The 48,594-nt window shown below is 73.8% G+C and carries 38 protein-coding genes, 3 tRNA genes and 2 pseudogenes; 31 read left to right on the forward strand and 12 right to left on the reverse strand.

From position 1 onward, the window contains the following. From VKV23_04100 to VKV23_04140, 9 genes are all read left to right on the forward strand, one after another. On the forward strand, positions 1–182 hold a 182-nt coding region (locus VKV23_04100), incomplete at its 5' end, for a hypothetical protein (protein ID HLI15223.1). Continuing rightward, entirely contained in the window at positions 179–1,060 is an 882-nt protein-coding gene (gene hpnC, locus VKV23_04105) for a squalene synthase HpnC (protein HLI15224.1), read from the forward strand. The genes VKV23_04100 and hpnC, both read left to right, overlap by 4 nt. After that, a complete protein-coding gene (gene hpnD, locus VKV23_04110; GenBank protein HLI15225.1) occupies positions 1,057–1,908 on the forward strand; it encodes a presqualene diphosphate synthase HpnD in 852 nt (283 codons plus the stop codon). The genes hpnC and hpnD overlap by 4 nt, the downstream gene beginning before the upstream one ends. Further along, the gene (hpnE, locus tag VKV23_04115; GenBank protein HLI15226.1) at positions 1,905–3,296 is read left to right on the forward strand and encodes a hydroxysqualene dehydroxylase HpnE; all 1,392 of its coding nucleotides are present in this window, start codon (positions 1,905–1,907) and stop codon (positions 3,294–3,296) included. The genes hpnD and hpnE overlap by 4 nt, the downstream gene beginning before the upstream one ends. After that, the gene (locus VKV23_04120; protein ID HLI15227.1) at positions 3,293–4,315 is read left to right on the forward strand and encodes a polyprenyl synthetase family protein; all 1,023 of its coding nucleotides are present in this window, start codon (positions 3,293–3,295) and stop codon (positions 4,313–4,315) included. Before hpnE ends, VKV23_04120 begins: the two co-directional genes overlap by 4 nt. Beyond that, positions 4,315–6,300 carry a squalene--hopene cyclase gene (gene shc, locus VKV23_04125; GenBank protein HLI15228.1) on the forward strand — a complete coding sequence of 662 codons (1,986 nt, stop codon included), beginning with the start codon at positions 4,315–4,317 and terminating at the stop codon, positions 6,298–6,300. The genes VKV23_04120 and shc overlap by 1 nt, the downstream gene beginning before the upstream one ends. After that, positions 6,297–6,917: a hypothetical protein gene (locus VKV23_04130; protein ID HLI15229.1), complete on the forward strand. Its 621-nt coding sequence runs from the start codon at positions 6,297–6,299 to the stop codon at positions 6,915–6,917. Before shc ends, VKV23_04130 begins: the two co-directional genes overlap by 4 nt. Then, a complete protein-coding gene (gene hpnH, locus VKV23_04135; GenBank protein ID HLI15230.1) occupies positions 6,917–7,924 on the forward strand; it encodes an adenosyl-hopene transferase HpnH in 1,008 nt (335 codons plus the stop codon). Before VKV23_04130 ends, hpnH begins: the two co-directional genes overlap by 1 nt. 68 nt (positions 7,925–7,992) lie before the next feature. Next, positions 7,993–8,065, forward strand: a tRNA-Ala gene (locus VKV23_04140). A 15-nt stretch (positions 8,066–8,080) separates the two neighbouring features. Here the strand turns inward: VKV23_04140 and VKV23_04145 are convergent. Next, positions 8,081–8,572, reverse strand: coding sequence for a tyrosine-type recombinase/integrase (locus VKV23_04145; GenBank protein ID HLI15231.1), 492 nt, complete (start codon positions 8,570–8,572; stop codon positions 8,081–8,083). 455 nt (positions 8,573–9,027) lie between these two features. Next, positions 9,028–10,068, reverse strand: a pseudogene (locus VKV23_04150) (integrase core domain-containing protein). 200 nt (positions 10,069–10,268) lie between these two features. Between VKV23_04150 and VKV23_04155 the strand changes: the two are divergent. Both VKV23_04155 and VKV23_04160 read left to right on the forward strand, forming a co-directional pair. Continuing rightward, complete coding sequence (locus VKV23_04155) at positions 10,269–11,624, forward strand: protein kinase (GenBank protein HLI15232.1); 1,356 nt, start codon at positions 10,269–10,271, stop codon at positions 11,622–11,624. Between the two features lie 117 nt (positions 11,625–11,741). Beyond that, positions 11,742–12,396: pseudogene (locus VKV23_04160) on the forward strand (transposase). 577 nt (positions 12,397–12,973) lie between these two features. Here the strand turns inward: VKV23_04160 and VKV23_04165 are convergent. Further along, complete coding sequence (locus VKV23_04165) at positions 12,974–14,191, reverse strand: hypothetical protein (protein HLI15233.1); 1,218 nt, start codon at positions 14,189–14,191, stop codon at positions 12,974–12,976. Positions 14,192–14,491: 300 nt separating this feature from the next. Between VKV23_04165 and cpaB the strand changes: the two genes are divergently transcribed. The 7 genes from cpaB to VKV23_04200 are packed head-to-tail and all read left to right on the forward strand — an operon-like array spanning position 14,492 to position 22,161. Further along, on the forward strand, positions 14,492–15,262 hold the full coding sequence (gene cpaB / locus VKV23_04170) for a Flp pilus assembly protein CpaB (GenBank protein HLI15234.1): 771 nt from the start codon (positions 14,492–14,494) through the stop codon (positions 15,260–15,262). 13 nt (positions 15,263–15,275) lie between these two features. Further along, positions 15,276–16,508 (forward strand): P-loop NTPase, encoded by a 1,233-nt coding sequence (locus VKV23_04175; GenBank protein HLI15235.1) that lies wholly within the window; start codon positions 15,276–15,278, stop codon positions 16,506–16,508. Position 16,509: 1 nt separating this feature from the next. Next, positions 16,510–17,859 carry a CpaF family protein gene (locus tag VKV23_04180; GenBank protein HLI15236.1) on the forward strand — a complete coding sequence of 450 codons (1,350 nt, stop codon included), beginning with the start codon at positions 16,510–16,512 and terminating at the stop codon, positions 17,857–17,859. Further along, positions 17,856–18,908, forward strand: coding sequence for a type II secretion system F family protein (locus tag VKV23_04185; GenBank protein ID HLI15237.1), 1,053 nt, complete (start codon positions 17,856–17,858; stop codon positions 18,906–18,908). The genes VKV23_04180 and VKV23_04185 overlap by 4 nt, the downstream gene beginning before the upstream one ends. Before the next feature lies 1 nt (position 18,909). Further along, complete coding sequence (locus tag VKV23_04190) at positions 18,910–19,833, forward strand: type II secretion system F family protein (protein ID HLI15238.1); 924 nt, start codon at positions 18,910–18,912, stop codon at positions 19,831–19,833. Between the two features lie 7 nt (positions 19,834–19,840). Next, entirely contained in the window at positions 19,841–20,419 is a 579-nt protein-coding gene (locus VKV23_04195; protein HLI15239.1) for a TadE/TadG family type IV pilus assembly protein, read from the forward strand. Continuing rightward, the gene (locus VKV23_04200) at positions 20,416–22,161 is read left to right on the forward strand and encodes a hypothetical protein (GenBank protein ID HLI15240.1); all 1,746 of its coding nucleotides are present in this window, start codon (positions 20,416–20,418) and stop codon (positions 22,159–22,161) included. Before VKV23_04195 ends, VKV23_04200 begins: the two co-directional genes overlap by 4 nt. Here the strand turns inward: VKV23_04200 and VKV23_04205 are convergent. Then, positions 22,151–23,827, reverse strand: coding sequence for a hypothetical protein (locus VKV23_04205; protein HLI15241.1), 1,677 nt, complete (start codon positions 23,825–23,827; stop codon positions 22,151–22,153). The genes VKV23_04200 and VKV23_04205 overlap by 11 nt on opposite strands. A 6-nt stretch (positions 23,828–23,833) precedes the next feature. Further along, entirely contained in the window at positions 23,834–25,678 is a 1,845-nt protein-coding gene (locus tag VKV23_04210; protein ID HLI15242.1) for a hypothetical protein, read from the reverse strand. A gap of 515 nt (positions 25,679–26,193) precedes the next feature. On the opposite strand from VKV23_04210, the gene VKV23_04215 reads away from it, so the two are divergent. The 3 genes from VKV23_04215 to VKV23_04225 all read left to right on the forward strand — a co-directional run bounded on the left by VKV23_04215 (position 26,194) and on the right by VKV23_04225 (position 28,859). Further along, the gene (locus VKV23_04215) at positions 26,194–27,327 is read left to right on the forward strand and encodes a histidine kinase (protein ID HLI15243.1); all 1,134 of its coding nucleotides are present in this window, start codon (positions 26,194–26,196) and stop codon (positions 27,325–27,327) included. Then, positions 27,305–27,961 (forward strand): response regulator transcription factor, encoded by a 657-nt coding sequence (locus tag VKV23_04220; GenBank protein ID HLI15244.1) that lies wholly within the window; start codon positions 27,305–27,307, stop codon positions 27,959–27,961. Before VKV23_04215 ends, VKV23_04220 begins: the two co-directional genes overlap by 23 nt. A 694-nt stretch (positions 27,962–28,655) precedes the next feature. Then, the gene (locus VKV23_04225; protein ID HLI15245.1) at positions 28,656–28,859 is read left to right on the forward strand and encodes a Flp family type IVb pilin; all 204 of its coding nucleotides are present in this window, start codon (positions 28,656–28,658) and stop codon (positions 28,857–28,859) included. A 456-nt stretch (positions 28,860–29,315) separates the two neighbouring features. Here the strand turns inward: VKV23_04225 and VKV23_04230 are convergent, their stop codons facing one another. Both VKV23_04230 and VKV23_04235 read right to left on the reverse strand, forming a co-directional pair. Next, positions 29,316–29,933 carry a prepilin peptidase gene (locus VKV23_04230; GenBank protein HLI15246.1) on the reverse strand — a complete coding sequence of 206 codons (618 nt, stop codon included), beginning with the start codon at positions 29,931–29,933 and terminating at the stop codon, positions 29,316–29,318. Positions 29,934–29,945: 12 nt separating this feature from the next. Then, positions 29,946–30,812, reverse strand: coding sequence for a sigma-70 family RNA polymerase sigma factor (locus VKV23_04235; protein ID HLI15247.1), 867 nt, complete (start codon positions 30,810–30,812; stop codon positions 29,946–29,948). A gap of 322 nt (positions 30,813–31,134) precedes the next feature. Here VKV23_04235 and VKV23_04240 point away from each other — a divergent pair, with 322 nt between their 5' ends. Next, positions 31,135–32,874: a sigma-70 family RNA polymerase sigma factor gene (locus VKV23_04240; protein ID HLI15248.1), complete on the forward strand. Its 1,740-nt coding sequence runs from the start codon at positions 31,135–31,137 to the stop codon at positions 32,872–32,874. 21 nt (positions 32,875–32,895) lie between these two features. Here VKV23_04240 and VKV23_04245 read toward each other — a convergent pair whose 3' ends face one another. The 4 genes from VKV23_04245 to VKV23_04260 form a co-directional block, all read right to left on the reverse strand. Next, positions 32,896–33,825, reverse strand: coding sequence for an ABC transporter ATP-binding protein (locus VKV23_04245; protein HLI15249.1), 930 nt, complete (start codon positions 33,823–33,825; stop codon positions 32,896–32,898). A 138-nt stretch (positions 33,826–33,963) separates the two neighbouring features. Next, entirely contained in the window at positions 33,964–34,650 is a 687-nt protein-coding gene (locus tag VKV23_04250; GenBank protein ID HLI15250.1) for an ABC transporter ATP-binding protein, read from the reverse strand. Between the two features lie 679 nt (positions 34,651–35,329). Then, entirely contained in the window at positions 35,330–36,487 is a 1,158-nt protein-coding gene (locus tag VKV23_04255) for an ABC transporter permease (GenBank protein ID HLI15251.1), read from the reverse strand. Between the two features lie 21 nt (positions 36,488–36,508). Continuing rightward, the gene (locus VKV23_04260) at positions 36,509–37,675 is read right to left on the reverse strand and encodes an AI-2E family transporter (GenBank protein HLI15252.1); all 1,167 of its coding nucleotides are present in this window, start codon (positions 37,673–37,675) and stop codon (positions 36,509–36,511) included. 277 nt (positions 37,676–37,952) lie between these two features. On the opposite strand from VKV23_04260, the gene VKV23_04265 reads away from it, so the two are divergent. From VKV23_04265 to VKV23_04300, 8 genes are all read left to right on the forward strand, one after another. After that, positions 37,953–39,329 (forward strand): Ig domain-containing protein, encoded by a 1,377-nt coding sequence (locus VKV23_04265; protein HLI15253.1) that lies wholly within the window; start codon positions 37,953–37,955, stop codon positions 39,327–39,329. A 164-nt stretch (positions 39,330–39,493) separates the two neighbouring features. Then, positions 39,494–40,039, forward strand: coding sequence for an SEC-C domain-containing protein (locus VKV23_04270; GenBank protein ID HLI15254.1), 546 nt, complete (start codon positions 39,494–39,496; stop codon positions 40,037–40,039). A gap of 104 nt (positions 40,040–40,143) precedes the next feature. After that, a complete protein-coding gene (gene purF / locus VKV23_04275; protein ID HLI15255.1) occupies positions 40,144–41,577 on the forward strand; it encodes an amidophosphoribosyltransferase in 1,434 nt (477 codons plus the stop codon). Positions 41,578–42,759: 1,182 nt separating this feature from the next. Beyond that, positions 42,760–43,947, forward strand: a complete 1,188-nt coding sequence (locus tag VKV23_04280; protein HLI15256.1) for a CoA transferase — start codon at positions 42,760–42,762, stop codon at positions 43,945–43,947. After that, positions 43,944–44,771: a hypothetical protein gene (locus tag VKV23_04285; protein ID HLI15257.1), complete on the forward strand. Its 828-nt coding sequence runs from the start codon at positions 43,944–43,946 to the stop codon at positions 44,769–44,771. Before VKV23_04280 ends, VKV23_04285 begins: the two co-directional genes overlap by 4 nt. Beyond that, a complete protein-coding gene (locus VKV23_04290; protein ID HLI15258.1) occupies positions 44,758–45,471 on the forward strand; it encodes a DNA-3-methyladenine glycosylase 2 family protein in 714 nt (237 codons plus the stop codon). Before VKV23_04285 ends, VKV23_04290 begins: the two co-directional genes overlap by 14 nt. A 142-nt stretch (positions 45,472–45,613) precedes the next feature. Continuing rightward, positions 45,614–45,688: transfer RNA gene (locus VKV23_04295), tRNA-Asp, on the forward strand. Positions 45,689–45,764: 76 nt separating this feature from the next. Further along, positions 45,765–45,840 (forward strand) — tRNA-Phe (locus tag VKV23_04300). A gap of 281 nt (positions 45,841–46,121) precedes the next feature. Here VKV23_04300 and VKV23_04305 read toward each other — a convergent pair. Beyond that, complete coding sequence (locus VKV23_04305; GenBank protein ID HLI15259.1) at positions 46,122–46,388, reverse strand: hypothetical protein; 267 nt, start codon at positions 46,386–46,388, stop codon at positions 46,122–46,124. Positions 46,389–46,696: 308 nt separating this feature from the next. Between VKV23_04305 and VKV23_04310 the strand changes: the two genes are divergently transcribed. After that, positions 46,697–47,944 (forward strand): IS110 family transposase, encoded by a 1,248-nt coding sequence (locus tag VKV23_04310; GenBank protein HLI15260.1) that lies wholly within the window; start codon positions 46,697–46,699, stop codon positions 47,942–47,944. Positions 47,945–48,594: the final 650 nt, after the last annotated feature.

Genomic DNA, 48,594 nt, shown 5'->3' on the forward strand with positions numbered 1-48,594 from the left:
TGCTCGGGGTGCCCACCGCCTACCTCGCCCACGACAAGCCCGACGCCATCCTCGCCCGCCTCGGCCTCGACGGCCCCGGCATCGCTCGTGCCGCCCTCGAGGCCCTCGAGCGCCTCGGCACCGGGCGCGGCGCGGGCGCGCTCGGCGCGGCGCTCGCGGCGCGCCCGATGGTGGCGAGATGACGAGCAGCCTCCGGACGCGGCCCGCCCTGACGCGAGACGCGAGCTTCGAGCTGGGCTCGGTGCTCGCCAAGGCCCGAGGCGAGAACTTCCCCGTCGCGTCCCGCCTCCTGCCGGTGAGGGTGCGCCGCCAGCTGCTCGCGATCTACGGCTTCGCACGCTTCGTCGACGACGTCGGCGACCTCGCGCCCGGCGATCGCCTCGCCGCGCTCGAGTGGGCGGAGGCCGAGCTCGACCGGGCGCTCGACGGGCGAGCGACCCACCCCGTCTTCGTCGCGGCCGGCCGCCTCGCTGCCGAGCTCGGCCTCGACCGGCGTCCCTTCGCCGACCTCATCGCCGCGAACCGGCTCGACCAGGAGGTGAAGCGCTACCCGACCTGGGAGGCGCTCGAGCACTACTGCAGCCTGTCCGCCAACCCGGTCGGCCGCCTCGTGCTCGCCGTGTTCGGCCAGCCAAGTGCCGAGGCAGCCGTGCTCTCTGACCGGATCTGCACCGCCTTGCAGGTCGTCGAGCACCTGCAGGACGTCCGCGAGGACTTCGCGGCCGGCCGCGTCTACCTGCCCGCGGAGGACCTCGCCCGATTCGGGGTGGAGGAGGCCGACCTCGCCGCAGCCGCGGCGAGCCCGCGCCTGCGGCGCGCCGTTGCGTTCGAGGCCGGGCGCGCGCGCCGCCTCCTCGTGGCTGGCGCGCCGCTCATCGGCCTCGTGCCAGGCGCCGGGCGCGTCGCGATCGCCGGCTTCGTCGGCGGCGGGCTCGCCCAGCTCGACGCGCTCGAGGCCGCCGCCTACGACGTCCTCGCGCGGCCGGTGAAGGCGCGGCGGGCAGCCGTCGCGCGCTGGACCGTGCGGGTCGCCCTCGGCAGGGGAGCCGGCTCGAGATGACCGACCTCGCCCTCGCCTACGAGCGCTGCGAGCTCATCACGCGCACCGAGGCGCGCAACTTCGCCTACGGGATCCGGCTGCTTCCCGCGCCCAAGCGCAGGGCCATGTCGGCGCTGTACGCCTTCGCGCGGCGCGTCGACGACATCGGTGACGGGGCGGCCCCGGTCGCCGACAAGCTCGCCGCGCTCGCCCGGGTGCGCGGCGACCTGGCGGCGCTGGCCGCGGGGGTGCCGCCGGCTGGCGACGACGTCCTCGTCGCGCTGGCAGACGCCGCCCAGCGCTACCCCATCCCGCTCTCGGCCCTCGGCGAGCTCGTCACCGGCTGCGAGATGGACTGCCGGCTGCAGCGCTACGAGACCTTCGACGACCTCCTCGTCTACTGCCGGTGCGTGGCGGGTTCCATCGGGCGCCTCTCCCTCGCCGTGTTCGGCTCCTCGGATCCCGAGGCGCCGCGTCTCGCCGACACGCTCGGTGCGGCGCTGCAGCTCACGAACATCCTGCGCGACGTCGTGGAGGACCGCGAGCTGATGGGGCGGGTCTACCTCCCGGCCGAGGACCTCGACCGCTTCGGCTGCGCCCCGGACGCGAGCGGCCCGCCGGCGGCGCTCGTCGACCTGATCCGGTTCGAGGCGAGCCGGGCCCGGTCCCGCTACGAGGAGGGGCTCGGGCTCCTCGACCTGCTCGACCGGCGCTCTCGGGCCTGCGTCGCGGCGATGGCCGGCATCTACCGCCGGCTCCTCGAGCGCATCGAGTCCGACCCGCTCGCCGTCGTCGACCGCCGCGTCTCGCTGCCGACCTGGGAGAAGGCGTGGGTGGCGGCACGCAGCCTCGCTGGGGTCGGCGCGTGAGCCGTCCGGAGGTCGCGGTGGTGGGCGGCGGGCTCGCCGGACTGAGCGCGGCGATCGCGCTCGTCGACGCGGGCGCGAGCGTCGCGCTCTTCGAGGCGCGCCCCCGCCTCGGCGGCGCGACCTGGTCCTTCGAGCGCAACGGGCTCATGTTCGACAACGGCCAGCACGTCCACCTCCGGTGCTGCAGCGCCTACCGCCGGTTTCTCGAGCGACTCGGGACCGCGCACCTGGCGCCGCTCGACCGCCTCGAGCTGCCGGTCGTCGCCCCGGGGCGGGGCGGCGGCGGACCGGCGACGGCGTGGATTCGGCGCTCGCGCCTGCCCGCTCCGCTCCACCTCCTGCCCTCGCTCCTCGCCTACCGCCACCTCCCCTTCCCGGCGCGGCTCGCGGCGCTGCGCGCGCTCGGCGCGCTCCGCCGGGTGCACCTTCGCGACCCGCTCCTCGACGCCGAGACCTTCGCCTCCTTCCTCGCCCGCCACGGCCAGCGCCCCCGTGCCGTCGAGGCGCTGTTCGACCTCGTGACGCTGCCGACGACGAACCTCCACGCCGGGGAGGTCTCCCTCGCCCTCGCGGCGAAGGTCTTCAAGACCGGGCTGCTCGAGGAGGCGGACGCGGCCGACCTCGGGTGGGCGCGCGTCCCGCTTTCGGCGCTGCACGCGCAGCCCGCCGCGGCGCTCCTCGAGCGAGCCGGCGCCCGCGTGCGCCGGCGGGCGAAGGTCGCCGCCTTGGACTGGCGACCCGGCGAGCGAGCCGTCGACGGGGTCGTCGTCGACGGCGAGCGATGCCGCGCCGACGCGGTCATCCTCGCCGTCCCCCACGACGCCGCCGCGAGGCTGCTCGGCCCCCTCGTCGGCGCGCGGGGTGCCGACCCCGCACAGCTCGGCGCCTCGCCGATCCTCGACGTCCACCTCGTCTACGGGCGGCGGGTGACGCACCACCGCGTCGCGGCCGGCGTGGACAGCCCGGTGCAGTTCGTCTTCGATCGCAGCGAGGCCGCGGGCCTCCCGCCCGGCGAGGGCCAGTGCCTCGCCGTGTCGGTCTCGGGGGCCGCCCGGGAGGTCGGCGAGCGGCCGGAGCGCCTGATCGAGCGCTACCGTGGCGCCCTCGAGGAGCTCTTCCCGCTCGCGCGGGGCGCCCCGCTGCTCGACGCCGTGGTGAGCCGCGAGCGAGCCGCGACCTTCGCCGGCGTGCCGGGGAGCGCGCGCCTGCGCTGGCCGACGACGACGCCGGCCTCGAACCTGTTCCTCGCCGGGGCGTGGACCGACACCGGCTGGCCGGCGACGATGGAGGGCGCGGTGCGCAGCGGGACCGCTGCTGCGGCCGCGGCGCTCGCCGTCCTCGGCCGTACCCGGGCGCTCCCGGCTCGAGCCGAGGGGGTGGTGGCGTGATACCGACGGCGAGCGTGCCGGAGGTGCTGGCTCGGGCGCGCGGCCTCGTCGGCCCCGCGCTGCGGCGGGCCGTCGCGACGCTCTCGCCCGAGCTGCGCCCCCTCGCCGAGTACCACCTCGGCTGGCGCGACGCGTCGGGCGACGCCGTCGAGAGCGACGGCGGGAAGGGGATCCGGCCGGCGCTCGCCGTCCTGTCCGCCGAGGCGGTGGGCGCGCCGGGGGAGGTCGGCGTGCCCGGCGCCGTCGCGGTCGAGCTCGTCCACAACTTCTCGCTCATCCACGACGACGTGATCGACGAGGACGCGGAGCGTCGGCATCGCCCCACGGTGTGGGCGCTCTTCGGCGTCGGGCAGGCGGTGATCGTCGGCGACGCCCTCATCGCGCTCGCCCAGCAGGTCGTGCTCGGTCCCGACGCGGCGGCCGGCGCCGGGCGCGCCGCGCGCTGCCTCGCCGACGCCACGGCGGCGATGATCGCGGGCCAGGCGCTCGACATGGCCTTCGAGACGGTGCCGGCGATCGACGTGGCAGGGTGCCTCGCGATGGAGGCCGGCAAGACCGGCGCCCTCCTCGGCTGCGCCGCCTCCCTCGGCGCGATCCTCGCCGGCGCGCCCGCCGAGACCGTCTCGGCCCTCGACCGCTACGGCGTCGAGCTCGGCCTCGCCTTCCAGGCGGTCGACGACCTGCTCGGCATCTGGGGCGACCCCGCCGTGACGGGCAAGCCTGCCTGGAGCGACCTGCGTCAGCGGAAGAAGACCCTCCCGGTCGTGGCGGCCCTCGCGGCCGGCGGGGCGCGCGCCGAGGAGCTCGCCGCCCTGCTGGCGAGCGAGCACCTCGAGGAGGCGCAGGTCGCCCGCGCGGCCCAGCTGGTCGAGGCCTGCGGCGGGCGGTCCGCCGCGACCGCCGAGGCGCGCCGCCGGCTCGACGCCGCCCTCGGCGCGCTCGGGGAGGTCGCCCTCGTCGAGCGGACGCGCGCCGAGCTCACCGAGCTGGCGCGCTTCGTCGTGGAGCGGGAGTTCTGATGCGCGCGGCCCGGTCGTCCGCCGAGACCCCCCTCGACGCCGCCGCGCTCGCCGACGCGACGCGACGCGCGCGCGAGCACCTCCTCTCGCTCCAGTCGGCGCAGGGCTGGTGGAAGGGCGAGCTCGAGACGAACGTCACGATGGACGCTGAGGACCTCCTGCTGCGCGAGTTCCTCGGCGTGCGCAGCGACGACGACACGGCGGCCGCCGCGCGCTGGATCCGCTCGCACCAGCGCGAGGACGGGACCTGGGCGACCTTCTACGGGGGGCCGGGCGACCTGTCGACGACGGTCGAGGCGTACGTGGCGCTGCGGCTGGCAGGCGACGATCCCGGCGCTGCCCACATGGCGAGGGCCGCAGCCTTCGTGCGCGAGCGCGGGGGGCTCGAGGCGAGCCGCGTGTTCACCCGCCTGTGGCTCGCCCTGTTCGGGTGGTACCCGTGGGAGGAGCTCCCCGCGATCCCTCCCGAGGTGGTGCTCCTGCCGAGCTGGTTCCCCTTCTCGATCTACGAGTTCGGCTGCTGGGCCCGCCAGACGGTCGTCGCCCTCACGATCGTCGCCGCCTACCGGCCGGTGCGGGCAGCGCCCTTCGCCCTCGACGAGCTGCGCACGAACCGGCGCCCGCCCGCGGCGCGGCCCGGACTGCGCACCTGGAAGGAGCGGTTCGTGCTCCTGGACCGCCTGCTGCACGGCTACGAGCACCTCGCTCGGCGCACCCCGCTGCGCCAGACCCTGCGGGCCGCGTCGCTCGCCGCCGCCGAGCGGTGGGTGGTGCGCCGCCAGGAGGCCGACGGCAGCTGGGGCGGGATCCAGCCGCCGTGGGTGTACTCGATCCTCGCCCTCCACCTGCGGGGCTACCCGCTCGACCACCCGGTGCTCGCGAGGGCCTTCGAGGGCCTCGAGCGCTTCTTGGTCCGCAAGGACGGGATGCGCTGGCTCGAGGCGTGCCAGTCCCCCGTGTGGGACACCGCGCTCGCCCTCATCGCCCTCACCGACGCGGGCGTGCCGCCCGAGGACGAGCGACTGGGTCGCGCCGCGTCGTGGCTCCTCGCCGAGGAGGTGCGCCACCGGGGCGACTGGGCCCTCCGGCGGCCCCACGTGCCGACCGGGGGGTGGGCCTTCGAGTTCGCCAACGACAACTACCCCGACGTCGACGACACCGCCGAGGTCGTCATGGCGCTGCGCCGGGTGCCCGCGCCCGACCGGGAGGCGACGGAGGCGGCGATCCGCCGAGGCGTCGCGTGGGTCGAGGGGATGGTCTCCGCCGACGGGGCGTGGGGAGCCTTCGACGCCGACAACGACCTCGAGATCCTCTACGAGCTCCCCTTCTGTGACTTCGGGGCGGTCATCGACCCGCCGAGCGCGGACGTCACCGCGCACGTCGTCGAGATGCTGGCGGCCGAGCCAGCTGCCGATCCCGAGCTGCTCCGGCGGGGGGTCGACTGGCTGGTCGCCCACCAGGAGGACGACGGCGCCTGGTTCGGCCGCTGGGGCGTGAACTACGTCTACGGCACCGGCGCGGCGGTGCCGGCCCTCGTGCGCGCCGGGATTCGCCCCGACCACCCGGCCATCCGGCGCGCCGTCGCGTTCCTCGAGGCCCACCAGAACGAAGACGGCGGCTTCGGCGAGGACATCCGCTCCTACGACGACCCGTCGCTGCGCGCGACGGGCACCTCGACCGCCTCGCAGACCGCCTGGGCGCTGCTCGCCCTCGTCGCGGCGGGCGAGGCCGGCTCGCCGACCGCCCGTCGTGCAGCCGAGTTCCTCGTCTCGACCCAGCGCGAGGACGGAACCTGGGACGAGCCCTTCTACACCGGGACCGGGTTCCCCGGCGACTTCTACCTCAACTACCACCTGTACCGGCTCGTCTTCCCGCTCAGCGCGCTCGGGCGACTGTGCCGCGCGCTCGGCGTGCCACTGGAGGCCGAGAGGCCAGGGCGGACCTCGGCCGGCGGGTTCGGCCGGCGCGAGGAGGCGGCGTCGTGAGCCGTCCCCTCTTCCTCACCCCCCTGCGCCTCGAGGCGCGCGCCGTGCGGCGGGGCGCTCCGGAGGCCGAGATCGTCCAGATCGGCATGGGCCCGGTGCGCGCCACTGCGGCCCGGGCTCGCGTCACCGCTGCGCACGAGGCCGGCCGGCCCATCCTGCTCCTCGGCTTCGGCGGCGCACTCGCGAGCTCGCTCGCGCCGGGCGACCTCGTGGTCGCGACCTCGCTCGGCTCGATCGACACGGACGAGCGCGTCGAGCTGCCCGCCGGCGAGGAGGCGGCCGCGACGCTCGAGGCGGCCGGCATCTCCGCGCGCCTCGCCCCGATCGTGTCCTCCGCCGTGCTCGTGCGCGGCCTCGAGGCTCGGCAGCGGGCGGCGGCGAGCGGTGCGGCGGTGGTCGACATGGAGTCGCTGTGGTGCGCGCCGCTGGTGAGGCGGCATCGCTTCGCTGTCGTGCGCGCGGTCGTGGACGTGCCCGGTGCCGAGGTGCGCTCGCTCGCCACGCCCGCTGCCGCGTGGAGGGCGTACCGCTCGCTCGCGAGAGCGGCGCGCGCGCTCGCCGAGTGGTCCCCGAGTACCGTCGACGAGCGTCGGCTCCAGGAGGTCGGTGATACCTGATGGGCATCCCACTACGCCAGAACCTGCGCATGGCCGCCTACCTCATGAAGCAGCGGCTGCGTGGCATCGAGAAGTACCCGCTCATCGTCGAGCTCGAGCCGCTGTTCGTGTGCAACCTCGCCTGTCCCGGGTGCGGGAAGATTCAGTACCCGACGGAGGTCCTCCGCCGCCGGCTCACGCCCGAGGAGGCCTTCGCCGCGATCGAGGAGAGCGGCGCGCCGATGGTCTCCGTCGCGGGAGGCGAGCCCCTCCTGCACCCGCAGATCGAGGAGATCGTCTCCGGCCTGATCGCCCGCAAGCGCTTCGTGTACCTGTGCACGAATGCCGTCCTGCTGCGCCGCAAGCTGGACAGGTTCCGGCCGTCGCCGTACTTCTCGTGGGTCGTGCACCTCGACGGCCTGAAGGAGCGCCACGACCAGGCGGTGGACCGACCGGGGGTGTTCGAGGAAGCCGTGGCGGCGATCCGCGAGGCGAAGGCCCGCGGCTTCCGGGTCACGACGAACTCGACGTTCTTCTCCACAGACTCGCCGAAGACCGTGCGGGAGGTGCTCGACTTCTTGAACGACGAGCTCGAGGTCGACGCGATGATGATCTCGCCGGCCTACGCCTACGAGAAGGCCCCCGACCAGGAGCACTTCCTCGGAGTGGCCCAGACGCGCCAGCTGTTCAAGGAGGCGTTCGCCGAGGGCCGGCGCAGGAGGTGGCGGCTCAACCACACGCCGCTGTTCCTCGACTTCCTCGAGGGGAAGGTCGACTACGAGTGCACGCCGTGGGGCATTCCGAGCTACTCGATCTTCGGCTGGCAGCGCCCTTGCTACCTCATGGCCGACGGCTACGCGAAGACGTACAAGGAGCTCATCGAGACGACCGACTGGGAGAAGTACGGACGGGGACGAGACCCGCGCTGCGACAACTGCATGGCGCACTGCGGCTACGAGCCCTCGGCCGTGGCGGCGACCACGAGGTCGCTTCGCGAGTCCCTGCGCGCCGCCTTCGGGACGCACTAGCGCCGATCGGCCACCGCAACGAGCGCTTCGGCCGACGATCGCGGCGTGACGCGTAGGCTGGGGCCGCCGGGGCTGTAGCTCAGGTGGCAGAGCGGCTGGTTTGCAACCAGCAGGTCAGGGGTTCGAATCCCCTCAGCTCCACCGTAAAAACGCAGGTCAGCGGCTCGCGAACGGCTGGTGACGAGCGCTGCGGAGGGTAGATGTCAGCCGTTTGTCAGCGTCTCGGCTGAACAGGCTCGCCGACAGCTGCTCGCCGGCCCGATGCCCCGTGGACAGGGTCACGTGCTGGTAGATCGCCATGGCGATGCTCGGGCTCGCGTCGCCAGTCAGCTCGCTCACCACCTTCGCCGGGACGGCTGCGGCGAGAATCAGCGAGCACGCGGTGTGGCGCGTGTCGTGCAGGCGGTTCGGTCGCAGGCCCGCCTCTCGCACGAGCGCCCGGAAGCGGTCGGTGAAGGTATCCGGATGGAGCGGGCGGCCCAGCCCGTCGGCGAAGACGTAATCCGTACCCTCTCGGCGCCGCCAGCAAGCGATCCTCCGCTTGCTGGCGGCGCCGGGCGCGAAGGAGCGAGACGAGGTGGGCGTCCAGGGGCCCAGGCGCTGGCTGGTCGCGGTCTTGGGCGTCGTCTCGAGTGTCGCCCCCTTCACCGTGACGCGGGCCCGCGTGACGCCGGGCTCGCCGGGGTCGAGGTCGATCTAGTCCCAGCACAAGCCCGCCGCCCCGTCCCGGCGCATCGGGCGCGAGAGGAAGAGGGCCCAGGCCGCCCCGAGGGGTCGCCCCGGACGTAGTCGAGGAAGCGGTGCGCTTCGTCGGGGTTCCATGACGCCGTCGGCGTTTGCGAGCGCCGAGGGGCGGCGACGGCCGCAAGGGGATCGCGGGCGAGCAGGCCGTTCGCGTCGCCCAGCGCGTGGCCGTCTCGAGCACGACGACGGCGGCCTGCGCGGTGCGAGACGAGACTCCGGCGCAGCCCTTCGCGCTCGTGACCCGTCCCCCCCTTGTTGGCCACCCGCTCTTGGAGCTGTAGCTGCTGTCGGTGGAGCCGCTGCTCGACGAACTGGATCGGGCTGATCAAGCCGTGAGCACGGTGGGGCGCTACACGTCATCGGCGATCGGTCAGTCTTCGGTGGCGACGTTGGCCTCGACCAAGCTGTCGAGCTGCTGGGCGTTCAGGAGCTCGTCGCGCATCGTGGCGTTGAACGACTCGATCCAGGCGTTCTGCCAGGGTGAGCCCAGATCGATCGAGACGGTGCCGGCGCCGGTGCACGAGCAGCAGTCGGCGACAGCCTAGGCGATGCACTCGCCGCTGTGGTCCAAGCGCAGGTACCTCGGGGTGGCGCGTTCCACGGCGGTTCTCTCGAGCACGGCGACGACCTGGTCGGCGTCGATGAAGCGTGGAACCTCCGTGGCGAGCGCCTCACGCCTGAACTCGTCGACGACGTTCAGGAACGTGAGCATGCTCCCGCCTGCGGTCTGGTCGAACGGGAGGTCACACGCCCCCGCCACGTCAGGGGCGATCGGACAGAACGCGCCGATGGCCACGCCGATGCCCTGAAGCGGTCGCCTCGTCTTCCGGTAGGGCACGCTCAGGCCTCCTTTCCCGCCACAGGCGCTGGACGCGCTCGCGATTCGCCCGCCAGCCGGCCTCCTTGGCCGGCAGATCGGCCCGGCGCCAGCCTCTGCGGGGTCGCCGGCGGGCGACGGCGCGCAGGAACGCCCGCAGCGAGCTCCTCGTCGCTCGGGATCGCTGCGGGGAGGCGCTGGGTGGACCCGGGCTGGCCAACGGCGAGACAGGCCTGGCGTCCGGCGGCCCCGAACTGCTCGCGGAGGTCCACGACGGCCCCCACCTGCGGTTCGGGGTCACGGACTTCCCCGGTTCAGCTCCTTCAACGTCGATGTCGAGGGCCTGGTCGGCCACGACGCGCTTCAGGCGGGCGTTCTCGCGCTCGACCTCCTCGAGCTCGATGCGTTTGGCGTCGTCGGCCTGCATCCCGCCGTCCTGGTTCCGCCAGCAGTGGAAGGTCGACTCGGTGACCTCGAGGTGCGGGGACACCTCCTCGACGGTTCTGCCCTGGGCGAGGAGCTTGTCGGCCTCGGCGGGCTTGCGGACGATCTGCTCGGGCGTGTGCCAGCGGCGTTTCGTCGTGTGCTGTCATCCTTCTCCCATCGTGGGGGCTCGGACTCGCACAACGGGTGGATCGATTCACGGGGATTCGGTCACTCGCGCTGCGCATGAAGGTCACCAAGGCGTCCACGTCCGCCGGCGTGAGCGCACTAGCAGCGAGCGCTCGCCTCCACCGAGATTCTCGCCATCAGCATGCATGAGCGTGTGGATTTGACCGGAAGGTGCTGCTAGACCTCTATGCGAGTACGTCTCTCGGCGGGACAGGAGAGGCTATGACTCGTCAGACGGACGGCCTAGGAATGCTCAGCGCGGGCCAACTGGTCTCGGGAAGGTACGAGGTCCAAAGGCGTATCTCCGAAGGCGAACGTAGGAGAACGTACCTGGCCTACGACAACAAGATGCGAAGGCCCGTTGCCCTTTCAGTGCTGAGACCGGAATGTGCTCATCTCGACCCCGAAGGTGTCGAGCGAGAAGGCACGGTGCTAGGACGAGTCGGGACTCACGACAACATCGTCTCCGTATTCGACTTCGATCGAGACGGCTCAGTGCAGTTTGTCGTGTTCGAGTACCTAGGAGGCGGAACCCTCGCTGAACTTATCATCAGGGAGGGTTCATTACCACCGGAACAACTCCTCCGGCTGAGTCGTCAGGTATGTCGTGGGCTGGCTCACCTCCACAACAAGGGTCTCCTCCATCGAGATGTCTGCGCAAAGAACGTCCTTCTAGACGAACGAGGAAATGCCCATCTCGGTGACTTCGATTCAGCTATCTGGTTAGACGACCCGGACCCGGATCTCCCGAGCACGCCGAATCCTTACTCAGCACCGGAGTCGAAGGGGATGCGCGCTTCGCGAGATCGTCGTTCTGACCTCTATTCGCTCGGTTGCCTTCTCTACGTGATGGCGCTCGGGACAGTCGAGGTCGGAGGTCTTCGTCAGCTTCGCGAGGCGCGGCGGGATCTTCCTTCTTCCTTCGCAGACTTGGTTGAGTGCCTGCTCGCTGACGATCCGGATGGGCGTCCGGATGATGCCGATCAAGTTCTGCGCTGGCTCGACGACATCCGAAAGGCCTCCAATCTGGATGCACTTATCCGCGCTGGGGAGAGTCAGCAGGTCGAGTTCAAAGCCTCGCTGCACCACCCCTATGGCAGCGTACCATCGGCGGGTGCAGAAGAAGGAATGAGACGCAAACTGTGGCTTGAGGTCACCAAGACCATCGCCGCGTTTCTGAACAGCGATGGAGGAATCCTCCTCATCGGAGTTGATGACCAGGGACGCATCCTCGGAGTCGAATCAGACCTTCCATACGTTAAGAAACACACGCTGGACTCTTGGCTGCTTTCACTGCAGCAGGTTATTGTTAACGATCTTGGCACAGATGTGTTCAGCTCGATCCGCATTTCGCTCGTCCCTCACGGGGACGTCCACGTAGCCGTTATATCTTGTCCGAAACGGTCTGTTGAGACGTGGTTAGGTACGACAGGGCATGAGGCGTTCTACGTGCGCGCTGGGAACGGGACGCGTGAGCTTACAGGATCCAGGCTTATTACGTATATCCGCGAACATTTTCATTCATAGCTTTGCTTGGGAGTCGGCTCCCAGACTTGACCCGAGCAGGAGCGCGACCGGACTGCGACGTAGGCGTCGCCGGAGCGCGTGGCGGGAGTGGCGGCCGCACACCCCGCCCGTTCGGGAGTGGCGGGAGAAGGGAGCCCCAGACGGAAGAGGAGACGGACGGGGAAAGGTCCCGAGGAGTGGATCCTCCAGCAGCTGATCGAGGCCGAGGCCACGGAACGGATCGGCGCCGGCCGCTACGAGCGCTCCGAGGACCGCGTCACCCAGCGCAACGGCTACCGCCGGCGCCTGCTGTCCACCCCCGCCGGGGACGTGCAGCTCGGGATCCCGAAGCTTCGCGAGGAAGCTTCTTCCCGAGCCTCATCGCCCGGCGTGGGCGCATCGACCGGGTCCTGTTCGCCGTGCTCAGCGAGGCCGACGTCCCGGGAGTCTCGGCGAGGACGGTCGACCACCTGGTGGCCGCGCACGGGGTGGCCTCGGGGATCTCCACGTCCGAGGTGAGCCGGATCTGTGCAGGCCTCGACAAAGAGCTCGAGGAGTCCCGAGACCGCCCGTTGGACTACGTGCGGTTCCCGCCGTCTTCGCCGACGCGGCCGACGTGGAGGGCCGAGTCCGAGGCCGGGTGGTCTCGAGGCCCGTCGTGGTGGCAACCAGTGTCACCGTCCGCGGCGAGCAGGAGGTGCTCGGCATCGAGGTGGGAGACACCGAGGACCCGGCCTTCTCGGGGGCCCCCTCGAGGGCCTGCGGGCTCGGGAACTGGGGGGTCCAGCTCTGATCTCCTGCCACCACCTGGGACTCAAGGAGGCCATCGCCTCGGTCCTCCTCGGGGTGTCCTGGCAAGGATGTCGGGGGCACTCCATGAGAGACATGCTCTCGAGGGTTCCGAAGGCCTCGGCCGAGATGGTCGCTGCCGCCAGCTTGACGAGGTCACCCAGACGCTCTGGCGAGGATGCCCGCCGATGCCGCTTCGGACCTGCTCGCATTCACCAGCTTCCCAGAGGTCCACGAGCGCAGGATCGGGTTGACCAACCCGTCGGCACGTCTGAACGGCGAGATCGAGCGGCGGACCAACGTGGTGGGCATCTTCCCCAACGACGCGGCAGGCGCTCGCCTCGTCACCGCCGTCGTGGTCGAGTTCCACGACGAGTGGGCCGTCGTCGAACGCCGCGTCCTGTGGGAGGAGTCTCCGGAGATGATCGGCGTGATGCAAGGGCCACCGCTCACCGCCAGAGCTTGCAAGGCACTCGCGTTCACGGCGCTACACACTGATGCAGGCGGCGAGGTCCAGACCGGAACCGAAACGACACCACTGCGCGGGTGCACCCCGGCGGCAGCGAGCGACGCCCGCTCCGCTACGCGGCGCCGTTGTCCCGACGGAACAGTCCCCGTCGAGCGGCGTGCGTCGAGCCGGACGTGTCTCGCTCCGACGAGGAGTCGAACGGGAGGCCGTCGAAGACGCGCGCGAGCGGCTCGCTGGCCAACGCAGGAAGGTCGGCCCGATCCTCGTCGGTCGCCGTCTCGGCGTGTGCCGGGGGTCCGGGCACGGAGTCGGCACCCGCGGCGTCGCGCGCCTCCTCGAGCTCGGAGAGGCCCACCGCGATGGACCGCACCTCGTCCACGAGGCGACCCAACGCATCGAGGCAGGGCGCCGGCGGATCGGGGCGCTGCTCGAGCCGGAGCAGCGTCTCGCGCACCGCCGCAGTCGCCTGCGCAATCTGGTCGGTCCCCTCCTCGAGGTGCTCAAGCTGCATGCGGACGCTGCCGAGCTCCTCGGCGAGCCGGCCGAACGCGTCGAGCGACGGCGCAGGCTGGCGCGCGACGCCCTCGAGCGTCTGGAGGCGCAGCCCGAGGGCCCGCACCTCGTCGACGAGCCGAGACAGCGCTGCATCCGGCAGCCCGCGAGGTGTCGAGAACACGTCGGAGCTGCGAACGAGGTCGATGACCGCGCGCGTCGCCTCAGCGAGCTGACTCGTTCCCTGCTCCAGGCCATCCAGGCGCGCGCCGAGGGTGCGCAGCTCCTCGGAGAGGGAGGTGAGCGTGGCGCTGAGCACCGACACGCCCTCGACCTGCTCGCTCGCCTGCGTCGCGCCCGGTGAGGCGGCGTCGCGCTGGTGCGAGCCGCTTCGCAGCGCGAGCGCGTGGGCCAGGGATGCGAGCGCATCGGACGCCGGGCCGACTCCCTCCGGCGATCTGTACGGGGTGGCCGCGCCGTCGAGCTCGAGGGCCCGCAGTCGCTGCTCGATCTCCGCGACCCACTCGGCGAGGCCGAGAAGCCCCTGCGCGAGCAGCTCGTCGCGTGGCGGGTCGCTGCCGGCAGCGCGCGGGACCGGTGGCGAGGCCTGCAGGTCCTCGAGTTCGGCTGGGGGAGCGACTCCCCACGCCGGCGCCGTCGCCAGCCGAGGTGCCGAGCCGTAGGCTCCCTCGCGGCGCGCCAGCCTCGCCTCGAGCGCGGCGATCCGGTGGAGCACCCGACTGAGGGGGTCGTCGAGACGGGCGTCCCGCTGGCCGGTGTCGAGCCTCGCCTCGAGCGCGGCGATCCGGTGGAGGACGTCAGCGAGCCTCTTGTCCACCTGCGTCACTCCCCGCCGGCCCGAGCGCTGGCGCTCGCCGACACCGGCGAGCTGTCTGTGTAGTCGGCACCTGGCGAGGCGACCTTTAGGGTCTGGATACGGGCGGCCTGGGGAGGCTCGCCGAGGAGGCGGGACCTGGTCCGGCGCGAGCAACCATCCCGAGCCTTAACGGGCTCATTCCTGCTGTCGATACCACAGCGATGGCCACGACGGTTGCCGTGTCTCTGGGGCGCCGCGGCGGCTGGCCGAGCGGGCAGCTACCCGCTCGTCTCGGCTGCCGCCGCCACTGAAGGAGCAGCGGTGCGGCGGAGGCGAGCGCTCGTCGTCGTACTCGCGCTCGCGATCGGTGGCCTCGCCGGGGGCGCGGCCTACCTCTACCTGCAAGGCGTGCAGGTGCGTGCCTACGACGGCGCGCATCTCGTCGACGTCTACGTCGCGAACGGCACGATCCCGCGCGGTACGACGGGAGCGGACGCCATCGGGTCGGGGTTGATCCAGTCGACCAAGATGCCGCTGCGTCTCCGCCCTCCCGGTGCGGTGACGACGCTCGCCAGCATTCGCGACGCCGTCGCGGTCACCGACATCCCTCCGCAGCAGGTGATCGTCGCCGGCCTGTTCGCCCAGCCAGCCACCCAGGCCGGCGCGGCGGCCCAGCTGATCCCGAAGGGCGACGTCGCCATCACGATCTCCACCGACGCGGTGCACGGCGTCGCGGGCCTCGTCGAGCCAGGCGACCACGTCGACCTCCTCGTGCAGCTCGACGACGGCGCCAAGGAGGCGTTCCTCTACCAGGAGGTGCCCGTGCTCGCCGTCGGGAGCGCGCTCGCCGAGCCGGCCGTGCACACCACCTCGGCGCAGGCTGCGAGCCCCGGTTCGCAGGCCCCAGCGACCGAGCTCGTCACCTTCGCCGTCCCACCCGCGGCAGCAGCGCGCATCGCCATGGCCGAGAGCGACGCAGGTGGGATCTCCGGCAGCATCTACCTGGCGCTCGACCCCCCGGGTGGCGTGCCCGCCGCCGTGCCGCCCGTCTCCAGCGCGAGTGTGCTCCCGCCGGGCCTGACGCCTCGCTAGGCAAGGCGATGACGTGACCGCGAGCGCCGATCGCCTCCCGCCGCTCCTCGGCCCCCCGCTCGAGGCGCCAGGCCCGCTCGTCGCCGTCGTCGAGCGCGAGCCGGAGGTGCGTCGTCGCATCCGCGACGCGCTGCCCGGCGCCGACGTCATGGCGCTGTCGTCGCTCGACGAGCTCGTGGACGTCGGGCTGCAGCGCGTGTCGGTGATCGTCGTGGTGCTCGGACCGTCCCAGGTCGAACCGGGCCCTCTCCAGCGCTTCGGATCGCTCGCGCGGCTGCGATCCGGCCTCGGCGGGATCCTCGTCGTCGAGACCGTCGGTCCGGAGGTGATGGGGATGGCGCTTCGCGCCGGGCTCGACGACGCCATCGCCGTGCAGAACCTCGACTCCCAGCTGCTCTCGGCGGTGCAGGCCCTCGGCCAGCGGCTCGACGAGGACGTCGCCGGGATCGTGCAGCTGCGCCAGCTCAACAGGGCGACCGAGTCTCGCGGCCGGGTGACGACCGTCTTCTCGCCGAAGGGCGGCGTGGGCAAGTCCGTCGTCGCGGTCAACCTCGCCGCGGCGCTCGCCCGTCGGTCGCCGGAGCCGGTGGTGGTCCTCGACCTCGATCTCCAGTTCGGCGATGTTGCCGTGATGGTGCGGCTGCAGCCGGCCCACAACGTCACCGAGGTCGTCGCCGCCGAGCGCGCCGAGCGCATCGACGGCGAGCTGGTGCACAGCCTCCTCGTTCGCCACCCTTCGAGCGGCGTGTTCGTCCTCGCGGCGCCCCCCGAGCCGTCGCTCGTCGACAGCGTGGACGCGAAGGTCGTCTCACGGCTCGTGGCCGTCCTGCGCTCGATGGCGTCGCGGGTGGTCGTGGACACACCGTCCGTCCTCAGTGACGCCATCTTGCAGGTCCTCGATGACTCCGACGACATCGCGTTCGTCGTCGGGATGGACGTTCCGTCGGTGAAGAACGCGCGCATCGGCCTGCACGCGCTCCGGCTGGTCGGCATCGACGAGCGCCGGATCCTCCTCGTCCTCAACCGTGCCGACTCCAAGGTGAACCTCTCCGTCCGAGACGTCGAGCGAGCGCTCAGGATGAAGGTCGCGGTGAGCCTCCCGTCCGACGTGCTCGTCACGCAGTCGGTCAACAAGGGGATTCCCGCGGTCCTCGAGTACGAGCGCTCTGGCTTCGCCCGCGCCATCGACCAGCTCGTCGAAGTCGTGCGCGGCCGCTCGGGTGCTGCCGTCGAGAGGGAGGCGTGAGGTGAGCCTGTTCGAGCGCCTCCGCGACGGCCAGGTGCCGAGCGCGCTGCGGACGGAGCAGCTGGAGGCGTTGCGTCGGCGGATCCACCAGCGGGTGATCGCCGAGCTCGGGCCGCAGCTCTCGGACGCGGGCTCGGACGACGGCGAGCTCGGACCCGCCGTGCAGCAGCTGCTCAACCAGGCGCTGCGAGAGGAGGCGACACCCCTCTCTGGCGCTGACAAGCAGCAGCTCGTCCGGGACCTCACCGACGACATCCTCGGGCACGGGCCCATCGAGCCCTACCTGCGCGACCAGAGCGTGAGCGAGATCATGGTGAACGGTCCTCGCCTCGTGTACGTCGAGCGTGCCGGGCGCCTGGAGCTGACGGGCGTCACCTTCATCGACGAGGAGCACCTCCGTCGCACGATCGAGCGGATCGTCTCGCTCGTCGGTCGGCGCATCGACGAGTCCTCGCCGATGGTCGATGCTCGTCTCCCGGACGGGTCGCGCGTGAACGCCGTCTACCCGCCGCTCGCGATCGGGGGACCCTTCCTCACGGTCCGCAAGTTCATGGCCGAGCCGCTGTCGGTCGACGACCTCTTCGAGCTGAGGACGGCGACCCCTGCGTCGATGGCATTCCTCGAGGCCTGCGTGAAGGGCCGGATGAACATCGCGATCTCCGGCGGGACGAGCACCGGGAAGACGACCCTCCTCAACGTGCTCTCGTCGTTCATCCCCGACACCGAACGGATCGTGACCATCGAGGACTCCAAGGAGCTCCAGCTCCGCCAGCGCCACGTGCTGCCGCTCGAGGCGCGCCCGCCGAACTCCGAGGGACGCGGCGAGGTCAGCATCCGGCAGCTCGTGCGCAACGCGCTGCGCATGCGGCCGGACCGGATCGTTGTCGGGGAGTGCCGGTCGGGTGAGGCCCTCGACATGCTCCAGGCGATGAACACGGGCCACGAGGGCTCGCTCACGACGGTGCACGCGAACAGTCCTCGCGATGCGCTGTCGCGCATCGAGACGATGACCTTGATGGCCGGCTTCGACCTCCCCGTGCGAGCGATACGCGAGCAGATGGCCTCGGCCCTGGACGTCATCGTCCAGCTGAGTCGCCTGCGAGACGGGAGCCGCAGGATCACGCACATCACCGAGGTGGAGCGGATGGAGGGCGACGTCATCGTCCTCCAGGACGTCTTCCTCTTCGACTACGGCATGGGTCTCGACGGCGACGGGCGTCCCCGCGGGCAGCTCAAGGCGACGGGCCTGCGACCGCATCTCGTGGAGCGGCTGGCCGATCGCGGGATCGCGCTCGCGCCGGGTCTGTTCGACTCCGAGGGTTTCGTACGCGCGCCGGTGGGTCGGCGGTGAGCGGCCCGGTCCGCCTCGTCGAGTCGTTCGCGGCGCGCGCCTACCTCGACGCGCGCAGCTGGCTCGGCCTCGCCGGCGGCCGCCTCGGACCGGCCGTCGTCGCCGCGTTGAGCGTGCTCGCTGCCGTGCTCGTCTCCTACGGCCTCGTGCACCTCCTCGCGCGCCCGACCGACGAGCTCGAGGAGGTCCTCCGCCCCTACCGGCTGCTTCCCGAGCAGGCGCCGAGGGGCCAGGGCGCGGGGCAGCTGACGCGCCCCGCCCTGGCGCACGTCGCCGCGCTGCTCGTGCGCATCGTCGAGTCGCGAGGGCTGCGCCCCGTCCTCGAGTCGAAGCTCGCGCGTGCCGCCGTCCCGCTGGACGTGGGCGAGTTCCTCCTCGTGTGCTCGGGAGCGGTCGTCGTGCTCGGAGGCCTCGGAGGGCTCCTCGCCGGCGTCGTGGGCCTCCTCGCCGGGATCGCGCTGGCCTGCGCCGCCCCCTTCGGCTTCCTCGAGGTCCGGGCCGGGCGTCGGCACCGTCTCTTCGAGGCGCAGCTCCCCGACGTCCTCAAGCTCGTTGCGAGCTCGCTGCGTGCCGGGTTCTCCCTGCTGCAGAGCCTCAACGGGGTTGCCGACCAGGTCGAGGACCCGATGCGCCAGGAGCTGCGCCTCGCGCTGTCGCGCTCGCGCCTCGGCGAGCCGCTCGAGGACGCGCTCGGCGGCGTCGCGGACGCGACCGGCAGCCGGGACTTCGCCTGGACCGTGATGGCGATCCGGATCCAGCGCGAGGTGGGCGGGAACCTCGCCGAGGTCCTTGACACCGTCGCCGCGACGATGACCGAGCGCGCGCGGCTCCGGCGCGAGGTGCGCACCCTCACCGCGGAGGGACGGATCAGCGCGCTGATCCTCGCCGCACTCCCGGTGCTCCTCGGGGGGTTCATCTTCCTGGCGAACCGTCCGTACCTGGCGCTGCTCTTCACGACCGTTCCCGGCGAGCTCGCCCTCGTCGGCGGCCTCCTCCTCGAGGGCGTGGGGGCCTGGTGGATGCGCCGGACGATCCAGATCGAGGTGTGACGTGCTCGTCGGCACGTGCGCTGCAGCGACGCTCGCGGTCGCCCTGCTCGTGTGGGCGGCGAGCCTGCGCACGACCGAGCAGGCGGCGGTGCGTGCGACCCTGCGAGTCGCTCTCGACCCGGCCGTGGTCAAGCTGGCCTCGTCCGAGCGGAGCCACCCGGTTCCCTCGTTCGCCGAGCGCGTCGTCCTACCGCTGTGCTCCTGGCTCGCGAAGCTGGCGCTGCGCTTCACGCCCAAGGGCTACGTTGCCGCCGTCCGGCGACGCCTCGTCCTCGCGGGCAGCCCGCAGCCCGAGGCCCTCCAGCGCTTCCTCGGCGCGCGCGTCGCCACGCTGCTCGTCGCCCCGTTGCTCTTCCCGCTCGCCGCACTGGCGCCGCTGCGCGGTGGCTCGGCGACGCTGCTCGCACTCGGGGGCGCGGCGCTCCTCGTGCTCGCGCCGGAGGCGGTGCTGAACCGACGAGTCGCCCGCCGCCAGGAGCAGATCCGGCGCCAGCTCGCCGACATGATCGACCTTCTGACCATCGGCGTCGAGGCGGGCCTCGGCTTCGAGCAGGCCCTCAGCCGCACCGTCGTCGCCGTCCCCGGCCCGCTCGCCGAGGAGTTCGCTCGGCTCCTCGGCGAGACCCGCATCGGGGCGAACCGGCGGGAGTCGTTCGAGCGGCTCGTCGACCGCACCGACGTCCCCGAGCTGCGCTCGTTCGTCGTCGCGCTCGGCCAGGCGGAGTCGTTCGGCATCTCGATCGTCCAGATCCTGCGCTCGCAGTCGGTCGAGATCCGGACGGCTCGCCGCCAGCACGCGCAGGAGAAGGCGCAGAAGGCGCCGGTGAAGATGCTCTTCCCCCTCGTCTTCTGCATCATGCCCGCCCTGTTCGTCGTCGTCGTCGGGCCTGCCGCGATCGAGATCTTCCGGACCATCGTGAGGTGAGGGGAGCGTGCGCTCGCTGGTCCCGATGCCTGCGCGCGGCGAGCCACGGCGTGGCGGGCCGCTGCGCGGCGACCGGTCCAGCGCGGGGCCGGTGCGCGACGAGCGCGGGGCGGCGCTCGTCGAGTTCGCGCTCGCGCTCCCCGTGTTCGTGGCGCTGCTCCTCGGGATGTTCACCGGTGGGATCGCCTACCTCCACCAAGAGGAGCTGACGAACGCCGCCCGCGAGGCAGCCCGCTACGGCTCGGTCCTTCCGCCCGACCAGTGCGACTCGGCTGGAGCGTGCGGCGGGCTCGACTGGGCGCAGCTCGTCCAGCAGGTCGCCGTCGAGCGCTCCGACGGGACGCTCGTGGCGTCGCAGGTGTGCGTCGCTCTCGTCTCCGGCCCCGGCAGCTCGCCCGTCGCCTACGACTCGTCGCACACGACGGCCGGCGGGACGAGCCCGTGCTTCGACGACGGCAGCTCCGACACCGGCTTCCGGGTCCAGGTGTCGCTCACGCGAAGCGACACGCTCGACGCCTTCTTCTTCTCGCACGCGCTCGAGCTGACCTCCCACGCCATCGCACGCTACGAGGTGCCGGTCAATTGAGCTCGACGCGTTCGCGCTGGCGGCGCGACGACTCCGGCGCCTTCCTCGTCGTCTGGCTCGTCGCCCTCGGCGCGATCGTCGGCATGTGCGCGCTCGTCGTCAACGTCGGGCAGCTCACGTCGGCCGGCGCGTTCGACCAGTCGGTGGTGGACCTCGCCGTTCTCGCTGCGGGCCCCGACCTCTCCGCGTCCCCGCCCGACTACCTCGCGGCCTGCGAGAGCGTCGTCTCCTACCTCACGACGGACGCCAACGCCCCGCCGATCGGCCCGATCGATGCGCAGGCCTTCTGCACCGAGAGCGGGAACAACGTCACGCAGACGACGTGCAGCGGCGGCACGATCGCCGAGGCCGAGCCCTCCGTCACCGTGAACGGCTACACCGTCAGCCTGCACTTCCCCGTGCCCGAGAGCGAGATCGAGGATCCGAACTACGGCGTGGGACGCGACGACGGGGCGCCGTGCCAGCGCATGCGGCTGGTCCTGTCGAGGGCGAGCCCGAGCCTGTTCGGGGCGTTCGGCGGGCCCGCGAACGTCGTGACGACGCGCTCGGCGACGGTTCGGGCGAGCGATGGCGCCAGCCAGCTCGTCCCCGCGCTCTGGCTGCTCGACCCCTTCGGCTGCACCTCGCTCGCGATATCGGGCGGGAGCCAGGTCGCCGTCGGGACGAGCGCCGACGCGGGTTCCGTGAGCATCGACTCGGACGGGACGGCGTGCAACTCCAACCAGTACACGCTCTCGGTGTCCGGCTCGGGGAGCCAGCTCGAGGCGCTGAGCAGCGCGACCGGGTCCGGCGTGATCGCCCTCGAGGCGCTGCCGCCGGGCGCCTCGACGTGCGTCGCGCCGGCGTGCAACCCGGCGGACGTGAGCGCAGGGCGCGTCAGTCCCCAGCCGGTGAACCAGGCGGAACGCTCGACGCGCGCGCTCGTCGACGCCCGCTACGACTGCGGGATCCGCACGATCGACTACTACGGTCTCGTCCTCGACGAGCACTGCACGTCCGCGCCGGCGTACATGGACAACCTGGCGGCCGCGATCGGCACCACCGGGTTGCCGCCGGGTGGCTTCGAGCGGTGGTCGTCGCAGTACTCGTGCTCGCCGACCGGCACCGTCGTCGTCGCGGGGAACTGGTGGGTGGACTGCCCGGGCGGCTTCAGCCTCGGCAACGGCACGACGGTCGAGTTCACCGGCGGCAACGTCGTGTTCGACGGCGGGATCACGATGACCGGCGGGACGCTCGAGTTCAACACGGCGAACCCCTCCGCGTCGCTCCCCCCGGGCTGCGAACCGCCGCTCGTCGCCACCTTCGGTGCCTGCGCTGGCGCCTCGAGCGCGGCTGCCGCCTTCGTCTACCTACGCAGTGGCGACCTGAGCGTGCGCGGCGGCCAGCTCGTCCTCGAGCACGTGCTCGTCGACCAGGTCGCCGGCTCGATCGACCTCACGGGGAGCGCCCTGCCGCCGACGTGGATCGCCCCCGCCGAGGGTCCCTTCGCGGGCCTCGCGCTCTGGTCGCAGGAGACTGCCACCTACACGCTGAACGGAGGCAGCTCGCTCGAGCTGGACGGGATCTTCTTCACGCCTGGCGCGACGCCCCTGAAGCTCACCGGAGGCGGGAACTGGGGCCAGGTCCACGCGCAGCTGATCTCTCGACAGCTGCTCGTCACCGGCGGCGGGGTGCTCGACATGAGCCCGGACGCGACGGAGGCGATCCGGGCGCCGCTCGTCGCCGGCGAGCTCATCCGCTGATCCGCGCCCGCCGGGGTCGGCGTCCCGGCGTGGTGCGGGCACGCCGGCCGGCGCGTCGCCTCGACTCGGCCTTCCCCGGGCGAGGCCTTGCAGGCGCTCGGCCCCCCGCCAGCTCGACGCTGCCCACTCCCGGGGGCACGTGCCACGCGAGCGCCAGCACGCCTGCACCACGGGCCACCACCACTGCCCGGAGCGACCGCTCGAGGCGGCGGCCGATGTCGCGCTCGCCGGCGCTCGCGCCGGGGAACAGGAGGAAGACGACGAGCCTCCCGGTGACGGGGAAGCGCTGGCCGGCGCGGATGAAGGAGTAGACGTGCGCGCGTCGCCAGAAGCGGCCGACGAGGCCCTGGTCGGCGATGACCTCCGCCCGCTCGGACAGCCGGCGGTCGACCGCGGCGAGCGTCGCGGCCGTCCGGCGGCTGAAGAGCCAGGCGCCGGGCACGGCCGCCGATGCGACGGCGCCGAGCGCCACGACCGAGCACAGGGCCAGCGCGCACGCCGTCCTCGCGACCTCGTGGCGTTCGCGCGCCAGGAAGGCGGCGGCGAGCGAGGCGGAACCGACGGCCAGGAAGGGCTGCGCAGGCCAGCTCTGGAAGGCGCCCGCGAGGTCGACGAAGCCGGGCTGCGAGCTCAGGGCGTTCGGCACGAGGACGAGGACGAGGGCGGCGGCGCCCCAGGGGGACGCGGCGCCAGCAATGCCCGCGGCGACGACGCAGGCGAGGAGGAAGGGCAGGTGGCGCCCGAGGAGCGCCGCAGCGGCCGGCAGGTGCGTGGCGACGCCGAGGAGCAGCGCACCGAGGCCGACGTGGCCCTGGCCGCTGGGTAGGAGGTAGCCGTAGATCGAGCGCAGGGTCTGCCCGCCCCGACCGACCAGGCCGAGGCGGAGCACGCACGCGAGCCCGGCGGCGCCGACGGCGGCGACCACCGCGCCGCCGTGGCGGGTCCGTCGCCCCGCGAGGAGCGCGCCAGCGCCGGCGACGAGGACGTAGAGGCTCCCGAGTGCCTCCGCGGCCATGGCGAGCGGCACCCAGACGGCGACCCATCCGTGCCGGGCGCGCCACAGGTCGCGCCCCGCCGCCAGCGCGAAGAGCGCAGCGAAGGCCTCGAAGTGGACGGGGAAGGCCGCCGTCTCCCACGCGAACGGGTTGACGGCGAAGACGAGCGCGAGCCCGGCAACGATGGCGTCGGCTCGCCGGGGCCGGTGCGCGAGCCGCTCGAGGACGATGTCGCGTGCCCAGCGCAGCGCGACGAGCTCGGTGGCGACGACGGCCGCGTCCTGCGCCCAGGAGAGGAGGTTCGGGTCCGCCACGACGCGCCCGACGAGCGCGAGCGGATACAGGGCGAGGTCCAGGTTGTTGTGGAGGAAGCGCACGCGAAAGACGGTGAGGTAGGGGTCGAGCGACCCGTGCCCGATCGCCGACCACGCCTGGGCGTAGCCGGCGAAGTCGTTCGTGAGGCTGTAGCGGCGGTACTCGAGGAGGTTCACGAGGACCATCCCGGCCAGCTGCAGCGCGAGCAGGCCGTCCGCTCCCCGGAGGACCACGCGCAGACGGGGCAGCCTGGCCTCGCTCTCGTCTCGGGCGCCGCGTGCCCCGACGCGCAGCGCCGTCGCGCCGGCGAGGCGACGCGCGGGCGGCGCCGCCAGCTCGTGGGAGGGCCGGCCCACGCCCACCTACTGCTGCCAGGGCGCGCCGCAGGCGTGCGGGCTCGTCGCTCCGCCGGACGGAGCCCTGCTCGTGCGCACGGTCGTGGAGGTGGGAGGCTCCGGCGAGCCACGCCGGGCACTGCCCCGAAGCCTCGGGATCGGCGGGCGCCAGGGCACGCTCGCTTCGCCGGCACGCGTGCGGCCGCTGGCGCTCGTGGCGACCGCCGAGCTCGGCGTCCCGACCGGCGTCGACGACGTCACGACGCGGCTGGTCGCCCACCACCGCGGGGTGGACGCGAACCCGGTGGCGCTCGTCCTGCACGCCAGTGGGTCGCTCATCGAGGCGAAGCTCGACATCGTCGCGCTCGGTGCGCTGCGGGTGCCGCCGCGGCGCGGCACCTCGCTCCTCGCCTCGTTCGTCGCCGGCCGGTTCGCGCCGGCCGCGCCGTCGATCGCCCATTTCCTGCGACTGGTAGCCGGAGGCGATCGCCCGTCCGCGCGCGCCGGAACCGTCGTGCGGCGCTCGAACAGATCGGACCCCGCCCGACGCGCCAGCAGCACCCAGCGCGTGTCGTGCGTCAGGTAGACGGCGAGCGGGGTCGCCGCGGGCCAGAGCACGTAGCGGACGTCCCACCGGGCGAGCGTCGGGTCCGGACTGACGCGCAGCGCGGCGACCTGCACCCACTGCTCGAGCACCCCCGTGCCGAAGTAGAGATCGGTCCGCCCGTCGACGAACACGGGGATGCCGAGGTGGATCAGGTAGTCGTCCCAGCCGTAGGTGGAGAAGACGCGGCCGCGCAGCGCCTGCAGGCGCTCGGCGGCCGCGACGGGCAGGCCTGCTGCCGGTGTGCCGGCGGGGACGTGGGGACCCACGAGGAGGCCTCCTGCGAGGCAGACGGCCGCCGGCAAGCTGAGGCGTGAGGAGCGCGCGCTCGTGCGCACGAAGAGCGCCAGTCCTGCGGCGAGATTGCACCAGGCGAGGCAGAGGTAGGGGACGAAGCGCTGGGCGCGCAGCGCGAGCAGGAGCGTGACGGCCCACAGGACGAGGTCGGCGGTGTCGAGGCTGCGGCGCGAGCGCGAGGCGAGCGCCACCGTGAGCAGCACGGGGCCGAGCACGAGGGCGAGGAGTGCCCACGAGTGGAAGTTCGGCGACTGCCACTCCTCGACGAGGCGCGCGAGCTGCGGCGAGGTGGCCACCGTGTAGACGTAGGCGAGGAGCCGGGGGCCGTGCGGGTTGAGGAAGGTCGCCGTGGCGCTCGCCCCGAGCGCCGCCGCTGCGGCGGCCGCTGACGGGCGCGGCGCCCGTGCCGGCGCGAGTCGCGCGAGGAGGGCCGAACGCGCCGTCTCGAGGGCCAGCGCGCCGAGCCCGAGCAGGAAGCTGCCGTGGACGTTCGCCCACACGAAGAACAGGGGCGGGAGGGCGACGAGCCAGACAGGACGTCCACGGGCGAGGCCGAGGAGGGCGAGCTCGCACGCGAAGAGGAGGTAGCTGATCACCTGCGGGCGGGGCGCGTCGCCGAGGGCGAGGCCGCCGCCCGCCACGAGCGACAGCAGGGCGCACGTCGTCCAGCTGGCGCCGACCGAGCGCCAGCGCCAGAGGCTGACGGCGAGCGCTGCGACGCACGACCCGGCGGGCACGAGCCAGAACGCCAGGTTGCCGATGGCGTGCACGAGCCCTGCTAGCAGGACCTGGAAGCCCCACTCGTCGTCGAACCACGGGTGCCCGCGCACCGTGTAGGAGAAGACATCCCTGCGGATGACGGCGTGATGGCTGAGCATCCACTGACCCGCTGCGAGGTGCCAGAAGACGTCGGTGTCGAGCCCGGAGTGCATGACGACGCGTGCCAGCGCTGCCGCCACGCCGGCGATCACGACCCACGCGGGGTGCAGCGCGGCGCGCGACCAGCTCGGCGCGCGCGCGTCGCCTCCGGGCGCTCGGGCAGGTCCCGCTCGACCGGGCAACGGACCGCTGAGGGCGGCGGTGCGGGGCCGTCGCGTCGCGGCGGGCGACGAGGCCGGGGCGCGCAGCGCACCGAGTCCGTCGGGCGTTCGTCCCACGCGAGCCATATCGTCAGGCAGCGCCGCGAAGTCAACAGAGGCGCCGGTCCTCACGCCGCTCGCCCCTCGCGCCCGAGCACGGTGCCTGCAGGTGCTTAATCGCCTCGCAGGAGCGGCCGATCCTTCCTGAGCGGCACGCCGCCGTCGCTTCGGCCATGGGGAACCGTACGCACAGCACGCAGTCGTGGCAGGGCGAGGAGCGCGCCTGCCTCGCTGCGGGCGCGCGCTCGCGGACGGCCGCCCGCTCCACGGCTGGCGGAGGCAGCCCGAGGCTCGACCGTGTCGAGGCACGATCGCCCCGAGACGGCGTCCGAGGCGGTGCCCCAGCGGTGCCCCGCGCCGGCCCGCTCGGCGCCGTCACGACGGCGGTTCGCTGGGCGGCACTCCTCCTCGTCGTGTTCGTCGCACTCGGAACCCGCCTGCCGGCGCGCGCCCTCTTCGCGATCGGCGCGCTCGCGCTCTACACGTTCGTCCGCGCGAGCGCGCCGTCGCCGCCGCGGCGACGCGCGCTGTCGATCGGTGCCGTGAGCCTCGAGGCAGGGCTGCTGCTCGTGCTCAGCTTCGCGTCCGGGGCCTGGAGCTCTCCGATCCTCCTCGCGCTCGGTGCGTCGTTCCTCGTGGCCGGGTTGGAGGCCGGGATCGCCGGTGTCGTCGCAGCGACGGGGACCACCGTCGTCGGGGCGGTGTCGTGGATCGGCGTGACGGGAGCCGTCGCCGGGACGCTGCGGGTGGCCGCGTCGGTCGCGTCGCTCGCGTGCATCGGTGCGATCGGCGCGTACGGACGCGGGGTGCACGAGCGCGAGGCCTCGGCGGCGAGCGAGGTCGCCGGGCGAGCATCCGCGGCTGCCGAGCGCGGGCGGCTGGCACGCGAGCTCCACGACCGGCTCGGCCAGTCGCTCGTCGCGATCGCGCTCGGCCTCGATCGGCTCTGCGACACGACGCCCGCTGCCGCACGCGAGCGCGGCGAGCTCGAGGTGCTCGTCTCGGAGCTGCACCACGTCGTGCGCCTCGTGCGCGAGCAGCTGTGGGACCTGCGAAGCGCACGTGAGCCCGACGCTGCCCTCGAGGAGGAGCTGCGCGAGCTCCTCGGGCGCGTGTCGCTTCGCTCGGGAGTTCGTACCCGGTTCGAGGTGACGGGATCGCACCGGCTCGAGCCAGCCGTCGAGGAGGAGCTGTGGCAGATTGCTCGCGAGGCGGTCCTCAACGCGGAGCGCCATGCGCGCGCGGACCTCATCTCGGTGCGCGTGGAGCGCGACGTTGGCGAGGTGCGCGTCGAGGTCTGCGACGACGGGCGTGGCCTCGACGGCACCGGCGAACGGCCGAGCTCCTTCGGCATCCTCGGCATGCGCGAGCGGGCGCGCTCGATCGGCGCAGTGCTCGACATCGCCGACCGTACGGGCGGAGGTACGACCGTCACGATCGTGCGGAGGAGCGACCAGGGTGACGCGGCTGCTGCTCGCTGAGGACCACACCGTCGTGCGCGAGGCGCTGCGCGCGTCCCTCCAGGAGGCGGGGTTCGAGGTCGTCGGCGCGGTCGGCGACGGGGTCGCGGCGGTGTCGTGCGCGCTGGCGACGTTGCCGGACGTCGTCCTCATGGACGTGTCGCTGCCCGCGAGCGACGGGATCAGCGCGACGCGCGAGCTCACGGCTCGCGTGCCCGCGGTGCGCGTCGTCGTCCTCACGATGTTCGACGACGACGAGACGCGCCAGCGCGCCGCCGACGCTGGCGCGGCGGGTTACCTCGTGAAGGATTGCCCGATGTCCCGTCTCGTCGCCGTCGTGCGGTCGGTCGCCGAGGGCGCGACGGGACTGCCGGCGTCGTCGTGGGCGCGCGGCGATCGGGGCAGCCGCCGCCACGAGCTGACCAGACGGGAGATCGAGGTCCTGAGGCTCGCCGGCGCGGGCGCCTCCACGGCCGAGATCGCGCGCCACCTGTTCGTCAGTGCGCGCACCGCGAAGAACCACCTCGCATCGATCTACTCGAAGCTCGGCGTCCGGGACCGCACGCAGGCCGTGCTCGCGGGGCTACGCCTGGGGATCGTCGAGCTGCCGGGTGGCGCCGCTGCCCGAGGTGGCGCCGAGACGCGGCCGTCGTGATCGCGTCGTCGAGCTCGGCGCCGACGGCTGGTCGCTGGGGTGGCGACCGACGAGGGAGGCTGCGACCGTGGCTTCGGGAGGGCGGCAGGCCGGCGCCGGGTGCGACGGAGCCGAGGGAGCGGTCAGGGCCGAACGCGGGACCGAGGCCTGTCGCTGTGGCGACCTCGACGGAGCGCCGGCCGCCGCTTCGAGCCCTTGCACCCGGCGGGGACAGCCGCCGAGCCCGCGACGCGCGCCTCGTGCGGGCGGCGTCTCGGCACGACCCGTCCCCGAGCGCGGGCGCCGGGGACTGGACCCGGAGGCATCCCGCGCCGACGCCCGGAGCCGGCGGCGCGAGCGAGGTCGGGGCGGCGCGGCGATCCCGCGCCCCCGGTGCGCACGGGGTCCTCGAGGGCCGTGTCCCGAGCACGGCATGGCTGCGGGCTCTCGGTACGGGACACTGTCGGCGGTGGGCGCCGGGCTCCTTGCCGGCTGCGCCGCGTCACGAACCTGCCTCGACCCGCCTGCGTCCCGGGTGCGCCACCCCGGTTCCGCCGACGCGCTCGCTCGCGGTGCGCGAGGTGCGTCGCCGGTGCCGGAATTGGGCCGAACGGACCATGAAGTCGCGTCCGCTGCGTGCCGAGGAGGTGGTGGGCTCGCCGAGAGGGCACCGTGCCCTCGAGGCGAGGGCCGCCGACAAGGAAAGGGAGCGAAGATGCTGGACAAGGTGGCTCTGTGGCAGGTCGCGATCCGTTCCTGGCTCGCAGCGCTGAAGTCCGACGAGTCGGGCGCGAGCCTCGTGGAGTACGCGCTGCTCCTCGCGCTCATCGCCGTGGTCGCGATCGGTGCGCTCGTCTTCCTCGGCCACTCGGTGAGCAACACGCTGAACAACGTGGGCAACAACATCGCCAATCCGTAGGAGACGGCGGGCAGCCGGCGCCAGTCGACCCGGCTGGGGCGCTGGCTGCCCGCCACCGGACGGTGAGGGACCCCTTCGGATGGCCGAGCGCGACGGGAAGCGGTGTGCAGACCTCGAGTGGCTGCCGATGGAAGGCCGCGCCGAGCGAGCGGGTTCGCCGCCGTCTCCGCCGCGTCGGTTCTGCCTCGCGTCGCCTCGCCCGAGTGCCGGCCAGGGACCTGGGCTCGCCGCCCGCCGCGACGCGCCGAGCGGCGAGCGGTGGCGCCGTCGCGCTCGCTGCCGGCGTCGCCACGCTCGCTGCCGGCGCCTGCGGGGTCGCGGCTGACGGCGCGACGAGACCGCGGCAGCGTCGCCGGCGAGGGTGCGCGCCGAAGCCCAGCGGGTGCGCCTCGCGAGGCAGGGCGCGGACATGCTCGCGGGCGGCGCTCGAGACGTGTCGTGCCGAGCGGCTGCTCGTCAGCGCGCCGGGAGCTGCGCCGCCGCGAGCAGGAACGCCGCGAGCGTCCCGAGGGCGAGGAAGGGGCCGAACGCGATCACGCTGCGGACGCTGAGGCGTCTCGTGGCGAGTCCCACGAGCGCCGCCGCGCCGGCGAGCACGGCGCTGAGCGAACCGCCGAGGACGACGACGCGGTAGCCGAGCCAGCCGAGGAACGCCGCGCACGCGGCAGCCATCCGGACGTCCCCGAAGCCGACCGCCCGCGGGCTCGCGAGGTGCAGGAGGAGGAAGGCGGCGAAAGCCGCGCACCCCGCGGTCGCGGACCGTCCGAGGGCACCCCAGCGGTGCATCCCGGCCGATGCCACCGCGAGCGTCGGCGCACCGGCCGTGAGCGCTGCGTACACCGTGCGGCGCGGGAGGCGGAGCGAGCGAAGATCCGCGAGCGCGAGGGACGCGAGCGCGGCCCCGAGGACGAGCCCGGCGGGCGCGAGCCACCACGACCCGAGCGTGCCGGTCGCGAGCGCGACGACGAGTCCCGCTGCGAGGGGCGTGCGCCGTGGCGATGCGCCGACCGCGCCGGCCTGCCGGCGGAGGCTCGGCGGCGACGGCCGGCCGGGCAGGACGCGCTGGTGCGGCACCGCGCCAGCCTGTCAGCGCGGTGTCCGGCGGGTCGCGACGCAGGGCCGGGAAGCGCCCGTCGTGCACGCCTCCCGTTCCGTCGCGCTCAGTAGGCCTCGGAGCTTCCGCATCGCGGCAGCCTCGATCTGGCAGATCCGTGCGTTCGTCACGCCGAGGACCGCCGCCACCTGCTGCTGGGTGAGGCCCGAGAGGTAGCGGAGGGTGATGACGGTGCGCTGGCGGTCGACGAGGCGCTCGATCGCGGCGCGCAGGCTCGAAGAGCGCTCGGCGTCGAGCACGCGGCGCTCGGGCTCGTCGTCGTCGTCGCTGCCGACCTTGCCCACCGGCCAGCAGCGTGCGAGGACGTCCGCGGACACGCCGTGCTGGTAGAGGTGCACGAGGCGTGACGACTCGAGGTCCTGCAGCAGATGAAGTCCGGCGCGGGGGTCCAGGTCGAGCGAGGAGAGGACCTCGGCGTGCTCGGGTGGGCGCCCGAGCTCGCTGGCGAGCTCGTCGAACGCCGTGCGGTAGGCGGCGACGCGCCGGCGGACCGTCCGCGGGAGCCAGTCGAGCCGGCGCAGCTCGTCGATGATGGCGCCGCGGACTCGGTAGCTGGCGTAGGCGGGGAAGCGTGCGACGTCGCTCGCCTCGTCGCACTTCTCGATGGCGTCGATGAGGCCGAACACGCCGAAGCTGTGCAGGTCCTCCGCGTCTGCGGTCGCGCGGATGTGCGCTGGGAGGCGGACCACGACGGCATGGATGATCGGCTCGTAGGCGAGCAGGAGGCGATTGCGCGCCTGGGGGTCGCGCCCGTCCCAGTACCGTCGCCAGAGCTGCGCGAGGTCGGGCTGCGCGCGAGGAGACGAGGGGAGGACGCAGCTGTCCTGCATCGTGCCCATGTCGCTGCCTCCTCGCTTCCTCCGCGCCGGCGGCGGGTGATCACGCGCTCCACGCTGAGTGGCGGCATCGTCACTCAACGTGGTAATAGACGCTCGGGGCGCCACGAGGTTGCGGTTGGCGCGGCGAGATTTCCGGAACGATCCGGCCGAGCGCGTTCGGCGCGTCTCGCTCCCGCGCGTCCGGCCGCAGCAGGTCCGCCGTGGCTCGCGCGAGCGCGCCGCTGCGTGCGGCCCCGCTTAACCCGCGGCCTGGACGCGCCGTTAACGCGCGTGTAGCGCCGCGCCTGGCGGGCGCGCCGCACGCGGGTCGGCTGGGAGGCAGATGGGCGGTCCATGCGGCTGGGGCACCCGCCCCAGTCCGGCGGCGCATGGTCCCGACGAGGGCTCGACGAGCGAGGCCACCGCCTCGCCAGTTGGCGCGGACGCCCTCGACTCGGCGCTCGTCGAGAAGGCGCGCACGGGCAGCCGCGACGCCTTCGCCGTCCTCTACGGCCGGCACTACGTCCGCGTGCTGCAGTTCTGCCATGGTCGGCTCGGCAACTGGGACGACGCCGAGGACGCCGCGCAGGAGGCGTTCCTGCGGGCCCGCCGCGCGATCGCGCGCGGCGTCGAGGTGCAGCGCTTCGGGGCGTGGATCCAGGCGATCGCTGCCAACCTGTGCTTCGACTCCCTGCGCCGGCGGGGCCGCACCGTCCCCTTCGTCGGCCTCGCCGTGCGATCGGACCGCTGCCTCGACGACGGTCCCGAGGAGGCCCTCGTCGCCCGGGACGAGGCCGCCAGCGCCTCGCGTGCCTTCGAGCGCATCTCGCCGCGCTTCCGGGAGGTGCTGCGCCTTCGCGAGCACGCGGGCTGGAGCTACGAGCGCATCGCGCACCACGAGCAGCTCGAGCTGAGCGCGGTGAAGTCCCTGCTGTGGCGGGCCCGGCAGGCGCTCCGACGCGAGTACCTGCTCATCTGCGCGAAGGACTCCCTCGCCGTCGCCGTGCTCGGCAGCTCGCTCCTGCGCTGGCGCGTGCTCCGCGAGTCGCTCCAGCGCGCCTGCGCCGCGCGCCTCGCCGCGCCGCTCGAGGGGCTCGCTCCGGTCGGTGCCAGCGCTGCCTCGATCTCGGTCGGCGTGCCCCTGCTGCTCGGCCTGTGGAGCGTCGCACCCGAGCCGGCGCACGCCGGACGCCCCGCCCAGCTGTCCGCCGCGCCGAGCATCACGGCCCGCTTCGCTCCGATTGCTCCGGACGCAGCGAGGCTCGGCCCGCGACTCGCGGCGCCGACGGGCGTGCCTCGGGCGCAGCGGCCTCCGCTTGTGCGCGAGCGCCTGCAGCGGCGACCGCACGGCGCGCCCGCTGGCCCGTCTCGCGCCCGAGGCGACCCCGCCGAGGTTGCGCCGAGCACGGTCGCGAACGCGCCGGGCCTCGCCACATCGGACGGCCCGCCGCGCTCCCTGCCCGCTCCCGCAGCGGGCCGGCGCGTCGAGGGCGATGCGGCGCCGGGTCCCGGCCCGCCCCCCGGTCCGCACGGCGGTCCGACCGCGCGCGCCGGTGCGGAACCGCCGGGCGGCTGGCGCGGGCACGGCGCACGTCCGAGCCCGAGCCGTCTCGCCGTCGACAGGCGGGTTCCGGGTGTGCTCGCCGGTTCGCGTCCGCCGGGGGGCGGCGCACCCGCGACGACTGGCACGGCAACCGGTCAGGAGCCGAGCCAGCCGGCGGTCACCGCCTGGCGCACGCGAGGCGGTCCCGCAGGCTCGTCCTGGCGTCCGAGCGCCGGGCGTGCGCCACGGCCGTGGGACGACCCTCGCGCCGGGCGAGGGGCATCTGCCGCTGGCCCGGCGCCGCCGGTGGCGACGAGCGCGCCGGGCACGGACGCGCCCGGCGTGCCCTCGCCCGGCACGGCGGCACCCGGATCCGGTGAACCGCCGCCACCCCCACCGGGCGCGCCCGCGCCCGGCGCGTCGGAGGATCCCGGAGCCGCTGCCGGCGCGGGCCCCGCGGCGCCGCCGGGTGCGCAGACGGGCCCTCCCCCGGCCCCGGGGGGCGGGGCACGGGGGCGCCCGCACGGCCCGGGACGGTAGTCGCCGGCGGCTCTCGCGTCCTCAGCTCGGTGCCCGCGGGTTCGTCGTTCGTCCGGCGGCGGAGAAGCGCGCGACGAAGGCCTCCTCGACCGATGGGGACGTCCAGGTGATCGCGCCGAGGTCGCACCCGGCGAGCGCATCCCGCAGCGTGCGGTCGCTCGCCTCGTCGCGCCGCAGCGGGACGCGCACCTGCCTGCCGTGGAGCGTCGCCGCTGGCCAGCGGGCTTTCAGCTGGCGGAAGGCGAGCTGCCAGGGGCTGGCGTCCACCTGCGCGACGGTGAGGCCGGCGGACTCGACGATGGCGCGCGGCGTGCCGAGCGCGACGAGGCGTCCGTCGGCGAGCAGTGCCAGCCGGTCGCACTGCTCGGCCTCGGCCATGACGTGCGTGGTGACGAGCGCGGTGACCCCCTCGCTCGCGAGGTCGCGGACGAACCGCCACGCCTCGAGGCGGGCCGCGGGGTCCATGCCGCTCGTCGGCTCGTCGAGCAGGACGAGCTCCGGCCGGTGGACGAGGGTTGCGGCGAGCGCGGTCCGCTGGCGCAGGCCCGTGGGCAGCGTGCCGACCTGGCGCCCTGCCACCTCGCCGAGCTCGAGGCGCTCGAGGACGGTCCGGGTGCGCGCGGGGTCGGAGGCGCCGTACACGGCGGCGAAGAACGCGACGTTCTCGCTCACGGTGAGCTCCTCGTACAGGCCGAAGGCCTGGGACACGTAGCCGACGCGCGCCTTCAGGCGGGCGCGATCGCGCCGCAGGTCGAGCCCGAGGACGGCGGCCTCGCCACCGCTCGGCGCGTAGAGGCCGCACAGGAGACGTACGAGGGTCGTCTTGCCCGCCCCGTTCGGCCCGAGGAGGCCGAACACCTCGCCGGTCTCGACCTCCAGGCTGACCCGGTCGACGGCGACGACGTCGCGAAAGCGTCTCGTCAGCTCGTGCGTGGCGATGGCCGCGCTCATGGAAGCACCGCTGGTCCGCGCCGCCCTCGTCGCCGACGCCGGGCACGGAGCGGGCCAGTCCTGCCGGATCGGCCGCCGCGTGTCACGGCACGGACCCTCTCCCGGAGGGGGACGAGCCGCTCGCCGGCCGGATCGGGGTCACCGGCGCATGGCGGCGAGGAAGGCGGCCTCGAGCGTCGGCAGCGAGCCCTGCACGTCCTCCAGTCCGCCGCGCGCGAGCACCCGTCCCGCGTGGAGGAAGACAGCCGTCTCGCAGCGGCTCGCCTCGTCGAAGTCGGCCGTCGCGACGAGGATCGTCGTGCCGTCGGCGTGGAGGTGCTCGACGAGCGTCCACAGGTCCCGCCGAGCGACCGGGTCGAGGCCGGTCGTCGGCTCGTCGAGGAGGACGACGGCAGGCAGGTGGACGATCGAGCAGGCGAGGGTGAGCCGCTGGCGCATCCCCCCCGACAGCGCGCCGGCGCGCCTCGCGCGGAGGTGCTCGAGCCCGGTGAAGGCGAGGAGCTCCGTGCTCCGCGAGGCGAGCGTGCGGCCGGCCATCCCGTGCAGCGCGGCGAAGAAGGCCAGGTTCTCCTCGACCGTGAGATCCTCGTAGAGGTGGAAGCCCTGGGGGGCGAGGCCGAGCGACGCGCGCCCGTGGGCGAGCTGGACGCGCCCCTCGTCGGGGCGGTAGAGGCCGGCGACGAGCCGGAGCAGCGTCGTCTTGCCGGCCCCGTCCTCGCCGACGACGCCGCACAGCTCGCCGGGCTCGATCACGAGGTCGACCCCTCCGAGCGCGGACCTCCTGCCGAAGCGCTTCACGAGCCCGGTCGCCTCGATCTCGGCCACGACGCTCGCTAGGCCGTGAGGCCGGCCGCCGAGGCGCGGCCGGAGCCGGCGGAGGATGCCCGGTCGATGGCGCCGAGGAGCGGCGGAGGCCCGGTCAGCCGTCGGATGCGGGCCGCCGGGGAGGCGAACCGCCCCTGGCGAAGGCGGTCGTGCGGTCGCGCCCGAGCAGGGATGGCGCTCGCCGCGCGGCGCTGCGGCCGTACCTCGTGGCCGACGTGGCGAGGCCCCGTCCGTTCTCGGGCGGGGCGTGCCCGGCTCTCGCTTCCTCGCTGGCGAGGGCCGGGCGGGCGCAGCCCGTGCGCCGCTCGCGCGCCTCGCACGGTCCTCGACGGACCGGCGCGATCACCTGGGAGCCGCTGCGAACGCTCCGGGACGCGCACCCCACCAGCTTGCACGCGACGCGGTGGCGAGGGCGAGCGCTCGGGCCGCGGTCGCCGGCTCGGAGCGCTGCGCCGGCGGCACCGGGCAACTCGCCGTCGCTGCCGAGGCGCGCGCCCGGCGCCGCGACGCGAGGGTGGGGGCATCCGTCAGCGAGCGCTCCTGGCGAGCGTGCTCGAGGCGCAAGGTCACCGGCGCGAAGGATATGGACGAGACGGGGCGACCTTCCCGACGGACCACCCCAGCGGACCGAAGGACCGACGTCGACAGGACCGCTCGAGCTCTCGCCGTCACGAAGGCGTCAGTCGAGGCGCCGACGGAACGTCACGACGGCGAGCGACGTGTAGGCGACGGCCATCCCGACGAGGACGGCGAGGTCCCGCCAGATGTCACCGAGCCCGACCCCCTTCAGGAACAGCCCGCGAGCTGCGGGGGTGAAGAAGGTGAGGGGCGAGACCTCGCTCACCCAGCGGATCCCCCACGGGATCGCGCGCAGGGGGAAGAGGGCGCCGGAGAGGAGGATCTGGGGAAGCAGGACGAAGGTGGCGGTCTGGAGCGCCTGGCGCTGGTTCTGGGCGACGCTCGAGATCAAGAGGCCGATCGCGAGGGCCGAGACGAGGTAGAAGATGGCGGCGAGGAGCAGGGCGAGCGGGCTGCCGCGCAACGGGACGGCGAAGAGGAGCGCGCCGAGCACGGTGATCACGACCGCGTCGAAGAGCGTCACGAGGCCGTAGGGCGCGAGCTTGCCGGCCATCAGCTCGAGGCGGCGGACCGGCGTCATCATCAGCTGCTCGAGCGTCCCGGTCTCACGCTCGCGCACGACGCCGAGCGCCGTCGCGACCGTCCCCACCCAGAGCATGATCATGCCCACCTCCGCCGGCACCATGACGTCGGCCGAGCGCAGCGTGGGATTGAAGAGGATCTCGACGGGCACCGGCGCCGTCGCGCCCGGCGCGGCGAGCGACTGCAGGTACTCGAGCGCGCTGCGAGCCGTGAAGGCGTCGCTGCCGTCGACGAGGACGGCGCGCGGCGCTCCCGCCGCGTCGACGACGACCGCCACCGAGGTCCGGCCCTGGGTGAGGTCGGCGCGCCCCGCGGCGATCGTCGGGGCGACGCGGGCTGCCACGATGAAGTGGCCACCGGCGCGCAGCGCTCGCCGCACGAGCGCGCTGTCGTGGCCGACGAGCTCCGCAGGGATCCCGCTCACCTCGAGGCGCACGCCGTAGCCGAAGATGACGAGCAGGACGAGCGGCATCGCGAGCATGAGCACGAGGCTCCGCCGGTCGCGGCGGAGCTGGATGAGCTCCTTGCGCGCGATGGCGCCGAGGCGCCGTGCGCTCGCGCGCAGCGCGCTCCAGCGCGCGGCCGCGCTCGCCCGGACGCCGGTCGGACCGCCAGGCCTCGAGCGCGGTGTGCCGTTGGGTTCCTCGCGCCCAGCGCGTGGTCCGATCGCGTCCACGGTCGTGCCGGGACCGCGCGCCTAGCGCTCGTCCGCCCGCGGGAGGACGACCTCCTCGACGATGAGGTAGACGGCCGCCGCGACGGGAATGGCCACGAGCGCGCCGACGAGGCCGAGGAGCGCGGCGCCGAGCAGCGTGGCGATGATCGTGAGGCCGGGCGAGATGCGCACGGTGTGCTGCATGACCCTCGGGTTGAGCAGGTAGTCCTCGAAGAAGCGGTAGGCGACGTAGAAGGCGGCCGTCGCGATCGCGATCGGGACGCCGCGGGTCAGCGCGACGAGCGAGACGACGATTCCCGCGATGGTCGAGCCCACCACGGGGATGAGGTCGAAGAGGGCGACGAAGAGCGCGAGGAGCAGCGGGTAGGGGACGCCGAAGCCGAGGAGCCAGACGTAGGTCCCGACGCCCGAGACGAGCGAGGTGAACAGGTTGCCGAGCATGAAGCCGCCGATGCGGCTGAACACCTCGTCGGTGAGCAGCGCGACCCGCTCCCGCCGGCTGCGGGGGATCAGGCCGAGCCACAGCTCGCGCACGGCGGGCAGGGCGACGAGGAAGTAGATGGTGAGCGCGACGACGCTCGCGGTGGCGGCGCCGAAGGACAGGATCTTCTTCCCCGCGCCGACGACACCGCCGGCCAGGGGCAGGTGCAGGTTCGACGAGCTCTCCTCGAGGTAGTGGGTGAGGTGCAGGTGGACGAGCAGGCTGCCGAGCCACCCCCTGCCCGCGATGAGGTCCCGCTTGTAGCGCGGGTAGTTGACGGCGAGCGCGTGCGCCTCGTGGGTGATCGGCGGGACCGCCGCGGCGACGAAGGCGGCCACGACGCCGAGGAAGCAGCAGGTGACGACGACCACGGCAGCCCCTCGGCTGAGGCCGCGCCGGCACAGCCACTCGAGCGCCGGGTTCAGCCCGACGGCGATGAACAGCGAGATGCCGATGATGACGAGCACGCCGCTCACGTCGTAGAGGCCGCGCACGAGCAGGTAGGCCACGGCCACGCCGAGGGCCCCCGTGAGGCCGAGGTAGAAGGGATGGCGCCGGTTGAAGGGGCGCCCGAGCAGGCCGAGCGGGCCCTCTGCGCTGGCCGGCTCGGCCGCCTCGCCCGCCGTCCCTGGGAGCACGAGGCGGGGGCTCCCGTCCGCGCGCTCCGGGCGCTCCCCCGCGCCGACGGCCTCGCCGGGGCCGATCACCGGTGCACGCCAGGGCGCGTGGCGCACGGCGGGCGCGACCAACCACCGGGCGCCCGCGTCCGCCCGCCCGGCCTTGCCGCGGCGCGCACGTCGCCGTGAACTCGCCCGTCGTACACCAGGCGCCCATTGTCGCCGATCGGCGCGCGGTGCGCGCCCGTGGGCGAGCCGGCCGCGACGCGCCCGCGTCCGGCCACCCCGGCCTCGTGCTCGCGGCGGCGCCCACTCGCTAGGGTGGGCGAGCGTTCGCACGAGGCATCGGAGGGGCGCGACGAGGCCAGTGGGGCGAGCACGCGTGCTGGTCTGCGGAAGGGGGCCGAGCACCGGGTCCCCTCGCGGCCCTGGTCTCGCAGCGCTCGGCCTCGCCGTCGCCGCGCTCGTGGCCGCGGCGGGCGTGCCGGCGTACGCGAGCGGTCTCGTGCTCGCCGGCGACCTCCCGCCTGCCGAGTCGGGCGCCCCGTACGCTGCGACGCTTCGCGCCTCGGGCGGCACCCCGCCGTACGCCTTCAGTGCCCAGGGCCTGCCTGGAGGGCTCTCCCTCGCCCAGAGCGGCGCCGTGAGCGGCACGCCGCGCGCTGCGGGGACCTTCGTCGTGGACGTCGAGGTCACCGACCAGCAGGGGCTCAGGGCATCGACCGCGCTCGACCTCACCGTGGCACCGGGCCCCACGATCACCACCGCCTCGCTACCGACGGCGACCGCCGGCGCGGACTACGACGCCGAGCTGACCGCGAGCGGGGGCCAGCCCCCCTACACCTGGTCCGTCGCGAGCGGTCCGGTTCCGCCCGGGACGCTCCTGTCCTCCGAGGGCGTCCTCTCCGGCAGGCCGGGCGGCCCCGGTCGGGACACGCTCGACGTCGAGGTGACCGACGCCCTCGGCTCGAGCGCGACGCGCGTCCTCACGCTCGTCGTCGTCGCGCCGCCACCACCGCCCCAGGAGGTCGCGCTCGCGAGCGCGAGCGGCCAGGTGCTCCTGCTCGGCGCGCAGGCCGAGACGCTGCGCGCCCCGCGCCCGCCCCGCTCGCGCCTCGCGGGCATCGCGGGGTCGGCGGTGGCAGGCGCCCTGTACGCCGCCTGGCGTGACGGCCGGGTGGTCGGCGTGGGCACGCGCGGCCTCGGCTCCGTTCCCGCCCGTCGCCTCGCCTCGCCGGTCGTCGGGATCGCCGCGGACGGCTCGCGCCCGGGCTACTGGCTCGTCACGGCGCGCGGCCAGGTGTACGGCTTCGGCGCGGCCCGGCGACTGGGCCCGGTCGTGCTCGGGCGACGGACGGGACCCGTCGTGGGCATCGCGGCGGCGCGCGGCGGCTACCTGCTCGCGACGGCGCGGGGCGCCGTGGTCGCGGTCGGGCCCGCGCCGCGCGGCCGGCGCCCAGGCGGGCTCGCCGGCCGCGTGGTTGGCATCGCCGCCGAGCGGTCGGGCCCCGGCTACTGGCTCCTCACGGCGCGCGGCCGCGTGTACGGCTTCGACGGCGCCCCGCGCCTCGGGTCCGTGCGCACGGCGCGAGCGGTCGCCATCGCGGCCGCGCCGAGAGGAGTCGGCTACTTCGTCGCGACCGCCGCGGGCGGCCTCTACGCCTTCGGGAGCGCCCGGCTCCCGTCGGGCGAGCCGCGGGCCGTCGTCGGCGCACGGGTCGTGGCGCTCGCCGCCACGGGCTGAAGCCCGCGGTCGCGGCGCAGGAGGTTCGGGCGAGTCGCCCACGAAGCGTCTCGCGTGCCTGGCACCGGCGCCCGGCTCGTTCGCCAGGCGCGCCTCGCCACGAGGATCCACCAGCTCGGGTCCCGTCGAGGCCATCATTGGTTCCTCGAGGCGGAGGTGCGGCCGTGGCCAAGCAGGGCAGGAACGCGCGCTGCAGGTGCGGGAGCGGCCGGAAGGCGAAGCACTGCTGCGATTCGCCGTCTGGCCCGCCGCGGGAGGTGCTCGAGCGCGCCTTTCTCGCGCGAGCGGCGAGCGAGGGCCGCTGGGCGCTCGCGGCCGTCGACGAGGAGGACCTCGAGGCCCTCCTGGACGAGCTGCCGCTCCTCGTCCGACGCTTCCCCGAGCTCGCCGTGCAGCTGCCCGCGCTCGTCGACCCGGCGCTCGAGCGCCTGCTCGTCGCCTGCGAGACCGGCGTTCGCCGGACCGGCGAGGTGGCGCTCGCCGACGTCGCCAGGCGCTTCGACACCGCCGCGGAACGCGCACGGCTCGCCCGGGACGTCCTCCGGCTGCGCGAGGAGGGGCGCCTCAGCGACACTCTCGCCGCGGTGGCCCTCCTCGACCTCGCCGACGAGGACGCGATCCCCCTGCTCGTGCTGGGCGCCGTGCTCGAGGCGGCGAGGGTGCGCGCACGGCTCACCCCGACGCCCGCCGGCCTGCTCGTCGCGTCGTAGGCGGGTCGCGCTCGAGGCCGCCGCTTCCGTCCCGCACGCCGAGCTCGAGGAGGGCGCCGGGCAGCCTCGGCCGGTGCGCGGCTCTCCGGTGGCACAATGGGGTCGTGCGCGAGGCGTGTGGCGTCTTCGGGGTCTTCGCGCCCGGCGCCGACGTGCCGAGGCTCGTCTTCGACGGCCTCTTCGCCCTCCAGCACCGTGGCCAGGAGTCCGCCGGGATGGCCGTGACCGACGGCGAGACGATCACGGTGGTGAAGGACATGGGTCTCGTCACCTCGGTCTTCGACGCCCGTACGCTCGCGTCGCTCCAGGGGCACGCCGCGCTCGGCCACGTGCGTTACTCGACGAACGGGCCGAGCACGTGGCAGAACGCCCAGCCCGTCTACCGCGCGGTCGGCAGGGCCGGCTTCGCCCTCGGCCACAACGGGAACCTCACGAACGTGGCGGCGCTCGAGGCCGAGGCGGGCATGCTCCCCGGCATGACGACCTCCGACAGCGACCTCATCGCCGAGCTCGTCGCGCGGGCCTCGCCCCTCGACGAGGACGCCGCCGCGGACGGCCGCGATCTCGAGCGGACCCTCCTCGCCGTGCTGCCGAGGCTCGAGGGGGCGTTCTCGCTCGGGGTACTCGACGCGAGCCGGCTGATCGCCGTGCGCGACCCCAATGGCTTCCGGCCGCTGTGCCTCGGCCGCCTCGCGCCCTCCGGCGGCCGGGAGGCCGGCTGGGTCGTCGCCTCCGAGAGCCCCGCCCTCGACGTCGTCGGGGCGGAGCTCGTGCGCGAGCTCGACCCTGGCGAGATGCTCGTCATCGACGCGGACGGGCCCCGCTCGCTGCGGCCGTTCCCGCCCGAGCGCGTCGAGCCGAGGCTGTGCATCTTCGAGTTCGTCTACTTCGCCCGGCCCGACAGCCTGCTCCTCGGTCGCGAGGTGCACGCGGCGCGCCACCGCATGGGCGAGGTGCTCGCGACGGAGGCACCCGCGGACGCCGACGTCGTCATCGGGATCCCCGACTCCGGCGTGCCCGCGGCCGTCGGCTTCTCGGCGCGAAGCGGTATTCCCTTCGGCCACGGGCTCGTGAAGAACCGGTACATCGGGAGGACCTTCATCGTTCCGACCCAGGAGGCGCGCGTCGCCGGCGTCCGGCGGAAGCTGAACCCGCTGCGCGAGACGATCGCCGGCCGCCGACTCGTCGTCGTCGACGACTCGATCGTCCGGGGAACGACGACGCGCGAGCTCGTGCGCATGCTGCGCGAGGCGGGGGCGTCCGAGGTCCACCTGCGCATCTCGTCGCCTCCGTTCCGCTGGCCCTGCTTCTACGGCATCGACACGCCCGATCGGGCGGAGCTGCTCGCCGCGCTCATGGGGGTCGACGAGATCGCGGGCCACCTCGGGGCGGACTCCGTTGCCTACCTCTCCCTCGAGGGCCTCGTCGAGGCCATCGGGGCGGGCAGCTCCGGGTTCTGCGCGGCGTGCCTGACCGGCGAGTACCCGACGCCGGTCCCGGTCCGCGACCGAGGCCTCGCGGCAGCGGTGCTCGCCTGAGCGGCTCGCGTCGCCCCCCACGGCGTCGGCGCGTCGGTACTCGCAGCCCGCTCGAGCGCCGGCGGCGAGCTCGGGATCGAGCCTCGCGTCTGGCGCCGTTGGGACCTCGACGCATGCGGACCTCGACGCTCGCCCCCGGTACCGAGCGTGGAGGAGGTCGTCGGCTCCTGTGAGGTCGCCGACGGCATGCTCGTCGGCGCTGGCCGTGGCGATGTCGGTCGGTCGGCGTGACGAGCCGCCACCCTGCTTCGGCCTGCTCCGGCAGCGCCTGCGACGAGGTGCTCGGCCGAGCGCCAGGCGCCTCGCTCGCGCAGACGCTCGTCCCAGGCTCGCGACACCTTCCGCCGGCGCCCCGGCGGCGCTCCGGCCACCGCTCGCCCGTCCGGGTCGGGCTGCCGCGGCGGTTCCTGGGCCCGTCCGTGCGCGAAGGCGACGTCGTGCGGGAACCGCTCCTCGCCCCGGGGACGACCGCGCTCCGGCGTCCCGTACCCGAGCCGGCGCGTCGGGCGGGCGGCGCGCGAGCGCGCCGAGAACCGCCGCGGGCTTCGGCCGTCTCGTCTGGACGGTCGTCCGGCGAGCAGGACGGCTGGGTTCGGGGTGCGGACCTCCACGCGACGCGTTCGCGGCGCGGCGGTGAGGGGCGTCGGCCCCGCCGCGGCCCGCTCGGCGCAACGCGGGCCGTCTCCGGTGCTCCCTCGGGCCGCGTCCTGCCCGCGCTCGCGCCGCCCAGGCTCGCGCGCGGCGGGCGCGGCGGCGTGGATCACCCGGGAGGTTCCTCCCCGAGCACCTGCCAGGCGCCGCGCTCCGAACTCGGAGCCGGCCTCCCGCCTCGCGCGTGGGGCGGGCTCGCGCCGGCGCGTCCTGCGCACCGGGCACGGGCGGCCGGACGTCGCGAGCGCTCCCGCCCCGGCGCGTCTGGCGGGCCGGGCCCCGCGCCCCGGCGGTCATCCGTTAGCGTGGCCGCGCGAGGCGCGTGCCTCGGTCCGACGGTCCGAGCAGACGGGAGGTGGCCAAGCTGCCCGGTGGAGGGCTCCGCGAGCGGTCCGGGGAGGCGCCGGCGCCCGACCCGGCGACGGAGGCCGCCAGCCGGCTCGGCGGGGGCCGCTCGACGGGAGCGGCTGGTCCGACCGAGGGCGTTCCCCGGGACGCCGCCCGCGCGCCCGGTGGGTTCATGGGGCAGCTGTGACCCTCGCAGGTGCGAGCGTCGTCGAGCTGTCGGCGTTCGTCGCCGCGCCCCTCGCGGGGATGACCCTCGCCGGCCTCGGTGCGGACGTGATCCGCGTGGACCCTCCGGGCGGGGGGCTCGACTACCACCGCTGGCCGCGCTCGCGCGCGGGCGACAGCCTCTTCTGGCACGGACTGAACCGCGGCAAGCGCTCTGTCGTCCTCGACTGGCGGCGCGACGAGGGGCGCGAGCTCGTCGCGGCCCTCGTCGCGCGCCCGGGCCCCGGGAGCGGGATCCTCCTCACCAACCTCGGTGCGAGGGGCACCCTCTCGCACGGCGCGCTGCGCACGCGACGCGAGGACGTCATCAGCGTCGAGATCGAGGGCTACCGTGACGGCGCGATCGCGGTCGACTACACGATCGCGGCGCGCTCGGGCATCCCGTTCCTCACAGGACCGACCGGGACGGTCGGGCCCGTGAACTCGCCCCTGCCGTCCTGGGACGTGGCGACGGGCTTCTGCGCTGCGCTCGCCGTCGTGAGCGCTCTGCGCCAGCGCGAGCGGACCGGGAGGGGCAGCGCGACGCTGATCGCCCTCGCGGACGTGGCGGTGAGCGTCCTCGCGTCGCTCGGCTTCGTCGACGAGCAGGAGCGGGCCGAGCAGCCCCGCGTGCGGGACGGCAACTACCTCTACGGCGCGTTCGGGCGCGACTTCACGCTCAGCGACGGGTCGAGGGTGATGCTCGTGGCGCTCACGGCCCGGCAGTGGCGCGCCCTCGTCGCTGCCTTCGGCATCGCCGAGGAGGTCGAAGCGCTCGAGCGGGACCGGGGGCTGGACCTGAGCGACGAGGGCGACCGCTACCGGGCGCGCGCCGAGATCGCTCGGCTCCTCGAGCGGCGCTGCGCGTGCCTCGAGCCGGCAGCCGTCCTCGAGGCGCTCGAGCGCCACGAGGCGTGCTGGAGCCGCTACGAGACCGCGCCCGAGCTCGCCCGCGCGCTCCTCGGGACGCGCCCCCCGGATGGGGAGGGCCTCGTCCGGGACGTCCCTCTCCCGCTGCGCCTCGACGGGACCGAACCTTCGCCGGTGGGCGCCGCCCCCGAGCTGGGCCGGGACACCGAGGCGGTCCTCGCCGACCTGCTCAGCCTGAGCGCGCGCGAGATCGGACGACTGCGCGACGCCGGCATCGCCGGGACGGGGCGGCCGTGAGCGCACCCGGGCTGGAGGTGGCCGTCGACGAGCTCGCGCCGGACGGCGCGCGGCGCCTCGGGGCGACCATCGGCGACCCCCGTCCGTTTGCTGCCGGCGACGAGCTGCCGTTGCTGTGGCACTGGGCCTACTTCGCGGCGCTCGTCCCGACGTCCGGGCTCGGTCCGGACGGCCACCCGCCGAGGACGGACGCGTACGTGGGCCGCTTCCCCCGTCGAATGGCCGGTGGCGGGAGCGTCGAGCGCCGCGGCCCGCTCGTTATCGGGCGACCGGCGCAGCGCCGCTCCGAGGTCGAGCGCGCCGAGGAGGTGCGCGGGCGCAGCGGCGACCTGGCGATCGTCACGTGGCGCCACGAGTACCTCCAGGACGGTGCGGTCGTCCGTGTCGAGCGCCAGCACCTCGTCTACCGGGGAGCGCCCACCCCACCCGCGCCGGCGTCTCCGGCTGGCTCACCGCCGCCGGCGCCCAGCCCGAGCGAGGGATTCCGCCGTCGGCTCGGCTTCGACCCCGTGCTGCTCTTCCGGTACTCGGCCGCAACGTGGAACTCGCACCGCATCCACTACGACCGCTCCTACGTGGTCGGCGTCGAGGGCTACCGAGGCCTGCTCGTGCACGGGCCGCTCCTCGCCACGCTGCTCGCGGCCGAGGCGGAGGCGGAGCTCGGGCCGCTCGCGCGCGTCGAGTACCGGGCGCGCGCCCCGGTGTTCGACGACGACACCGTCGACGTGCTCGCGACGTCCGCCGAGCGCGGGGCGATGACGCTCGAGGCGCGCAAGCCGGGAGGCGAGGTGGCGATGACCCTCGAGGCGCATGGCCTCGACTGAGGCCGCCGCGGCGCGCCCCGCGCCCGATCCCGCCGTGCTGCCCTCGCCGGGCGCCGAGGCGCCACGCGTCCGGTCGCTGCGCGCCGCGGCGCAGCTCCTCTCGGCGCGCGACCCCGTCGTCGCGGCGCTCCTCGGCGCGCTGGGGCCCCCTCGGCTGCGGCCGCCCCAGCCGAGCCACTTCGCGGCGCTCGTGCGCGCGATCGTCTACCAGCAGCTGGCAGGGCCTGCCGCAGCCGCCATCCACGGGCGGCTCGTCGGCGCGCTCGGGGACGTCGAGCCCCGAGCCGTCCTGTCGGCCTCGGCCGCGCAGCTGCGGGCCGTGGGACTCTCGGCCGGCAAGGTCGCCTCCCTCGTCGACCTCGCACGGCGGGTCGACGAGGGCACGCTCGTCCTCGACTCGAGCCTCTCGAGGCTCGGCGACGAGGAGATCGTGCGCCGGCTCTCGACGGTGCGGGGGATCGGCCGGTGGACGGCGGAGATGTTCCTCCTCTTCCAGCTGCGACGGCTCGACGTGTGGCCGACGGGCGATCTCGGGGTCCGCCGGGGCTACGGCCTCGCCTGGGGGGTCCCGATGCCGCCTGCGCGCCAGCTCGAGGCGCTCGGCGACCGTTTCCGCCCCTACCGCTCGATCGTCGCCTGGTACTGCTGGCGGGCCTGCGAGCTCTACGCCCGTCAGGACGGGCGGGCGCTCACGGGCTGACGGGCGCGTCGGCACCTCGCCCCTCGCGGGCAGGCCTCGCCGGCGGCCGCCGTGCCCCGCGCGGCGATCGCCTAGGATCGTGCGGCCCCTGCGGCGAGTGCCGGCGCCGACGTGCGCTCCTGCAGGTGCGAGGAGGAGTCGAGGACCTGTGGTGCAGTTCGGAGTGCACGCCGGCCTGTCAAGCCGGAGGTCGCGGGTTCAAATCCCGTCAGGTCCGCGCGCTGGCGTCAGCCGGCTCGCTCCGTTCGCGCGCACTACGGCGCGCCCGACGGACGAGCAGGCCGAGCCGGCGGGGTCGGGTAGCTCAGTTGGCAGAGCGCGCGCCTGAAAAGCGCGAGGTCACCGGATCGACGCCGGTCCCGACCACCATGGGGGATGGTTCACGTAGGAACCCCCTGGGCAGTTCACGGCCTGGCCAACAATTGGGCGACGTGTCCCTTGGCGAACCCAAGTTGAGTGATTCGCCACGCGGCGTTCGTCGAGTTCTGGCCCCTTTCCTTCTGCTTCCTTCCGGCGACCAACGGATCGTCTTCAAGAAGATACGCAAGGATCCCAGGCGGAATCGCCATCTGCTTCCCTCGGTTTTCCAGGACGCTCCGAGTTGCAAGGATGCAGGAACCGAAGGCCGTTGTTGCGGTCCGAGCTTCGCGCTACCACGCCCCTTCGGTGTCCTTGCCTTCGTACGGCAGCTCGCTCAGCCAGTGGCCAACGAAGTCGACTTCCCTCCCCGTGGCGGACCTGTAGTACAGGACGGCATCAGCCTCCTTGAGCGAACCGGGGGCCTCTCGCCCGTGGGCACGAAGGCGGGCCGTCCCGAGCTGTCGCTCGGTCAACATCGGGTAGTCCGGCGGCTCGACCTCAGTACGGCGAAGGTGTGCGAGTCGGGCGTGTAGCGGGTCGATGAAGTAGAGCTTCATCTGCGAGGCGAGGTCCGGACGACCGCCGTCGCTGTGGTAGCACGGCCATGTCACGAACGCGTCCTGAAGACGCGTCAGTCGCAGGGTCAGACCCACATGGCCCCTGGCCGGGGCCGCCACGGCGGATGAGAATGGTGCCGGTCGCCCGCCGAGCCCGGAAACTCATTGGTGCCACGAGCCCGCGGGTCAGACTGGTGCAGGGGCCTGCAGGCACCACGGATTGTTCCTTCGAGGACGTACCTCAGATTCTCCAACACCACACAGGTCCCAGGGGCGGCCGCCAGCGAGCAGGACACTCGGGATGGGCGATGGAGATCATCGTGGAGCGCTGTGCGGCGCTCGACGTCCACAAGGACAGCCTCATGGCGGCAGTGCGTCTGCCGGGCGAGAAGAAAGGGCGCCGCACCGAGGTGCGCCAGTTCCGGACCTGGACCTCCTCGCTACGTGAGCTGCGAGCGTGGCTCGTCGCTCACGGCGTCACCCAGGTGGCGATGGAGGCGACGGGCGTCTACTGGAAGCCGCCCTGGCACGTGCTCGCTCCCGAGCCGAGCTTCGAGCTGCTGTTGGTCAACGCCCAGCACGTGAAGAACCTCCCGGGACGAAAGACCGACGTCTCGGACGCGCAGTGGCTCGCATCTCTCCTCGAGTGCGGGCTGCTCCGAGGCAGCTTCGTCCCCGACCCGGTGATGAGCCGGCTGCGGGACCTGACCCGGCACCGCAAGAAGCTCGCAGAAGCGCGCGGACGCGAGACCCAGCGCATCCAAAAGGTCCTCGAGGACGCCGGCATCAAGCTCGACTCGGTCGTCTCCGACGTCCTCGGCAAGGGGCCGCGCGCCATGATCGAGGCGCTCATCGCCGGCGAGCGTGACCCGAACGTGCTCGCCGAGATGGCCCTGACGCGCACTCGGGCGAGGATCCCCGAGCTGCGCCTGGCGCTCGAAGGCGGCTTCGACGAGCACCACGCCTTCATGCTCTCCACCCACCTCGCCACCGTCGACCACCTGAGCGCCCAGATCGCCAGGCTCGACGAGCGCCTGGAGGTGGAGATCGCCCCTTTTGCTCGCCAGGTTGAACGGCTCTGCACCGTGGTCGGCATCGGAAAGGTGACCGCCCAAGCCATCGTCGCCGAGATCGGGGTGGACATGGGCCGGTTCCCGACGGCCGCCCACCTCGCCAGCTGGGCAGGCATGTGCCCGGGGAACCACGAGTCCGCGGGCAAGCGCCGCTCGGGAAGGGCCCGCAAGGGCAACGCCGCTCTCCGCTCGGCGCTCATCGAAGCGGCCTGGTCGGCCTCCCACTCAAAAAACAGCTACTACGCCGCTCAATATCGCCGCTTCTGCCGTCGCTTCGGCAAGAAGAGCGAGTCCAAGGCGATCTTCGTCGTCGCCCACTCGATGCTCGTCACCATCTGGCACATGCTCGCGAACGACACCGACGACGCCGATCTCGGCGGGGACTTCTTCGACCGCCGCGGCGACAACGAGCGACATGCTCGACGCCTCGCCCACCAGATCGAGCGCCTCGGCTACAAGGTCACCGTCGAACCCGCCGCCTGAGGAACCCACACACCGGGGCTCACGCCCCGAGCGGGGCTCTGCCCCGCGCCCCGACGTCGCGCGCCCACGCGCGCGGACAACTCACGTCATTCTCACCTCAGAGATCGAGGTTCGTTCCACAGACGTATCGATGCGCCGGCAATGTGCATTCGTCCCGATGCGCATCACCGAGTTCTCTGAATTGGGGTTGCGGTCGTTGGGAATTAGCCCGAGAAGTCGGTGCGGGATCCGTGGCGCAGCGCCTCGGTCAAGATCGTAGGTGGACCTGCCCTTCTGGTGATGTCAACGCGCGTGCTGTTGATCAACGACGACGGTCGCGCTCGGCAGGCATGCGCTCCCGCTGACGGTTCGATCCGCGCGTCCGGGCCCACGCGTCGCTTCCGGCGATTCAAGACGGCTGTCTCCAGCGTCGGCTTGAGCAGAGTCAAATGACGCCCTTGGGGCGTCGAGCCGGTTCATGTAAGCAACGCCGCGTATCGGTTACCCTGAAGCGGTCTCTACCGCGAGACAACTACCCAAGGCTGGCCGATGTCCCCACATGCGGTTCTTCTCCGTTGCTCCCACGTCGCCTCCGTCGTCCTCATTGCCGCAGCAGGCTTCATGCTGCCAATGGTCGCCAGAAATACGCCGGCCTTTGCCGATACGGCACC

The sequence above is a fragment of the Acidimicrobiales bacterium genome (assembly GCA_035294085.1).
Taxonomy (GTDB): Bacteria; Actinomycetota; Acidimicrobiia; order Acidimicrobiales; family Bog-793; genus DATGLP01.

Bases quoted from the DNA above. Each gene is read 5' to 3' on its own strand.
- hpnC (HLI15224.1), top strand. From the start codon at position 179: ATGACGAGCAGCCTCCGGACGCGGCCCGCCCTGACGCGAGACGCGAGC.
- hpnD (HLI15225.1), top strand. From the start codon at position 1,057: ATGACCGACCTCGCCCTCGCCTACGAGCGCTGCGAGCTCATCACGCGC.
- shc (HLI15228.1), top strand. From the start codon at position 4,315: ATGCGCGCGGCCCGGTCGTCCGCCGAGACCCCCCTCGACGCCGCCGCG.
- hpnH (HLI15230.1), top strand. From the start codon at position 6,917: ATGGGCATCCCACTACGCCAGAACCTGCGCATGGCCGCCTACCTCATG.
- VKV23_04225 (HLI15245.1), top strand. From the start codon at position 28,656: ATGCTGGACAAGGTGGCTCTGTGGCAGGTCGCGATCCGTTCCTGGCTC.
- VKV23_04235 (HLI15247.1), bottom strand. From the start codon at position 30,812: ATGGGCACGATGCAGGACAGCTGCGTCCTCCCCTCGTCTCCTCGCGCG.
- VKV23_04240 (HLI15248.1), top strand. From the start codon at position 31,135: ATGGGCGGTCCATGCGGCTGGGGCACCCGCCCCAGTCCGGCGGCGCAT.
- VKV23_04245 (HLI15249.1), bottom strand. From the start codon at position 33,825: ATGAGCGCGGCCATCGCCACGCACGAGCTGACGAGACGCTTTCGCGAC.
- VKV23_04290 (HLI15258.1), top strand. From the start codon at position 44,758: ATGGCCTCGACTGAGGCCGCCGCGGCGCGCCCCGCGCCCGATCCCGCC.
- VKV23_04305 (HLI15259.1), bottom strand. From the start codon at position 46,388: ATGAAGCTCTACTTCATCGACCCGCTACACGCCCGACTCGCACACCTT.
- VKV23_04310 (HLI15260.1), top strand. From the start codon at position 46,697: ATGGAGATCATCGTGGAGCGCTGTGCGGCGCTCGACGTCCACAAGGAC.